The following is a 57,671-nucleotide window of genomic DNA, read 5'->3' as shown; positions in this document are numbered from 1 at the left end:
CATCTCAACTCCCCCTTGGTAGAGCTGGGCGAGACCAATGAGCTGCAGGTCAACCGCACGTATTATTTGACAGGCGGATACAATATTAAACTGCATAATCCGTTCCTTACTATACCGGCTTCCGTTCTCGCACGCTATGACGGGACGACCTTCCGTACAGACCTCACGGCCCGGCTGGTCTATACCCACGAGAAGAAAATGCTTTACGGAGGTGTCTCCTACAGCCCGACCAACTCCGTGACGGCTTTTGCAGGCGGAACGTTCCACGGCATCAACATCGGTTACAGCTATGAAATGTACACCGGTTCTGCTGCCTTCAAGAACGGCAGCCACGGGCTGTTCGTCAGTTATCAGACCGACATCAACCTTCAGAAGAGGGGCCGGAACAAACATAAAAGCGTAAGATTTCTATAGAAAGATATAATGAAAATGAAGAAAAGTATAATCGTTCTCTGTCTCGGTGCAACCCTCCTGGGGACGCTCACAGGCTGTTTCGCCGGTAAGGCGACTTCTTCGTCAGGTCGTGGCGGTGAGGTTACAGGTGTCGGCGGCGGACGTTCCTTCCGCGAACCGACCCCTTATGGCATGACGCTTGTCAAACGCGGCTGGCTGAGGATGGGTCTGGAAAAGCAGGATTCTCTCTGGGGCAAGAAGACTCCGGTAAAGGACATTTCTGTCGACGGCTTCTGGATGGATGAAACGGAGGTCACCAACTCCGAGTACAAGCAGTTCGTAGAGTGGGTTCGCGACTCCATTCTCCGCACCCGTCTGGCAGATCCGGCATACGGCGGCGACGAGACTTATATGATCACGGAGGATAAGAACGGCGATCCTGTCACCCCCCATCTGAACTGGAACAAGCGTCTTCCCCGCAAGCCTACCGAGGACGAGCAGCGCGCCTTCGAGAGCCTCTATGTGACCAATCCTGTCACGGGGGAGAAGAGCCTTGACGCCAGACAGATGAACTACCGTTACGAAATCTATGACTATACGACGGCAGCCCTGCGCCGGAACCGGTTGAATCCGCAGGAACGCAACCTGAATACGGATGTCACGGTCGACCCGGACGAAGTGGTGATGATTTCCAAGGATACGGCGTATGTGGATGACAACGGCATGATCCACAACGAGACCATCAACCGCCCGCTGACAGGTCCCTGGGACTTCCTGAACACCTATATCGTCAACATCTATCCTGATACCACCTGCTGGGTCAATGACTTCCGGAATTCGGACAACGAGATCTATCTCCGTAATTATTTCAGCAATCCTACTTACAACAACTATCCGGTTGTCGGTGTCACGTGGGAGCAGGCCAACGCTTTCTGTGCGTGGCGGACAGAGTACCTGCTCAAGGGACTCGGCAAGGAAGCCCGCTACGTGCAGCGTTACCGTCTCCCGACTGAAGCCGAGTGGGAGTATGCTGCCCGGGGGAAGAACCAGGACGAGTTCCCTTGGGACAATCATAACGTGAAGAACGGCAACGGCTGTTTCTTCGCCAACTTCAAGCCGGATCGTGGAAATTACACGAAGGACGGCAACCTGATTACCAGCAAGGTGGGCATCTACGGTGCCAATTCCAACGGTCTCTTCGACATGGCGGGGAACGTCGCCGAGTGGACCAGTACGGTCTACACCGAAGCTGGGGTGGATGCGATGAACGACCTCAATCCGCAGCTCGACTACAAGGCGGCCCGGGAAGACCCCTACCGGCTGAAGAAGAAGAGTGTGCGAGGCGGAAGCTGGAAGGATCCGGAGAGCTATATCCGCAGTGCGTGGCGCACATGGGAGTACCAGAACCAGCCCCGCAGTTACATCGGCTTCCGTTGTGTCCGCAGTCTTGCCAGCTCGTCCAGCGAGGCTGCCAGGGAGAATAAGAAAAGCAGTAAGAAAAAGAGAAGATAAATGACACAGTACAGTAAATACAATTTCGTTTACCGTCTGCAGAAGTGGATGGACAGCGTCCCCGGACAGACGTTCCTCAACTATGGTTACAGCTGGGGTGCTTCGGTGGTTATTCTCGGTGCATTGTTCAAGCTGACCCACTTGCCGGGAGCCAACATCATGCTCTATTTCGGTATGGGTACAGAGGTGGTCGTGTTCTTCCTTTCGGCTTTCGACCGTCCGTTCGACAAGACGGATGACGGGCGTGAACTCGCCACGCACGTGACGGAAGAGTATCTTGGTGGAGCCAGACACGGCGTTGCACCGCAGCCGTCTCCGGTCTCTCCGGCCGGTGTCGCAGCTGCAGGGCCGCAGCCGGTCCCGTCGGCGAGTGACATTGCGGCGGCAGTCGTCAGCCAGCAGAGCAAGGTGATTGCCGATGCACAGCAGCAGACGCCGGAAATGGTAGAAGCGCAGACGAATTATGTATCTGCATTGCAGAACCTGACGGAAATGCTGGGTAAGGTGAATGACCAGAGCCAGCGTCTTACCCGGGACAGCGAAGAGATGGAAAACCTCAACCGCACTCTTACGGGTATTGCGAAAGTTTACGAAATGCAGCTCAAGGGAGCCAGCCAGCAGATCGGTACCATTGACCAGATCAATGAGCAGACCCGCAGGATGGCGCATCAGATTGAACAGCTCAACAGCATCTATGCCCGGATGATTGAGGCGATGACGGTCAACATGCGCGCGGCCGCCCCCGGTGCTGCCCCCCAGTCTCCCGCTTCCGGGAGCTTGTAAAGAAGTGTCATGGCGGGAAGCGGTCTGTCTGTAGAGCTCTTCCCGATGTTAAGAAATAGAATGAATGGCTATTAAGAAGAGAAAGATTTCCCCTCGCCAGAAGATGATCAATCTTATGTACATCGTCCTCATGGCGATGCTGGCATTGAACATCTCTACCGAGGTGCTCAATGGCTTCTCTGTCGTAGAAGAGAGCCTGAACCGCACGACGGGAAACTCATCCAAGGAGAACGAGGCCATCTTCGGCGAGCTGGACCAGATGATGCGCAAGAATCCGCAGAAGGTAAAGGAGTGGTTCATGATGGCATCGACGGTCAGGGAGATGAGCGATTCGCTCTACGACTATGCGCAGTCGCTGAAAGTCGCCATTGTCCGTGAGGCCGACGGTGAGAAGGGAGACCCCTTGCACATCGATGGGAAAGACAATATCGAAGCGGCCAGCTACATCATGCTGAACCCGGCGAACGGGCAGGGGCACAGACTCTATGAGGCAATCAACAGTTACCGTATGCGCATTCTCCGGTTCGTGACCGATCCCCGGCAGAAGAAGATCATCGCCAGCAACCTCTCCACGGTTGTTCCCCGTCATTCGATGGGGAAGAACTGGGAAGAGTATATGTTTGAGAATATGCCTGTCGCCGCAGCCGTGACGCTGCTCTCCAAGCTGCAGAGCGATGTCCGCTATGCTGAGGGCGAGGTGCTGCATACGCTGGTAGCGAACGTCGGGCTGAAGGACTTGCGCGTCAACAAGCTGCAGGCCTTTGTCGTCCCGAGCCAGACACGCCTCTACCCGGGTGAGACGATGACGGCCCGGATGTTCATGGCCGCCGTTGATTCTACGCAGCAGCCCCTGGTCTATGTCAACGGACAGCAGATCAAGGGCAATCAGATGACCGTCAAAGCAGGTATGCCGGGCAGGCATACGCTGAGCGGATATATCCTTGTCAAGGATCTGGCGGGCAATGTGCTGCGCCGTAACTTCTCCCAGGACTATTGGGTCACAGGCGGTCCGCAGCCCCGGCAGTATATCAGTCCGGAAGGGATGCAGAAAGTCCCGCCGTTCGACGGTATGGCGACGATTGCCGCCGACCTGATGAACGTGCTCTATGCAGGCTTTGACAACCCGATAACCATCAGCATCCCCAACACATCACAGGGAGATGTGCAGGCGACGATGTCGGGCGGCTCTCTCGTGTCACGCGGCGGAGGGCACTTCATCGCACGGCCGTCGGCTGTCGGTCAGCCGGTCACGATTGCCGTGTCTGCCAAGGGACGCAGGGTAGGGGAGTACAAGTTCCGTGTCCGCAAGCTGCCGGATCCGTCACCGTACATCGCTATGGGAGCCGACCGGTTCAAGAGCGGCGCACTGTCAAAGGCAGCCCTCATGTCGGCACCGGGCATCCATGCGGCCATTGACGACGGTCTGCTCGACATTCCGTTCACGGTCACCAGCTTCCGTGTCGTCTTTTTCGACAATATGGGCAATGCTGTTCCCCTGGCAAGCAATGGCGCTTCCTTCTCAGCACAGCAGAAGGAACAGTTCCGCCAGCTGAGCCGTAACAAGCGGTTCTACATCACCAATGTTGTCGTTCATGGCCCTGACGGGACAACGAGAACCCTTAATGGAAGAAACATGGAAGTGATAGTGAGATAGTCGGCGGCCGCGGCAGTCGGCAACGGACGGTTGGCAGTCGACAGTCTGTCACTTTCCATGACAGTCGGTCACAGTCTCTTCGATGTCGCTTCTTTCTGAGAGCTTCGGGGAGGTTCCGCTTATCAAAGGACAAACAAATAAACAATGAAAAGAATAATTCTCATAACCTGCGCAGCTTTTCTGGCGCTTACGGCAAGTGCCCAGCCTGCTGCACGTCGCAGTTCACAGCACCGGTCGCCGGGCAATACGATAACGACCCGTGCGCAGATTTCCTTTCCTACGGCAGCTCCCATGCAGGAGGATGTTGTCTGGCGGCGTGACATTTATCGTGAACTGAAGCTCGCCGAGGATGCCAATGCGGGTCTGTATTATCCTGTCGAGCCTGTCGGTTCGCAGATGAATCTGTTTACCTATATCTTCAAGCTGATGATGAACGGGCCCAACCGTGGCGGCATCGCAGCCTATAACTACCGTATGGACGGCAATGAGATGTTCACGGATTCTGCGAGGGTGAAGCCTTTGCAGTTTCTTGACAACTACCACATCTTCTATGAGCGTACGGACCATGGTATCCGGCTCGACAACAGTGACATCCCCTCCGGTGAGGTGAAAGGCTATTACCTCAAGGAAAGCGCCTATTACGACCAGGGGACTTCTACGTTTCACCGCAAGGTCGTAGCCCTCTGCCCGATTATGTATCGTGAAGATGACTTCGGTGACGGCGAAGTCAAATATCCGCTCTTCTGGGTCCGTTACGATGATCTGGCACCTTTCCTTTCCAAACAGATCATCATGACCAGCAATCTGAACAATGCGGCGACGATGAGTGTGGACGACTATTTCACGATGAACCTCTATCAGGGAAAGATTTACAAGACGACCAACATGCTGGGCAAGACGCTTGCACAATACTGTCCTACCGACTCTGCCATGGCTGCAGAGCAGAAAAAGATAGAACGTGAGCTGGCCGACTTCGAGAAGACCGTCTACGGTGACCCGGCCCGGCGCGACAGTCTCGACAGCATTGCTGCCTCCAAGGAAGCGGAGAAAGCACCTAAGAAGATGGGGCGCAGCCGCCGCGGTGCATCGACAGGCAGCATCCGCCGCACACGTCGTCCGGCATCAAACAGCAGTTCCGGTCCGGCTCGTGTTACCGTCCGTCGGGAGCGGCATTGAGTTTTTTTATGGCAGGTCCTGGAAATCACGAAAGGTTGACAGCCCTCATAGTACTGGCATACCAACGTGGAATTCTTAGGACAGGCCTTATGTGTTTAACAGGGATATGAGGCTGTAGGAAGCCGATGCTGCCGGCAACCGCTATCGTTGACAATTGATGATTATGAAGAAAACTTTTCTATTGGCTTTAATGGCTTTGACGGTTTTTTCCTCCGTTTCGGTACGTGCGGACGAGCCTCTGAAGTTCGGTCTGAAGGCCGGTTTGAATGTGAGTGATTTCCGTTTCAGCAGTGATGTGTTCGACGAGACGAACAAGGCTGGCTGGTTCTTCGGCCCTACGGTTAAGTTCACTCTGCCGGTCGTTGGTCTGGGAATGGATGCTTCGGTACTCTACGACTACCGTTCTGCCAAGCTCGATTATGAATCGGAAAAAAAGACCGTGAAGCAGCAGCAGATTGCCGTTCCCTTGAATGTACGTTATGCCATCGGGCTCGGCAGTACGGCCAGCATCTTCTTCTTTGCCGGTCCGCAGGTGGCATTCAATGTCGGCGACAAGGATTTCCATTGGATGAAAGGAAGCAGCTATGCACTGAAGAAGAGCAACTTCAGCATTAACCTCGGTTTCGGCATCACCGCCTTGAAACATCTCCAGGTAAGTGCCAATTACAATGTCGCCTGTGGCAAGACGGCTGATGTCACTTGGAAGACGGCATCCCAGGCTGCCGGCGGCGCACTCGGTCTGAACCGGAAGAGCAGCCGCAACAACTCCTGGCAGCTGGGCGTGGCCTACTTCTTCTGACGGTACCGACCTATAACCTCTTTTATATTGCAGCAATCTGTCCCCATTCCTCGCCGAAGGAATGGGGATTTTCGTTTCTATGCGGCTGTGGACCGGGTCGGTGATGACCGATGGCTTCCGGTCTCCGTGGCTGTTGGGCTTGTAAAAAGGATGATGCGGCCGGAAGCAGACACCGGGAAAGTCCGTCAACGGCCTTATTCCTTTTCCTTTGACAGATTCTCTTCTACGAACAGCCGGATCGACCCTTCGCAGTCGGCATCATTCCCTTCCCGCACGGCAGCAGCCATCCAGTAAGCATATCGTCCTGTCCGTAATCCCGTAAGTGCGTCGGGATCGCTTCCGTAACGGAACTCTATATGGCAGGTCTCTTCAGGCGTGTCCGGGCGGAAGAAGAAATAGGTGAATTCATCCTTGTTGCCATCGTCGCTCTTGAATTTGTGCGTGTCCAGACTCTTGTCGTAATCATATTCAGAGTAGTTGTGTGAGAACAGCACATTCCCTTGGCCGTCCAGCCCCTTGATGATTCTTCCGCTGATGATGAATTTTGCCACTCCTTGTTTGAAGCCGCAGTCGAATTGATAGGAACCGGAGAAGTCCATGTCGCTGTTGGGATGGTCGCCGAATTTGGCGATGGCCTCCTGTCCGATCACCGTTCCCGCCATGCTGTTCTTCATCTTTTCTACGGCTGCCGGCGCCTGTCCGATGCCCGTGTATTTCGCCGTCTCACTGATCCACAGCCGGTCCCATTTGGGAGCGTTGATTCCCTGCTCACTGAAAAGCGGGACATACGTTCCCGCCAGCTTTCCCTGTAAAGCCGAAGGCATCATGTCCTGCTGGTTTCCGTTCTCTGAGTGACATGCCGTTGTCATGCCGATAAGGCCGAGCAGGCATAAGGTGATGAAAATGACTTTTTTCATAATTCTCTGTTTGAAAGGTGAATAGCGTATGTAATCTGTCGCAAAAATAGAAATTTTCCGATGGCCGTACAATACCTAAAGATGATGATTTCATTGTACACGTGCCATTTTATTCGTACCTTTGCGACCCTACTGTACGATTTATATCCGACGAATGACTTACGCAAACATCATCTTGCCCCTGCCTCTGGAAGGCTATTTCACATACGGTGTGCCCGAGACGCTTGCCCCGAGGATCCAACCGGGAATGCGGGTGTCAGTGCCTTTGGGCAAGAGCAGGATGTACGTTGGAATCGTGGCAGACTATCCTGTAAATATCCCGGATCCATCGGGGAATGGATGCGGAAAAGAGAAGAAAATCGTTTATAGGGATATAGTGGATGTCCTGGACGGTGCCCCCATGCTTCTCCCCCGGCAATTGAGGCTGTGGCGGTGGATCGCCGATTATTATATGTCGCCCATCGGTGAGGTCTACAAGGCGGCACTGCCTTCCGGACTGAAGGCGGAAGACGGTTTCCGTCCGCGCACGGAGCTATACATCCGTCTGGCCGACAGATTCCGGGACGGGCGCACCCTCACCCTGATGCTTGATTCCATGAAGCGGGCGGCGAAGCAGGTGGAAGTGCTCATGGCGTATCTCCGGCTGGCAGGAGTCGATGGAATGGACGATTTCTCACCGTCGACCCCTCTCCGTGAGGTGACGAGGGAGGAACTGATGAATGTCACCCATGCTTCCGTGGCGGTCGTACGGGCCTTGCAGGAACGGCGGCTTCTTGTCACTTACGAGAAAGAAGTCGGCAGACTGAACTCTGGTACTGCATCGCATCCCGAACGCATGAAGCCCCTGAACGAAGCGCAGACGGAAGCCTACAATCAGACGATCATGCAGATGATGACACATCCGGTGACATTGCTGCACGGCGTGACCTCCTCGGGGAAGACCGAAATCTATATTCATCTGATCCAGAAAGCCATCAACGAGCACAAGCAGGTACTTTATCTGCTTCCGGAGATAGCCCTCACCGTACAGATAACCGAGCGGCTGCAGGCGGTGTTCGGCAGCCGTCTGGGCATTTACCACAGCAAGTACAGCGATGCCGAGCGGGTGGAGATATGGAAGAAGCAGCTCTCAGAGACCCCTTACGATGTGATACTGGGTGCGAGAAGTGCCGTCTTCCTCCCATTCCAGCGGCTCGGACTTGTCATCATCGACGAAGAGCACGAGCAGAGTTTCAAACAGCAGGATCCGGCACCACGTTATCATGCACGGTCGGCAGCCATCGTCCTGGCGCAGATGTATGCCGGTGCGAAGACACTTCTGGGAACGGCTACCCCCTCGATGGAAACTTATTACAATGCCCGGCAGGGCAAGTACGGACTTGTTGAGCTGACACGCCGCTACAAGGATCTGCAGCTTCCCGCAGTCGAGGTGGTGGACATCAAAGACCTCTACCGGCGGAAGATGATGACAGGGCCGTTCTCGCCACGGCTGCTTGCCGCCGTAAGAGATGCGCTGGGACGGGGCGAGCAGGCCATCCTTTTCCAGAACCGGCGCGGCTTTGCCCCGATGGTGGAATGCCGGCAGTGCGGCTGGGTGCCGAAATGCCCCGACTGCGACGTTTCGCTTACCTACCACAAGAACATGAACTACCTCACCTGCCACTACTGTGGCTACACGATGCGTGTGCCGGAGGTATGCCCCTGCTGCGAGAGCAGAGACATCCGCGGACGCGGTTACGGCACGGAAAAGATAGAGGATGAAATCCGCAACATTTTCCCCGAGGCGCGCATTGCCCGCATGGACCTCGACACCACCCGGACGCGCAATGCCTACGAACGTCTGATCCATGATTTCTCCACGGGAAAGAGCAACCTCCTGATCGGTACGCAGATGATTTCCAAGGGGCTCGATTTCGACAAGGTGTCGGTCGTGGGCATCCTGAATGCCGACACGATGCTGAACTATCCTGACTTCCGCGCCTATGAACAGGCATTCATGATGATGAGCCAGGTGAGCGGGCGGGCAGGAAGGAAAGGGCGGCAGGGGCTGGTCATCCTGCAGACGAAGAGCCCGGATCTGCCGGTTATACGGCAGGTGGTGGAGAATGACTACCGGGCATTCTATTCTGACCTGCTGGCAGAACGGCATGATTTCCATTATCCTCCGTTCTATCATCTCATCTATGTCTACTTGAAGCACAGAGAGGAAAATACGGTCAATTCTGCAGGACTGGAACTCGGCAGCCGCCTGCGTGAAATCTTCGGCAGCCGTGTGCTCGGGCCGGACAAGCCCGCCGTGGCGCGCGTGAAGACGCTGAGCATCCGGAAGATCGTGCTGAAACTTGAGAACGGGATCGGCTATGCACGTGTCCGCCAGTATCTCCGTGGCGCCATGGAGGCAATGTTGAAAGACAGGCGTTACGGTGCTCTTCAGGTGTATTATGATGTCGATCCGCAATAGGTGCGCCTGTATTTGCCTGATGAAATCTATTCCGACACACCCATGTTCTGACGGTGTGATAACATAGTAAGCCTGTAATTGCCAGATAAAATCTATTCCTATACGCCCTGTAAACCTCCGGAAGCTGTCACACGCTCAAGAAGACACACCCCGAAAGGCGGTAAAGCCTGTTGTTCCCGACCGGTTGGGAATACCATTCCCAAGCCTTGGGAACAGAAGTCCCAACCGGTTGGGAACAGCATTCCCAGGCCTTGGCTGCAGAATCTTCTTGGCAAAGAACCGGCTTCGGGGAGTCGTTTTGGTTGCGGATGCCCTGTGCGACCGGCAGGGCCGGCTGTAAGGGGAGCAAGGGGAAATCGTGCGGTCTGATAACGGAAAGCGGGTGTGCCAATATGCCGTTGGAAGAGCGGACGGGAAAGTCCGCATCGGCATATCTGACACACCCGCCAGTATTTTTGATGGGTATGGTTTTGTGTTCCGGCAGTTTAGAAGTCGATGTCCAGCCCGACTCCTAAAACCTTGTTGGTACGGGTGAAGATGTCGGTGTTCTTCGTTGCTATCGTCTTCGGCTGTGTCAGGACGGTCCCGTCAGGCTGTGTCACCTGCTGGCTGCCCACAGTGATGGCATCGTTGTATTCCTTCTTGAAGTTGGAATAGTCCGTAAAGAAATAAGCCACGTTGAGATGGATGTTTCTGGCCACCTTGACCTTTGCCCCGAATCCGAAGCTGTAACTGCTAGTAACGAAACTGAGATCGGTGAGATACTTGCCGTCGCCGAGACCATAGAGCGTGCGCTGTCCGCCTGCACTGACGGTAACGGCCGGTGTGACATCCCACTCGACACCGGCAAGGAACTCCTGCGTGTTCTTTTTGAGAAAACGCTGTTTGTTGTTGTCCATGCGTGCATCCTTGTCGAAATAATAGTTGTAGCCCGCCATGACGCGGAGGTTCTTCAGCACTTCGTACTGTGCGCCGAGGGCGAGGATTCCGGGGAGGTCATTCGGCGTGTTCACTCCATTCTCATAGTGGTGTGTGTCGTCTCGCTTGGTGTCATTCTCGATGTTGAACTTCGTCGTGAACTCGTAGCGTGCGGCGAGGTTCCATTTGCCTGATCGGTAGTCGATGCCGAGGACAGGCGTGATGCCCCAGCCCCGCTGCCGTACATCCACATAGCGGTCCTTTACCAGTTCCTTGCTGCTGTTCAGTTTGTCTGCACCGGCCCTGACGAGCTTCGCCCCCTCGCTGGCCCGCTTCGCTCCGGCGGCATACTGGTCGGCAGCTCCCTGAAGCTGGGCTTTTACCGTCGGGTCGGTCGCAGCATTCGCCTGTGCCTGGTAAGCTGCCGCCTGTGTCTGTGCCGCCGCCGCCTGTGCCTGCAGGACATTGGCCTTTTCGCCCAGTGCCTTTGCCTTGGCATCAAAATAGCCGTAGAGGTTCTGGTTGTTTCCGCCTACATTGGCAGAGATGTCGGTGATGTTCCCTTCGTACTTGTTGTAGATATAGTTGAACCGTGCACCGCCGTATACGGACAGATGCTCGTTGACCTTGTAGGCGACACCCAGCTGGAGTCCGAAGTCGTACTGCTGGCCGCTCATGTAGCTCTGCATGCTGTAGGAGGTAGCAGGTGTTTCCTGCTGTCCGAGGAGCTGTGCGAAGGCAGGCAGCTGCTGGTTGATCAGTGCGGGGAGCAGGGAAACCTGCCGTTCGAAGCTGGGCAGACCATCGTTGAAGGTGGCCTTCCCGCCGCCGCCCGTCAGTCCGAATCCGGCCTGAAAGCTCCATCTGTCCTTGTTGTAGGCTACCTGGAAGGACGGAAGAATAGGAACGGAAGCCTTTCCCTTATAGAACTTGCTGCCGTCAGCTTGGCCGCCGTTCAGCAAGAAAGGCTGTGAGAAAGGCTGCAGGGAAGGGATCTGCTGGAAAGCGGGAACGGTAAAGGAGGAGGTGATCTCACGCGTCTGATAAACGTTCTGGAAGTTTAGCGAGAGATGGAACCCCTGGTCAAGGAATACTACTCCGGCAGGATTAAAGTACACACCGTCTATGCCGATGGCGCCTACTCGTGCGAAATTACGGTTGAAAGCGATACTCTGATTGGTGTTTGTAAGCAGTCCCCCGGCTTGTAATGGGGTCGTCATTGCCAACAATGCCGCGGCAATGAGCGTCTTCTGATACTTCATTGAATGAATTGTAAGTATATATAAAACCTGTAAAATTTGGCTGCAAAGTTAAGTATATTGTTCTAAATATCCAAATTTTTACTTGTTTTTTACCGGTTGTCGAACCGGACCGGAGCTATCCGGACTTAGATAAATCAGATAGCCTGGCCATATCAGCTGGACTGGCTAGGCTATCTATACTATCTATGCCTGGCAGACCTGGCATTGCCAGGGCCGCTGTTCAAAATTATTGCTGTCCGATTAAACCTCTATATGCTACAACAATCGGACACCAATAATTCAAAATAGATGGAAGGCAGCCGGAAAGTCTCTACACTTTCAGCTGCGGATATTGGATGCGGGTGTGGTACATGGCCTTGAGACGTTCGATGAGTACATTCTTTGCAGCTGTAATGTCGCGGAAGGTGATGGGGCAGTCGGTGAAGTTGCCGTCGGCCACCTGCCCGTCAATCAGTCTGTTGACCAGTTCGCTGATGCTCTCTTCGGTGTATTCCTGCAGAGAGCGGGAGGCGGCCTCCACAGTGTCGCTCATCATGAGGATAGCCTGTTCGCGGGTAAAGGGGTTGGGTCCCGGATAACGGAACTGGTCCTCGTTGACTTCCTCGTCAGGGTGCTCGTTCTTGTAATGGATATAGAAGTATTTGGCAAGGCCGGTCCCGTGATGTGTCGTGATGAACTCCTTGATTTCCCGTGGCAGGTTGTATTGTTCGGCAAGTTTCAGTCCTTCGGTCACGTGACTGATGATGATGCGTGCGCTCTCCAGGTCGTTCAGCTTGTCATGCGGGTTTACGCCAGCCTGGTTTTCGGTGAAGAAAGCCGGGTTGAGCATCTTGCCGATGTCGTGATAGAGTGCGCCGGTACGCACCAGCTGGCTCTTCGCACCGATTCTGTTGGCTATTTCCGTGGCAAGGTTTCCCACCGTGATGGAGTGCTGGAAAGTTCCCGGGGCGACCTCGCTGAGCCGGCGCAGCAGCTCGTTGTTCGTATTCGACAGCTCGAACATCGTCACCGTCGAGACGAATCCGAAGGTCTTCTCGATCACCAGCATCAGCGGATAGGTGAAGAGGAGGAAGAAGCCGTTGACGGCAAAGTGATAGTACATGGTCTGGTCGAGCTTCGAAAGGTCGTCGGCCTGGATGAGCTGGAGCGAGAAATAGACGGCTGCTGACCCGATCGTGACGAGGATGGCCGTGAGAAAGATCTGACTTCGTTTCGACAGCTCACGCAGGGAATAGATGGCCACGAGGCCGGCTACAAGCTGCACGATGATGAACTCGTACTGGTATTTCACGGCAACGGCACTGATGAGCACCATTGTCGCATGACCGATGAAAGCCGTCCGTGAGTCCATGAACACCCGGAAGAAAATCGCCGCCATGGAGAACGGCAGGATGTAGACGCTCAGGATGTTGTGCTCCATCATCAGCGATGTGAGGATCGGGAAGATGACGATCATCACATAGAGCAGGGAGATGGAACGCGGCTTGTCGAAGTAGTCCTTGCGGAAAAGCGCCAGATACAGGGTGAACAGCCCGATGAGGATAAGCACGTAGAGACTCTGCCCGATGAGCGTAGAGGTTATCTCGGCTTCGGTTGCATTGCGTTTCTCCATAGCCTGCTCGAAGGAGTTGAGTACACGGTAGGTCTTGGCATCGACGATGTCGCCGCGGTCGATGATGCGCTGCCCTTCCAGCACCATGCCCGAGGCTTGCGGGATGAGGCTGAGCATATCGTTCATCTCCGTCTCGCTGCGGTCCTTGTCGTAGACGAGATTGGGCTCGATGTATTCATTCAGGTTGCATTGCTGCAGCACCGAGCGTTTCGGTCCGAGTAACGGATCCATGAAAAGATGTTCGTAGGCGCCGAGCGTGGAGAAAGTCTTGCTGATGGGCACGCTGACCGCCTGTTTCCCCGTCACCACCCGTATGAGGTTGTCGCTGTCCTTGACCAGCGTGGAATACTGCTGCGGGTCGATGATGCCGGCTTCGTAGACCTCGTGCAGCCGGCGTGCAATCACTTCGACATATTCCTGCGGCAGTCCCGGGATGCCGCTTCTGTATGCGTGTCTGAACTCGTCGATATTCTTCTTCTCGACCGTCGGGCTGATGTTGAAGTATGGTTGGAAATGCTTCATCATCGAGTCGCGCTCCGCCTTCAAAGCCTCTTCGGTCTTGAAGATGGGGAAGTCGAATTTGGCTATCAGCTGCCCGTACATCCAGGGTTTGCCCTCGTCATAGTGGAAGAGCTTGCCCCTTGTGCGGGGAAGGAAAAGCACGATCAGCACCACGGTCACGATGACCAGTGCCGTCCTCGAAATCATGTTGCGCCAATAGTGATGGCTGATGTTTCTGAATCTAATCATTATTGTCTTCGTTTCGTGAATGTCCAGACGACCTGTCCGGCCTTGATGAGGCAATATGCTAACAACTTGCGAAAATACTAAAAATATGGCGTATAGTCAAAAAAAAACATTAATTTTGCAGGGAAAATAATATTTAAGACTTTCATCAAGACAATGGCAGAAAGAAATGTGAGGGTGCGCTTTGCACCGAGTCCTACGGGTGCCTTGCATATCGGCGGTGTGCGTACGGCTTTGTACAACTACCTTTTCGCCCGTCAGCATGGCGGCAAACTGATTTTCCGTATTGAAGACACGGACTCCAACCGTTTCGTCCCGGGAGCAGAGGAGTACATCCTTGACTCGTTCAAGTGGCTGGGTATCGGGTTCGACGAGGGGGTCAGCTTCGGTGGGGAATACGGCCCTTACCGTCAGAGTGAGCGTCGTGAGATTTACAAGGAATACGTCCGTCAGCTGCTGGATGCAGGCAAGGCTTACATTGCTTTCGACACACCGGAAGAGCTGGAAGCCAGACGCAAGGAGATTCAGAACTTCCAGTATGACGCCCACACACGTATGCAGATGCGCAACTCGCTGACGATGTCGAAGGAAGAAGTGGACGGTCTGATTGACGACGGACAGCAGTTTGTTGTCCGCTTCAAGGTCGAGCCGGGAGAGGAAGTCCATGTCAACGACATGATTCGGGGCGATGTCTGCATCAAAAGTGACATCCTGGACGACAAGGTGCTTTACAAGAGTGCGGACGAGCTGCCTACCTATCATCTTGCCAACATTGTCGACGACCACCTGATGGAAATATCCCATGTCATCCGTGGTGAGGAGTGGCTGCCCAGTGCGCCGCTGCACGTCTTGCTTTATCGTGCTTTCGGCTGGGAAGACAGCATGCCGCGTTTTGCCCATCTGCCTCTGTTACTGAAGCCGGAGGGCAAGGGCAAGCTCAGCAAGCGGGACGGCGACCGTCTCGGCTTTCCGGTCTTCCCGTTGGAATGGCACGATCCTAAGACCGGAGAGGTCAGCTCCGGCTATCGTGAGAGCGGCTACTTTCCCGAGGCGGTGGTCAACTTCCTGGCGTTGCTGGGCTGGAATCCTGGTACGGAACAGGAGATCTTCTCGCTCGATGAGCTTGTACAGGCTTTTGACATCACGAAATGTTCAAAGAGCGGAGCCAAGTTCGACTATAAGAAAGGAATGTGGTTCAACCATGAGTATATCCTCCGCAAGAGTGATGATGAAATAGCCGGACTCTTCGCTCCCATTGTTGCCAACAATGGTGTCGAGGCCACGATGGATCAGGTGAAGCAGGTCGTTCACATGATGAAGGATCGTGTCAGCTTTGTGAAGGAGCTGTGGGAGCTCTGCTCTTTCTTCTTCATTGCCCCGACAAGCTACGACGAGAAAACCGTCAAGAAGCGGTGGAAGGAATATTCGGCACAGCAGATGACCGAACTGGCGGCAGTGCTCGAGGGAATAGAAGATTTCTCTGTTGAAGGGCAGGAGGCTGTCGTCATGAAGTGGGTGGAGGACAAGGGCTATAAGCTCGGTGACATCATGAATGCCTTTCGGCTCACGCTCGTCGGCATCGGCAAGGGGCCGGGTATGTTCGACATCTCCGCTTTCCTCGGGAAGGAGGAGACCTTGAAACGAATGCGCAAGGCAATTGAAGTACTTGGATGAAAAGTTTGAAGGCTAAATAAAACAAGCCGAATATGTATGATATAATAATGTATGCCATCCAGTTCGGTATTGCCGTCGGCAGTCGCTTCAATGAGAAACTGCGCAGGATGTGGCGGGGCGAACGGGAGGCTGTAAGGACATTACAGGAGAAAGTGGATCCGGATGCACGGTACATCTGGTTCCATGCTGCTTCACTGGGTGAGTTCGAGCAGGGTCGTCCGTTGATGGAGCAGATACGGCGGGACTGTCCGCAGTACAGGATTCTGCTCACGTTCTTCTCGCCTTCAGGCTATGAGGTGAGGAAACACTATGCCGGTGCTGACATCATCACTTATCTTCCGATTGATACGGTGGGGAATGCAAGGAAGTTCCTGCGTGCCGTACGGCCGGTAATGGCTTTTTTCATCAAGTACGAGTTCTGGTACAACTACCTCCATATCCTGCAACACCGGGGCATTCCCACCTATAGCGTGTCGAGTATCTTCCGTCCCGACCAGGTCTTTTTCAGATGGTACGGACGGAGCTACGGACGTGTGCTGAAGTGTTTTACACGCTTCTTTGTACAGAACGAAGTGAGTAAGCAGCTTCTGGACAAGATAGGTATTCACGATGCCATGGTGGTGGGGGACACACGTTTCGACAGGGTTCTGCAGATCAGAGAAGCCAGCAGACAGCTGCCATTGGTGGAGAAATTCGTTGGAGCTGATACTGCCGACCGTAAGAAAGTCTTTGTGGCTGGTTCTTCTTGGCAGCCTGACGAGGAGATATTCCTCGGATACTTCAACGGACACAAGGACTGGAAACTCATTGTCGCGCCGCATGTCATCGGGGAGGATCACCTGAAATTCATCCTTGCACTGATTAAGGATAAGAAGGTGGTGCGCTATACACAGGCGACGGAAGAGAACGTTGCTGATGCCGATGTGCTGGTCATTGATTGCTTCGGACTTCTCTCTTCCATCTATCACTATGGCGATGTCGCCTATGTCGGCGGTGGATTCGGCGTCGGCATCCATAACGTGCTCGAAGCAGCCGTATGGGGTATGCCGGTTCTGTTCGGTCCTAATAACAAGCACTTTGCCGAGGCGCAGGGACTCTTGCACGACGGCGGAGGCTTGGAGGTATGCGATCTTGCTACGTTTACGCTGGAGATGGATCGCCTTGCCGATGACGAAGAATATCGCATGGCTTGCGGTAATATGGCCGGTGCTTACGTCAAGGGACTGGCCGGTGCAACAAAGAAAATTCTAAGCAACGTAAAGTTATGAAGTATCAGATAACCTGTGATAACTGTGGCACACAGTTCATTGTTGAGGCAGGCGAGGGGCAGACTATTGAATGCAAGTGCCCGCACTGCCACGGTGTCATGGAAGTCACGCTGCCTTTGGTGAGTGCCGGGCAGCAGTATGAACAGCAGCCTGCCTATGCGGCGCAGGATTCTGGGAATGACGACGGAAAGGAAAAGAAAAACAGCCATGCCGTTGCATGGGGAATTGTCATCGGTCTGCTTCTGTTGACAATCGGTGTCGGAGCGTATATCGGATTCCGGTCTTCCGGACCGAAGCCCACACCGACGGACAGCATCCCCACCGACACGATTCCATACGAAACGCCGGTTGACGAACCGCCTGCACAGGTGGTTGATACCGTTGTCGAAGCCCCTGCAAAAGAGAAACCGAAGCAGGAGGAGAATACGGAGGAGGAACCGCAGGAGGAACAGGCAGACACTGCTGCCGTGGCGGCACATGACGAATAGGAGGCTGGCAGCAGACAGGAATAACGAACAAAAACAAAAGAAGATACATGGGAAAGATTATTTTGACCGGTGACCGCCCTACAGGCAAGCTGCACCTCGGTCATTATGTGGGTTCACTCCGCCGCCGTGTGGAGCTGCAGAACCTCGGCGACTACGATAAGATGTTTGTCTTCATGGCCGATGTCCAGGCGTTGACTGACAATGCCGATAATCCGGAGAAGATTCGCCAGAACATTATTGAGGTGGCCTTGGATTACCTCTCTGCCGGTCTGACTCCGGAGAAGTGTGTGCTCTACATACAGAGTCAGATACCCGAACTGGCCGAACTGACCACTTACTTCATGAACCTTGTCAGCGTCAGCCGTGTACAGCGCAACCCGACGGTGAAGACGGAAATCAAGATGCGTAACTTTGAAGCCAATATCCCGATGGGATTCTTTGCTTACCCGGTCTCACAGGCGGCCGACATAGCGGCTTTCAAGGCGACGACCGTGCCTGCCGGTGAGGATCAGGAACCGATGCTGGAGGTGACACGTGAAATCGTACGCCGCTTCAACCAGATCTATGCGCCTGTGCTGGTAGAACCGAACATCATGCTTCCGGAGAACGCTACGGCGCGCCGTCTGCCCGGTACGGACGGCAAGGAAAAGATGAGCAAGAGCCTCGGCAACTGTATCTATCTCTCGGATGATGCCGATACGGTGTGGAAGAAGGTGAAGACAATGTACACCGACCCTGCCCATCTGAATGTCTCCGACCCCGGTCATGTCGAGGGCAATGCCGTGTTCACTTACCTTGATGCTTTCTCGACGGACGAAGACTTTGCGGAGTTCTGGCCGGAGTTCAAGAACCTTGACGAGCTGAAGGCGGCTTACACAGCCGGTGGTATCGGTGACATGAAGTGTAAGAAGCTGCTCAACAGCGTCCTGAACAAGATGCTTGATCCTATCCGCACACGCCGTCACGAGTACGAGCAGGACATTCCGGAAATCTACAACATCCTCAAGAAAGGCTCGCTTGCTGCCCGTGAGACTGCCGCACAGACGATGGACGAGGTGCGCTCCGCCATGCAGATCAATTACTTCGAGGATGCAGAACTGATCCGGAGCCAGGCGGAGAAGTACAAGGTGCAATAAAGTTTCGCCTCTCCATGAGAGTGTGCAAAAAACAAATGCCTTTTTGAGAGTCTTACAGTTTGAGGCTCCCCGATAAGAAAGCCCATTTCAAAACTCGTTTGTGAGTAGAGAAATAGGCTTTCTTTTGTTTCTGATCCGACTTTTCCCTACAGACTGAATGTTGTCAGGGACAGACCTGCATCAAGTGCTGATTTTATCTTGTAAATTGATGAGTTGTTTTTTAATAATGCTGTCCGATAAAACTAAAACAGCATGATCCCCTATGTGTAATCTCCTTTAAACAGACAATTCTGCATTGTTCTTGGAAAAACAAGCCTCTTGATCAGATAAATTCTCCCCGACACAACTCTTTTCTATCCACAGGTTGCTCCCATCCTGGCAATATATTGGCAAGGTTCGGGCCGTCAACACGACTGGTGTTTACCGACAAATCCACACGTGACGGGCATCAGCACATTCGCAGGGAAAGGTCGCTTCATTCCTGTCGTCATGATGTATAGTGGGATGCTGACGACTGACCTGCATGGGAAATGTCTACCGGATAGGTACTGCCTCTCAAACTACTTTGTTGTATGGAGTCAGGTAAACTCGGATTCATCTGTGTTTCTTCATCTTGTATTTCAGTCTCGGCGTCTCAATTACCTCATTGATTTCAAATCCAAGTTTCTCGTAAATTCTCTTTGCGTTTTGGTTGAAGGCGAAAACCGTAAGGGTAATGCTTTTAATACTGTCATTCTCAAAGATGAGGTCTACGAATCTCTTCAATGCCTCTGTCCCCAGGCCCGACCCTGTTTTCCGGGGATTTATGATAAACCGGCCAATGTGTATGTTGTCCTTGTCAATTCGTACTTCCTGTATCATTCCGATAAATTCCCCCTGGTTGAATATCGAAAACACATACTCCAGTTCTTTTATTTTGCCATAATCCAGCGGGTAAGGGATCTTGGAGCCCGCCCATTGCTCCTGAAACGCTTCCCCCTGTTCATTAGACCATTCACATAAAAGCAAGGCATTGTCTTTTTTGATTCCCTTTTCAATTCTAATATCTGTCATCTTGCCAAAAACTTTGCTTATGCTGCAAAGATATATAAATTATTTGGAACATGGCACAGGCAGCGCATTGCTTTCTTCGGGGCTATGCAGATGTTTCTGTCTGTCAATCTGTGTAGCGGCAAGACGTCGGTTTTTCTCTGTCTCAATGCAAAGGAAATGCTGTCGCAAATGTCTATTTACCGATTTTTAGGTATTGTCCGGCTTCTGGTTATTCCCTATCTTTGCACCAACGACTTTGACAGGCATTATCCGTTTGTCAATGATTGTCTTCATCATAACGAATCATATACACGAGGCCACTTCTGACTGAATAACTGTAAAATAAAAGATGAAGCCCTGTACTGCTGTGTAATACCAGTATAAGAGGTCTGTATTTATGGAGCGGACAGGGCATCATTAAATTATTAATAATGAATGCTGATGGAAAAGATTAAATCCACTCTGACGGAGATTCCCGAGACGATGCTTACCACGCTGTGGGCGAAGGCTGTGGAGACCGACCGTCCCGATCCTTTGCTGCGTGACGAGAAAGCAAAGGAGATTATCGGACAGATTGACTATGACTTCTCGAAGTTCAATAATGTAAAGTTCTCGCAACTGGGCTGCTGCATCCGTGCCAAGCTGATTGACAATGAGGCCCGGCAGTTCCTTGCCCGCCATCCCGATGCTGTGGTGATACAGCTGGGGGCGGGGCTGGATGCACGGTACGAGCGACTGGGACGGCCGGAGGTGACACACTGGTTCGACCTCGACCTCCCGGAGGCTATCGACCTGCGCCGCCGCTTCCTCACAGAGACAGACCGCAACACCTGTCTGTCTGAATCCATGTTCGAGACCGACTGGCTGGACAAGGTAAGCTCGTATGGCAGGCTCGTCCTGATTATCCTCGAAGGTGTGCTGATGTATTTCCCGGAGGAAAAGGTGCAGGCACTGTTCCGCAACATCTGCGACAAGCTGCCGTCAGCCACCGTGCTGTTTGATATGCTTTCCTTTATGTTTGTCGGACGCGAGAAGAAGCATGATATGCTGCGGAAGATGGGAAAGGGCGCCGAGTTCAAGTGGTCGCTGCTCAATACAAAGGACATGGAGACATGGAACAGCCGGCTGCACGTGAGGAAGGAGTACTTTATGAGCGATTACGACGAAGGGCGGTTCCCGTTCTTTTTCCATCTGCCCCTGTACATTCCTTATTTCTATCGCCGTCTCAACCAGCGCATTGTCAGGATTGAGATAGAATAGTCCCAGCCCTTGTGCCAGGCTTCTGTCAGTGGCAGAAAGCAGGCAGAACGCGGGCGAGGGTAATTCAGAAATGGCGTGCAGACTGTTTTCGGAAAGTTCCTAAGCGATTTGAAAAGCTCTTAAGCTTTCTTTGAAAAGCTCTTAAGCTTTCTTGAAAAAGCTCCTAAGCTTTTGGGAGAAAACCCTTGAACCCTTTACACGTATGCCAGTGAAATAAGAAAGGCAACCGACTGCAAATGTCGGTTGCCTTTCTTTGATAATACCTGCTGTCAGCTCGTCAGCTTGTCTTACAGATTGGCATTGTCTTTCTTCCACGCTGCAACAGCCGGAACGATGTCGAGGCTGATGATTTCCTCACGCATCTTGCAGAGGTGCTCGTAAGAAGCCTGGAGAGACGCCATCTCTTCTGCCGTACCTGTAGGCTCGGTGTAGTGGACACCGGTAGCGTCGATGGTTGTAGGCATGGCCATCATCACGTTCTTGAAGCCGAGCTTTTCGTCGTTGACATAGCAGCCGGCTGGCAGGGTGAACTTCTCACCGCCCATGGCAGCCTCGATCATCTTGACAGCGTTGTAAGCCGGGCTCTGGAAGGAACTGCGGCCGCGCAGCTTGATGATGTTTGAACCGCCCTGCACGGTGTGGTGCTTGATTTCTTCCCAACGCTCGGCAGAAAGCCCCATCTCTGACAGCGGCTTGCCGTCGACCTTCACCTGAGAAGCGAATACTGCCATCTGCTCACCGTGGCCACCGTAGGTGTGCGCGCCGGTAACCTTGTCCTGCTGTACGCCGAACTCGTGAGCCAGCGCCTGCTGCAGACGGGTAGAGTCGAGTGCGGCGAGTGATGTCAGCTGGTTGGGCTTCAGACCGGAGTGGATCAGAGCCGTCAATGCGGTGACATCAGCCGGGTTGAAGATAACGACAACGTGCTTTACGTCCGGGCAGTACTTCTTGATGTTCTCACCGAAGTCAGCTGCGATTTTGCAGTTGCCCTTCAGCAGGTCCTCACGGGTCATGCCCTCCTTGCGCGGAGCACCGCCGGAAGAGATGATGTATTTTGCACCGGTGAAAGCCTCGGCCGGGTCAACGGTGTAAGAGAGGTTGGCACCCGGGAAAGCGCACTGCTCCATCTCGTCGAACACACCATGAACGCCCGGCTCATAGATGTCGTACAGGCAGATGTTAGGGGTAAGACCGAGTGTAAGTGCGGTCTGGACCATGTTTGAACCGATCATGCCGCCGGCACCGACGATGACGAGTTTCTCGTTTGTTAAGTACTTCATAATAAATATATTTTTTAAGAGTATGATTCTCTTTTTATACGATACCGCAAAGTTACGAAAAAAAAGACCATGCGAGAAGAATATACCGTGATAAATGTGTTATTAAATATAAAAAAGGAAGGGCTTTGCCAACTCCGTCTGACAAACCGGCCTGTCAGGGAAAAGCGGATGCGGTGACGCGTTGTCCGGCTGACGGCCGCCTGCTGGGTCAGCTCGGCGTGGAAACACGGCCCTGGCGGTCTCAATGCTTCCGGGAATAAAGTCTCCAAACATTTGGGATTATCAACTAATATTCATATATTTGCAGCAGATAAAGAATGAGCTTATGGGAACAATGAGTAAGATACAGGAGTTAAGGGCCAGACGCAGAGTCTATCAAGCCCAGAAAACGAAAGAGTATAAACAGCGCATAGCAGCTTACCTCTCGGATGCTGACAAGCGGATTCTCTTCAGCGGAGAAGGCTTCATACGTGTCCCGGAGGAAGAAGCGAAACGAGAGAAAATAGATGTTTATCCCTATCTCATCCAATAAAGGGCAGAAGAATGGAAATAAAGCATTATCCATATCGATTTGTAAAGAAAGTGACAGAGCCTTGGGATGGACCCCAGGGCTTTTTGCTTTATAAATATCTCTATTCTTTCAAGTCCCCGAAAAGCCACCAGACTTATTGGGTGTGGGTAGAGGTATATGAGCATCACCTCTATGCTGTCAAGTTCCACCTGAAGGCACATCGGGACAGCAGCAAGCGGTATAATCTGATGACCGGGCTCAATGAACCGAGAGAATGTATTTACACCTGCATGGCGATCATGGCCGAGACTGCCAAGAAAGACCCGCGGGCTTCCTTTGGTTTCATCGGTGCGAACAGAGTGGATGAGCCGGAGGAAAATACCAGCAGATTCCGTGTCTACAGAAGATATACACTTACGCTGTTCGGTCCGGGCGAGTATGAACATTTAGTCAACATAGAGAAAAGTACCTATCTGTTGATAAACAAGAAGGAACTGTCGGCGAACCCTGGTCTCATCAAGGACATTGTCGAAGGATTTAAAGAATTATATCCCTACTTCGACTGACCGCCCCGCCCTGTTTTACACCCCGCCTTAAGCTCTGACTACGACCGACCTTAAACAGACAATGATATGAAACAGACCATCAACGAACGAATTGAAAACCTCCGGGAATGGATGCGGGCGAACGGATTTTCCGCTTTCGTCTTCCCGAGCAGTGACCCGCACAACAGCGAGTATGTCGCCGACCACTGGAAGAGCCGCGAATGGATTTCCGGCTTCACGGGATCGGCGGGGACGGCCGTCGTCACCCTCGACCGCGCCGCCCTGTGGACGGACTCGCGCTATTTCATCGCTGCCGCAGAACAGCTGGCAGGCACGGAATACCGGCTGATGAAGCTCCGTGTGGAAGGCACGCCTACGGTGTGTGAATGGCTTGCCGACGAGCTGGCGGCGTATGAGAAGCCCGTCGTCGGACTGGACGGCAACGTCAATTCCTTTGCAGAGGTAGCCGTTCTGACGCAGGAACTGGCGACAAGAGGGAACATCCGGGTGCGGACAGATGCCGACCCGATGGCGACGCTATGGACAGACCGCCCGGCCATACCCGGCCATAAGGTTTGCCTCCATCCTTTGAAGTATGCCGGCGAAACGACCGCAAGCAAGATAAGCCGGATCCGCAAGAGCCTCGCTGTCCGGGGGGCCGACGGCCTGCTGGTGACCGCCCTGGACGAGATTGCCTGGGTGCTGAACCTGCGCGGCAGCGACGTACACTGCAACCCCGTCTTCGTCTCCTACCTGCTGATAACGCCTGGGAACGTCACCTTATATATAAATAAGGAGAAACTCCCGGAGGAGGTGGGGCACTGTCTTGCAGCCGGGAATATTGCGGTAGAACCCTACGGAGCGGTTGCCGTGGGGCTGGAACATTACCCCGGGCGACACCTGCTTGTCGACGACTCCACTACGAACCACACGCTGGTCTCTGCCTTGCAGCGGGGCAAGGCCGTCTTCGGCGAGTCGCCTGTCCCCGGGATGAAGGCCGTCAAGAACAGGGTGGAGCAGGACGGCTTCCGTGCTGTCATGCTGCGCGACGGTATTGCGATGGTGAAATTCCTGGCCTGGCTGAAGCCTGCCGTCGAGGCCGGCGGACAGACGGAGATGTCGCTCGACCGAAGGCTGACGGCACTGCGTGCCGAACAGCCGCTTTTCAAAGGCATCTCCTTCGACACCATCGTGGGTTACGAGGCGCACGGTGCCATCGTGCATTACGAGGCGACCCCGGAGACAGACGCCCCCATAGAGCCGCACGGGCTGGTGCTCATTGACAGCGGGGCACAGTACGAAGACGGTACGACAGACATCACACGGACCGTTGCCCTGGGTCGGCTGACAGAGGAGCAGCGGCGCATTTACACCCTGGTGCTGAAGGGACACATCCAGCTTGCCCTGTGCCGTTTCCCCTCTGGGGCGTGCGGCTCGCAGATCGATGCCATCGCCCGCGAGCCGATGTGGCGCGAGGGTTACAACTACCTGCACGGAACGGGACATGGGGTTGGAAGTTATCTGAATGTGCATGAAGGACCTCACCAGATTCGCATGGAGTGGCGGCCGGCACCGCTCCGGGCGGGGATGACCGTCACCGACGAGCCGGGGCTCTATCTCGAGGGGAAGTTCGGCGTGCGCATCGAGAACACCCTGCTCATCGTCCCTGCCGTGACAACGGACTTCGGCGAGTTCCTCGGGTTCGAGACGCTCACCCTTGCACCGATCGACACGACGCCGGTCCTGCCGGATATGCTGACTGCGGAGGAGCGGCAGTGGCTGAACAGCTACCACCGCCGTGTCCGTGAAACGCTTTCCCCTCACCTCTCTGCTGCTGAAGCGGCATGGCTGAAGGCGGCTGCCCGCCCGCTCTGAGCCCCCCTGCTGTTTTCCGATGCTGCAAGATACTTGTTGTTTCCTGCCGTCGGGAATGCTGTTCCCAATCGGTTGGGAATCCTGTTCCCAGCCGTTGGGAATCCAGCTCCCAACCGGTCGGGAATGCTGTTCCCTGTAGTTTAATGCTTTTGGTAAACAGCCTTCCTTCTTGCTTCTAAACTTGGTTGACGGTTTTAAGAACTTATTTTTGTTTTTTGTCGACTGTCTTCCGTCCGGGCTGAAGCGGTCTGTTCGGTTTCTTGTCCATGGGGTTAATTCCTGTGCAGTGGGGCTGTGCCCGAGAAAAGGAACAGATAGGTTCAAGTCGTATAAAAACACCTGCGTTTAGACAAGGAGGCAGACGGCGCAGAAGAAAAGGGCAGTCTCCAAGCTGCGAGTTCCAAATCCCAAGCTCCGTTCTCAGGTTTCAATAAAATGCGGTCTTGCGGGCATAATCTGCAAAAGATTGCTTAACTTTGCAGACTATGAAAAGAATAGGATTTGATAGGATAAACCGGAAGAAGACCGTGGGCACGGTTGTAAGAATACTGCTTGCCGTCCTGCTCCCCGTATTCTTGTTTGCCTGCAGCGGAAACCCTTCTCTCCAGCAGATAGAGAAGGAGTCGGACAACCCCAAACTGGCAGCGGCCGTCCTCCACCGGACTGACAGCATACTGGCTCGTGGCGGCCTGTCGGACGAGGAAGAGGGACGGATGCTGCTGGCAAAGGTGAAGGCACAGTTCTTCATGAGCTATGTCACGCAGAACTTCCCTCCCGACATTGACTCCGCCATCACGGCCGCCGTGCAGAAGCTGGAGCGGCACGACAGCCCGAAGCTGGCCGAGAGCTATTACTGGCAGGGAATGGTCAGCAACCTCTGCTACGGAAAGCCCGTGGAAGGCATGGTGGCGCTGGAGAACGCCCTCCTCATCCTCCCCGATGCCGACCCGGAGTTCCGCGCACGTCTCTACCAGCAGCTCAGCACCGTCTACGAGCAGCTCGGCAACTTCGACATGGCCGTCCGCTATATGCAGCAGATGGTAAGGATCATGGACAGCAGGGACGACCCCGTGGGGCAGCTCGTCACCCACTACGACATCTCCACCATCTTCCGGCAGAACGGCCAGAAGGACAGCGCCGACTACTATCTGCGGCTCGCGATCCGTGAAAGGGCGAAGTTCAACGACCACCGGTTCGATATTTTCAACGAGGTGTTCGGCAGCTACTACCTGGAACAGAACGACCTGCCGAAGGCGAAATACTATCTCTCACGCGCCCTGATGGCCGACGGACGGATGCCGGACGCCCAGCTGGGGCTGGCACGCATCGCATGGATGGAGCATCGCCCGGCCGATGCCCAGCGATGTCTGCAGCGTGCCGTGACGCTGGCCGATTCCCTCTACCGTGCCGACGGCAGCTACCGCACCCCGATGGTAAGTTTCCTCAGGTCGCTGGCACGGTTCTACAGCGACACGGGGGCAAAGGACGAAGAGCTGCACGCACGCCGCCGGCTCGACACGGTAGGCACGGTACTGGCACGGCACAACGCCCGGCTGCTCAACGAGGCCTCCGTGCAGGAGCACGATTACCTCGCACGCAAACTGGAACAGGAAAACCAGCGGCAGAACCGCCTGCGGATGACGTTCGCCGGCATCGTCGTCCTGCTGGCAGGCGGATATGTGTTCCTGCTGGCACGGCGCTATATCCGCAGGTCGCGCGAACGGCTGGGAAAGCTCAGGCGGAAGACCTACCGGCAGACGCACGAGATAGGGAAGCTCAAGGGACAGGTGAAGGAATACTCCAAGACGCAGGCCGACCGGATCATCGACGGAAAGCCCCTCTACGAATCGATAGAGCGGGGCACGGCCACGATGGAAGGCTGGGACAAGGACACGCAGGAACGCTACATCTGTTACGCACGCTTCATCGATCCGGATGTCTTCGCCACCCTGAGCGAGAAGCTGACGGCGAAGCCCACCATCTTCTTCTATCTCTGGAAGAAGGGCTACAACGATGCCGAGATAGCCCGGATCATGAACGTCTCCAACGGCAGCATCCGCACCATGCGTTACAACATACGCCGGCAGAAACAGCAGGGAGACGACACGAATATCAGCACATGACCTTTTCTTGATGTCAAAAAACCTGTTGTTGTATGTAATAAATTGGTTTTCAGATTGTTAAATTTTGTTTCGGGGGGGGGTAAATTCCCGCCTGGTTTGACAATTCTCTCTCGCCGCACAAAGATTTCAAGGTCTTTGTGCGGCGTTTTTTCGTGCTGTTCCATAACTTTGCAACACCAGCTTTCATAATTATATGACTGAACGGTTTGATAGATGTTAATTGAATTGTTATATTGAGAAACAAAACAGAAGACATGAGAGAAAAACAAAACAAATTCGGAAGAGGGGCCGTCTTGAGGATGGCTTTGTTTACCCGCCTTATGTGTCTGCGAACTGCCATTCTGCTCGTTATGATGATGGGAGGTATTGGAGCGAAGGCTTATGTCGTAGGTAATTACATTAAAATGCCTTACGGAGAGGGTTACATTACCTACCGTGTCATTGATGCCAGTGCATCCAGTCCTAAGCTGGCTGTATACAACGTGAGGGGAGTCAAGGGGACGGTAGAAATCCCCGCCAAGGTGTTCGATGGCAAGGATGTCTATTTCACGGTGACACAGATTGGAGGAGCATACGACTCGAATGACCCCACCGTGTGGGACGAGAAGGTGACGGAGGTGAAACTTCCCAATACGATTACTACGTTAGCGAATTATTGTTTTCACAGGGCCAATATAACCTCCCTGACACTTCCTGCCAGTGTGAAGGAGATTGAACCTCGGGCAAATGTGCTGTTGGGTAGCTGTCCTAAATTGAAGGAAATAAAGGTTGAATCGGGGAATCCTGCCTTTATATCGGATGGCGGTGTGCTTTATACCCAAGGGCATAAGAAACTGATCTGCATTCCTTGCGGCATGGATTTTTCTGCTACAGGCGGCAAGTATGAAATCAATGCGAATACTAAGAGTATCGCTATATATGCTATAGGAACAACTTCTACCTTGCAGAAACTAATCATCCCGGCATCAGTCGAATATATCTATATGGGAAGCTGGCCGACTTTTTCTTATCACCCGGAATCCTTGAAAGAGATTGAAGTTGATGGCAGCAACCCCAACTATTGCAGTGTGGATGGTGTGTTGTACAATAAAGACAAGAGCCAACTGATTTATTATCCGTCTGGCAAGGAGGGTGCTACATTCAAAGTACCCGATGGTGTGAAATCCATTCCGTATGGTTACACATTCTATTGTGCTTACAGACTTACATCGATAGATTTTAATCAAGTAGAAAAATTGGGTAATTACTGCATGGCAGGCTGTCATAATATTTCTGAAATCACCATTCCAAGTAGTCTTACCTCTATTGGTAGAGGGGCTTTTGCGTCCATGAAGGGACTTACGAAGTATATTGTCCAGCCCGGCAATCCGAATTATTCTTCGGATGAAGATGGGGTGTTGTTCAATAAGGACAAAACAAAACTGATCGCTTACCCCACAGGACGGGTGGAAAAAGAGTACAAAATCCCCAGCAGTGTAACGGAAATAGGGACACAGGCTTTTATGGATGCAAAGATTGAGAAGATGACGATACCGGCAGGGATCACGTCCTTGGGGGTTGAAGCATTCAGAGCAATTCTTCTCGAGACCGTTGTCTTTGAAGAACCATCGAAGATAACCGAATTACGGGGCAGAACATTTTTGTGGTGTCCAAGATTGACTACGGCAACGCTGCCTAAGTCATTGAAGACTTTAGGAACCGCATTCGCCGGGTGTGACAAGTTGAAAACGGTGAATGTCCCTGACGGCTCTCAACTGGAAACAATCAAGAAAGGTGCTTTCGTAGCCTGCAGTAGTCTTACGAATTTCAATTTTCAGGGGAGCTGCAAACTCAAGACAATTGAATCCAGTGCATTTGCTGATTTGGAGAATTTGAAGTCTTTTGATTTCCCTGCTTCTGTGACGACTATCGGTGACAATGCCTTTGGCAATACTCCTGCAATGGGAACAGTGAATTTCGCAGATAACAGTACGATTATCTCCTTTGGAGAGGGTGCTTTTTCCAACAGTGGAATCAAGCGCCTCAAAATACCTGCAAGTGTTACGTCCATTGAGAAGGAAGCATTCAAAAACTGTAACGTATTAGAGCGTGTGAATGTGCCCGCAGGTTGTACGAATATCCATCCGGAGGCTTTCAAGTACGACTCGAAGCTCGCCAACATAGATGTAGATGCTGCCAACCCGAAGTATTCCAGTGTACAGGGTATTCTGCTGAGCAAGGACAAGAGCGAACTGCTGATATTCCCTCCGGGCAAGGCACGCACCGACTTTACCCTCCTGCCGCCGTCCATTACGAAGATCGGCGACTATGCTTTCTACGAAGGCGGCAGTCAGTTTACGAATATTGTCATTCCGGCCAAGGTGAATGCGATCGGCATACGTGCTTTCGGACTGAATCCGGCTCTGAAGACGGTGACGCTGCTCTGCGATGAATTGATACCGGGAAGCCGCATTGATCAGGGAGAAAACACCATGTCGTTCGACAATGGAAAAGTGGCTGCAGACGATGCGAAGAGCCACATCACAGTTTATGTACGCAAGAGCCTCCTCGACAAGTACAAGAGTGACCCGTTCTGGAAGAATTTCACCTTGAAGCCATCGTTCACGGTCAAGGCCGAAGGCACTTCGGCTGCCACGGACGAGTATATCCCGACTTCTCCCACGACAGTCGACTTCCTCTCCACTACTGCTGATGTGAAGACTTTTGTCCTGCCCGAACAGGTGAAAACGGATGAGGGCGGTACATCCAAGACCTACAAGGTAGGGCTTATCGGCGATTATGCCTTTGAGAATGCTAACGAGCACATGAAGGAGGTAGTTGTAAAGGCCGCTGTAGACTACATTGGCGCCATGGCTTTCGTGACAAAGACGAAGCGTGTTACCGCCAACGGTCAAAGCACCATCAGTCCTGTCAGTACGACTATCAGACAGGTGATTTTCACGGGTAATGCGCCCGCCACGAAGCTTTCGCAGAAGTATTTCTCTCTCGGGGCTGCCTTCAGCGAATTTTTCCGGGGAGCATCGGGAACAGGAAACTGTGAGCAGAAAATCTATGTGAAGAAGTCGAAATTGTCCGACTATAAAGCGGCATGGAGCAACTATGCGAAGGCACTGGACTACAAGATTCAGGGCGACGGAAATGCGGCGTTCAAGATAAACCGCAAGTATGGAACGTTCGCACGTGAGTTCGATACCGACTTTTCCGATTACCTGACCCAAAAACACACTGTCAAGGTGGCGGCTTTCGTCGCTGGTACTCCCATTCTTCGTGGCAGCGGCGACTATGGTAAAAGCTCTTATCACGTACGGATGACGAGTGTTGACCTGAAAGGCGGCGTCAACGGCAACTACGGTTACATTCCTGCCGGAACAGGCGTGTTGCTGAAAGTTCTTGACAAGGAATCCACACCTGCCGATTTCTATTACACGATCGGCGAGCACGACAACGTGTCTTACTCCATCACGGAAAACGTCATGAAGGGCGTGACGGTCAACGATGCGGCGGTCAATGCTTCCCCCGGCTCGCCGGTTTACGTCATGCAGGACGGTATGTTCCGCAAGGCAGAGACTCCTGTCAACGGTTTCACGGTCCACAAGGCGTATGCCAAGCTCGGATCCCTGCCGGCAGGTGCCAAGGTGACATTTGTCTTCGACGATGGTGAGGCGACAGGCATCGAGAATGTTGATGCTGCGGAAGACAGCGAGAGGCAGGATGTCTGGTACAACCTCAACGGACAGCGCGTAAGCCGGCCGGAGCACGGTGTATACATCCGCAATGGAAAGAAAGTGATAATCAAATAAAAATTGAAAGACAATGGGAAAGAAAAGATATACAAGCCCCGCCACCATCGTGGTGACGGTTGTACAGGAAGGTCTGATGGAGACAGCCAGTCCCGGCGTACAGGGACCCTACAACCCTCACAAACCTATTGAGGCAAAAGGAAACGATGTCTTTCCGGAGGAAGGTGCGGAACTTCCGCATTACAGCCCATGGGAGGACTGATGTCTCGACAATGCAATTATGTGATACTCTTTTACCAGACAACATAATTTCGTCGTGACCTCTGGCGAGAGGCACAAAGGTAAAAATAACCTGATTGAATGATTCAACAACTCTCTAAGTTTTTTTGCGTAACATCTGTTGTGAAACACGTGTTACGTTTTTTTTGTTTTGTCCTGTTTGAAATGTCCGGTGGGGCATTCTCTGGCAGTATGTTGACGGCCAAACACCATGGATGCTGGTGGGATTCATCCTTGGTGTCAAGCCCGGTACGGACTCCGTCAGGCATTATAATGTTGTCAGGCTTTAGAAACGCATGACAAGATGATACACAATGTACGAATGAAGAATATCAAAAAGTGACGGCAAATCGAAAATGTACTTTTGTTGTAGGCAGTCTTTGGGTTGTATGAATGATTTTATGTTCGATTCTGCCGAAAAGGTGCAAAAATCCTGTTGCGGCAGAATATAATATGCTTTATTCTGCCGATTGCGGATGTTTTCAATGTCATGCGGCAGATGATGATGTATATTGCCGGAAGCCGGGGCAGGCGATCCATCATGGATATGGCTTTGGATGACGTCATTAATAATAAGGTGCTGCCCGGCTCTTTTGGGAAGACGGTCCCCTGTAAAGCCGTTTTAATTGTTTTAAGACCCTGTCCGGATGAAAAATCCGCAATTGTTTGGCGGTTAGGAGAATTAAGTGTAACTTTGCAGGCGCAAAAGTGGTATCATGCCCTTTCGCAGATGTTTAATCAATAAATAATTTAAAACAAAAAGCATGATTATTGTACCAGTAAAGGACGGCGAGAACATCGAGCGCGCGCTCAAGAAGTTCAAGAGAAAGTTTGAAAAGACAGGTGTTGTAAAAGAGCTTCGTGCTCGTCAGCAGTTTGACAAGCCATCTGTCAAGAAGCGCCTGAAGATGGAACATGCCGTTTACGTACAGAAGCTTCGCGACACGGAAGAGTAAAATCTTCTTTGAAAATTTGGTAGTTCGGATTAATTTCCGTAAATTCGTTGCCATAAATGATTGGACGGCGAGCCGATGGTCGATATGTTCTTGGATTACTTAAGGTTGGAGAGGAACTATTCCCCGATGACCGTAACCAGTTACCGCAAGGATCTGGAAGAGTTTGAACGGTTCTTTCAGGATCTCGAAGAGCAGCTCTCTTGGGAGACGGTGGATTCTGATGTGGTCAGGAACTGGATGGAGGACATGATGGACAGAGGCAATGCCGCATCATCGGTCAACAGAAGACTCAGTTCGCTGAGATCCTTCTACCGCTTTGCGCTCCGCCGCAGTCTTGTCAGGAGAGATCCTGTCCACGGCCTCCAGGGGCCGAAAAGGCAGAAGCCGCTTCCGCAGTTCCTGAAAGAATCGGAGATGGAAAGGCTGCTGGAACCGGGAATGTGGACGGACAGTTACAAGGACGTGCTCGCCCGCACGTTGATTATGACGTTCTATGAGACGGGCGTGCGTGTGTCTGAACTGACGGGGCTGGATGACAAGGACGTTGACGGTCTTACCTGCGAACTGAAAGTGACAGGCAAGAGGGACAAGCAGCGGATCATCCCTTTTGGCAGGGAACTGGCCGAGACGCTGGCCGCATACCGGCAGGTGCGCGGCGCTGCGGTGAAAGGCGACAGTGCCGCCCTTTTCCGGACCGAGAAAGGTGTCCGGATGACAGACGGACAGGTCAGGGCTCTGGTGAAAAAGCATCTCTCGAGGGTATCGACCCTGAAGAAGCGGACACCTCACGTCCTGCGTCACACATTCGCCACGGCCATGCTCAATCATGAGGCTGGACTGGAAAGTGTAAAGAAGCTGCTCGGGCATGAGAGCCTGTCGACGACGGAGATCTACACGCATACGACCTTCGAGCAGTTGAAGAAAGTCTATAAGAATGCCCATCCAAGGGCTTAACCTTTTAAAAATGGAGGTACCTATGGAAATTAAGATTCAGTCGATTCATTTCGACACTACCGAGAAGTTACAGGCCTTTATCACCAAGAAGGCCGAGAAATTAGAAAAGTCTTACGAAGACATTCAGAAAGTAGAGGTGCAATTGAAGGTGGAGAAGCCGGCCACTGCATTAAATAAGACAACAAGCCTGTCGGTTGCCGTTCCGGGAACGACGCTGTTTGTGGAGAAGACCTGTGACACTTTCGAAGAGGGAGTTGATCTGTGTCTGGATGCAATGAAGGTCCAGCTTACCAAGTATAAGGAAAAACAGAGAAAGCGTTGAAAAAATCCTTGAAATATTTTGGGGATTCAAATAAAAGCCTTACCTTTGCAGCCGTTTTACGACAAGTAGCCTCCGGCTGCAAAGTAACGCCTCTTTAGCTCAGTTGGCCAGAGCACGTGATTTGTAATCTCGGGGTCGTTGGTTCGAATCCGACAAGAGGCTCTCCGATAAGGAGGACGCATTTCATAGGACGGGTAGTTTCCAGAGTGGCCAAATGGGGCAGACTGTAAATCTGCTGCTTCTAGCTTCGGTGGTTCGAATCCATCACTACCCACATCCGGAAATGGAAACTGCGGAAATAGCTCAGTTGATAGAGCACTAGCCTTCCAAGCTGGGGGTCGCGGGTTTGAGTCCCGTTTTCCGCTCTCATGGTTTTGCTGTAATAGCTCAGTGGTAGAGCACTTCCTTGGTAAGGAAGAGGTCCTGAGTTCAACTCTCAGTTACAGCTCTTCCGTCGTTCAGTGAGTGTAACTAAAAAGCACAGATTACTCATTTAATATTAAATAGAAAAAGCTATGGCTAAAGAAGAATTCGTGCGCACCAAACCGCATGTAAACATTGGTACTATCGGTCACGTTGACCACGGTAAGACCACTCTTACTGCAGCAATCTCAAAGGTTCTTCATGAGAAGGGCTTCGGTTCTGAGGATATCAAGTCTTTCGACCAGATTGACAATGCTCCGGAGGAAAAAGAGCGTGGTATTACCATTAACTCTGCACATATCGAATACGAAACAGCAAAACGTCACTATGCACACGTAGACTGTCCGGGTCACGCTGACTATGTGAAGAACATGGTTACCGGTGCCGCTCAGATGGATGGTGCTATCTTGGTTGTAGCTGCTACCGACGGTCCTATGCCGCAGACCCGTGAGCACGTGCTGCTCGCCCGTCAGGTGAACGTTCCCCGTCTGGTTGTCTTCCTGAACAAGTGTGATATGGTTGACGATGAGGAGATGCTCGACCTCGTTGAGATGGAGGTTCGTGAGATCCTCGAGCAGTACGGTTATGAAGAGGATACTCCTATCATCCGCGGTTCTGCACTGGGTGCACTGAACGGTGTTGAGAAGTGGGTTGACTCTGTCATGCAGCTCATGGATACCGTTGACACCTGGATTCAGGAGCCGGTACGTGAGGTCGACAAGCCGTTCTTGATGCCTGTTGAGGATGTCTTCTCCATTACCGGTCGTGGTACTGTTGCTACCGGCCGTATCGAAACAGGTGTATGTAAGGTAGGTGACGAGGTTCAGCTGCTCGGTCTCGGTGAGGACAAGAAGTCTGTCATCACGGGTGTCGAGATGTTCCGCAAGAACCTTGCACAGGGTCAGGCCGGTGACAACGTAGGTCTGCTTCTCCGTGGTATCGACAAGTCCGAGGTTAAGCGCGGTATGGTAGTCGTACACCCGGGTGCCATCACTCCTCACGATCACTTCAAGGCTTCTATCTACGTGCTGAAGAAGGAAGAGGGTGGCCGTCATACTCCGTTCGGCAACAAGTACCGTCCACAGTTCTACCTCCGTACAATGGACTGTACAGGTGAGATCAAACTCCCGGAGGGTGTTGAGATGGTAATGCCTGGTGACAACGTTGAGATCGAGGTAGACTTGATTTACAAGGTTGCATTGAACGAGGGTCTGCGTTTCGCTATCCGTGAGGGTGGCCGTACGGTAGGTTCCGGTCAGATCACAGCAATCCTCGACGATATCAAGTAATTACAAGATAGGTCGTAGATTACACAGATAAAATTGGTTTCCGGCTCTTACGGGTCGGGAACTGACTTACGGGTTTAGCTCAGTCGGTAGAGCACTGGTCTCCAAAACCAGGTGTCGAGGGTTCGAGTCCTTCAACCCGTGCAAGAAGAGAAGATTTTATGTTTAAGAAGATAGTTAATTATTGCAAGGACTGCTACGACGAACTTGCGCATAAGACTACATGGCCATCACGTGCCCAGCTTACACATAGTGCAATGGTTGTTTTAACTGCTTCCCTTGTCATTGCACTGGTTGTGTTCGCTATGGATTCTGTGTTCCAGCATGTGATGGGTTTCGTATATCCAGGTTAATTCATTAGGAGAAATGGCTGATACAGAAAAGAAATGGTATGTTCTTCGTGCTGTCAGTGGCAAAGAGGCAAAGGTGAAGGAATACATCGATGCCCAGTTGCGGCTGAACGAGAAACTTGCTGAGCGTGTCTTCGAGGTCTTGTTGCCTATGGAGAAGCACGCAACTGTGCGTAAAGACGGCAAGCGCGTTGTCAAGGAGAAGTTAAGTCTCCCGGGCTATGTGCTTGTTCAGGCCAACATGACTCCTGACGTGGCTTCCACGTTGCGTTTCATGCCTAATGTGTTGGGATTCCTCGGAGGCATGGCTGATCCTTCCCCCGTCCGCCAGGCAGACATCAACCGTCTGCTGGGCAATGTGGAAGATACTGAACTTGATGAAGTGCAGGAAGTTCCATACATGGTGGGTGAGACGGTTCAGGTCACCGACGGTCCTTTCAGCGGTTTCCACGGGGTCATCGAAGAGGTGAACACCGAGAAGCACAAGCTGAAGGTGATGGTGATGATTTTCGGTCGCCAGAATCCGCTGGAACTGAGTTTTATGCAAGTCGCAAAAGAAGAATAGTATTGTTACGGATACTGTTCGACTTATAGTTTAATTTTTAATATTAACAAAGAAATGGCTAAAGAAGTAGCTGGATTAATCAAATTACAGATTAAAGGTGGCGCTGCAAATCCATCCCCCCCAGTAGGCCCTGCATTGGGTTCAAAGGGTATCAATATCATGGGATTCTGCAAGGAGTTCAACGCCCGTACCCAGGACAAGGCTGGCAAAGTTCTTCCAGTCGTAATTACTTACTACAACGATAAGTCTTTCAGCTTCATCATCAAGACGCCTCCCGCAGCCGTACAGCTCATGGAGGCAGCCAAGGTGAAAAGCGGTTCCGGCGAGCCCAACCGCAAGAAGGTTGCATCCGTAACTTGGGAGCAGGTAAAGGCTATTGCTGAGGACAAGATGCCGGATCTCAACTGTTTCACGGTAGAAAGTGCCATGAAGCTGGTTGCCGGTACTGCTCGTAGTATGGGTATCACTGTAAAAGGGGACTTCCCTGGTAAATAATTTTAAACTTCAGAAGTAAAAATGAGTAAACTGACAAGAAATCAGAGATCAGTAGCTGAGAAGGTTGAAGCAGGGAAGGCATATTCATTGGAAGAGGCAGCAAAGCTGGTCAAGGAGATTACCACGACCAAGTTCGACGCTTCCGTAGATGTTGATATCCGTCTCGGTGTAGACCCTCGCAAGGCCAACCAGATGGTACGTGGTGTCGTATCACTGCCGAATGGTACTGGAAAGGTCACCCGTGTGCTCTGTCTCTGTACGCCTGATCAGGAGGCTGCCGCCAAGGAAGCCGGTGCTGATTACGTCGGTCTCGACGAATATGTTGACAAGATCAAGGGCGGATGGACTGATGTTGATGTCATCATCACGATGCCGTCCTGCATGGGTAAGTTAGGTCCTTTGGGTCGTATTCTCGGCCCTCGCGGCTTGATGCCGAACCCGAAGAGCGGTACGGTGACTATGGATGTTGCTAAGGCAGTGAAGGAAGTAAAGCAGGGTAAGATTGACTTCAAGGTTGACAAGGCGGGTATTATCCACACCTCAATCGGCAAGGTCAGCATGACTGCTGAGCAGATTTATGGTAACGCCAAAGAGTTCATCTCTACTGTTATCAAGCTGAAGCCTGCTGCTGCTAAAGGTACATATATCAAGAGTATCTTTATTTCGAGCACAATGAGTAAGGGTGTCAAGATTGATCCTAAATCAGCTGAATAACTCTAAAAGTTTTGTACAATGAAGAAAGAAGTAAAAGATACAATTATCGCTGAACTCGGTGAGAAGCTGAAGAGCTTTCCTCATTTCTATCTGGTTGACGTGACCGGTCTGAACGCAGAGGCTACCAGTGTGCTCCGCCGTAAGTGCTTCAAGAGCGAGATCAATATGGTCGTCGTGAAGAACAAACTCCTTCACAAGGCTTTTGAGGCTTCAGATGTAGATTTTGAACCACTGTATGGTTCTCTCAAGGGCAATACGGCAGTGCTGTTCACGCAGACCGCCAATGTGCCGGCAAAGCTGCTGAAAGAGTACAAGAAGGAGGGTGTTCCTTCTCTGAAGGCCGCTTATGCAGAGGAGACTCTGTTTGTCGGTGCTGAGAAGCTCGAGGAACTTGCAGCTCTCAAGAGCAAGAACGAGGTTATCGCAGACATTGTGGCATTGCTGCAGTCTCCGGCAAAGAACGTTGTTTCTGCTCTCCAGTCAGGTGCTGGCACCATCCACGGTGTGCTTAAGACTTTAGGCGAGCGTCCTGAGTAAAGAATCTGATAAAGTCAAAAGGTATATTATTTTTAGAACAAAAAATTAAAAAGTTAGAATAAAATGGCAGACGTAAAAGCTATTGCAGAAGAGTTAGTAAATCTTACTGTTAAGGAAGTAAATGAGTTGGCAACTGTCCTCAAGGACGAGTATGGTATCGAGCCTGCAGCTGCAGCTGTTGCTGTTGCTGGCCCTGCTGCAGCCGGTGCAGCCGGTGCAGCTGAGGAGAAGTCTGAGTTTGACGTTGTCCTCGCAGAGGTCGGCGCCAACAAGCTGAAGGTCGTAAAGGCTGTCAAGGAGGCTTGTGGTCTCGGTCTGAAGGAGGCTAAGGATCTCGTAGACGGTGCTCCTTCCACACTGAAGGAGGGTATGGCCAAGGCTGAGGCTGAGAACCTGAAGAAGGCTATCGAGGCTGAGGGTGCCAAGGTTGAGCTGAAGTAATTCCGCTTCGATTCTTACATTAATTGTATACGGTTAGGATTTACCTGGTAGGTGAGTCCTAACCTTTTTGTGTCTTTCGACATCATGAGGGTGTTGCTTCCCTCTTTTGGTCCGTTGCCGGACTTTAGACATTCGAATATATAATTTCAGTTTATGGCATTAGAAAATAAACCCAGAGTAAATTTCGCCAGCGTTAAGAATCCGTATCCCTATCCGGATTTCCTCGATGTGCAATTGAAGTCCTTCCGTGACTTCCTGCAGCTGGATACTCCGCCTGAGGAACGCAAGAATGACGGTCTGTATAAGGTGTTCGCAGAGAACTTCCCTATCACCGATACACGCAATAATTTCGTCCTTGAGTTCCTGGATTACTATGTTGACCCGCCAAGATATTCCATCGACGAGTGTCTGGAGCGCGGATTGACTTATAGCGTACCCTTGAAGGCTAAGATGAAGCTGTATTGTACGGATCCGGATCATGAGGACTTCGGCACGTTCATCCAGGATGTATTCCTGGGTACGATACCTTACATGACCAGCAACGGTACTTTTGTCATCAACGGAGCGGAGCGTGTCGTTGTCTCCCAGCTCCACCGTTCTCCGGGCGTTTTCTTCGGACAGGGTGTCCATGCCAACGGCACCGTCCTTTACAGTGCCCGTATCATCCCGTTCAAGGGGTCGTGGATTGAGTTCGCCACCGACATCAACAATGTCATGTATGCGTACATCGACCGGAAAAAGAAGCTGCCTGTCACCACCATGCTGCGTGCCATCGGTTATGAGACGGACCGTGACATTCTCCAGATCTTCGATCTCTGCGAGGAGGTGAAGGTCAACAAGAAGAACATGAAGGCTGCCATCGGCCGCAAGATTGCGGGTAACGTGATGAAGACCTGGACGGAGGATTTCGTGGATGAAGACACCGGCGAGGTGGTTTCCATCGAGCGTAACGAGGTGGTTGTCGAGCGCGAGACCGTCATCACGGAGGAGAATGTCGATGAAATTCTCGACAGTTCTGTATCCACCATCCTGCTCCATAAGGACGAGGAGGCTGCCAACAAATACTCCATCATCTTCAATACGCTGGCCAAAGACCCGAGTCACTCTGAGATTGAGGCTGTGAACTATATTTACCGGCAGCTGCGCAATGCGGATGCTGCTGATGATGCCAGCGCCCGTGAGGTGTTCCAGAATCTGTTTTTCTCTGACAAGCGTTATGACCTGGGCGAGGTGGGACGCTACCGTATCAACAAGAAGCTGAACTTGGATACGGATATGGATGTCCGCGTGCTGACAAAGGATGATATTATCGAAATCATCAAGTATCTGATCAGCCTGATCAATTCGAATGCCACGGTAGATGATATTGACCACTTGTCCAACCGCCGTGTCCGCACCGTGGGCGAGCAGCTGGCCAACCAGTTCTCCATCGGTCTGGCACGTATGAACCGTACGATCCGTGAGCGTATGAATGTCCGCGACAGTGAGGTGTTCCAGCCGACGGATCTGATTAATGCGAAGACCATCTCGAGTGTCATCAACTCGTTCTTCGGCACCAATCCGTTGAGCCAGTTCATGGACCAGACCAATCCGCTGGCGGAGGTCACACACAAGCGCCGTCTCTCAGCCTTGGGTCCTGGCGGTCTGTCGCGTGAGCGTGCAGGCTTCGAGGTCCGTGACGTTCACTATACCCACTATGGCCGTCTGTGTCCGATTGAGTCTCCTGAAGGACCTAACATCGGTCTGATTTCCTCCCTCTGTATGTATGCCAAGATCAACGACCTCGGTTTCATCGTGACGCCATACCGTTGTGTGAAGGATTCCAAGGTAGACATGGACAACAAGGATGTTGTTTTCCTGACAGCCGAAGAGGAGGAAGACCAGATCATCGGGCAGGGAAATGCGCCGTTGAATGCCGACGGTACATTCATCCGCGACACAGTCAAGTGCCGTCAGGATGCCGATTATCCGGTTGTGAGTCCGGAGGCCGTCAATCTTATTGATGTGTCGCCGCAGCAGATTGCTTCCGTATCAGCCGGTCTGATTCCTTTCCTGGAACATGATGACGGCCACCGTGCGCTGATGGGATGTAACATGATGCGTCAGGCAGTGCCGTTGCTCCACAATGATGCGCCGATTGTCGGTACGGGTCTTGAGAAGCAGGTCTGTGAGGACTCGCGTACGATGATCACCGCGGAGGGCGATGGTGTCATCGAATATGTAGATGCCACGACCATCCGCATCCTCTACGACCGGACGGAAGAGGAGGAGTTTGTCAGCTTTGAGCCGGCGTTGAAGGAGTACCGTATCCCCAAGTTCCGCCGTACCAACCAGAACATGGTTGTCGACCTCCGTCCGATCTGCGACAAGGGGCAGCGTGTCAAGAAGGGTGACATCCTCACCGAGGGCTATGCCACTGAGAACGGCGAGCTGGCACTAGGGCGTAACCTGCTGGTCGCTTACATGCCTTGGAAGGGATACAACTACGAGGATGCCGTCGTGATTTCAGAGCGTATGGTGCGTGAGGATGTGCTGACCTCTGTCCACGTTGATGAGTATTCGCTCGAAGTACGCGAGACGAAACGTGGCGTGGAGGAGTTCACGTCGGACATTCCGAACGTAAGCGAGGAAGCCACCAAGGATCTCGATGACAACGGTATTATCCGTGTCGGTGCCCGTGTGGAACCCGGCGACATCATGATCGGTAAGATTTCGCCTAAGGGCGAGAGCGATCCTTCACCGGAAGAGAAGCTTCTCCGTGCCATCTTCGGTGACAAGGCCGGTGATGTGAAGGATTCTTCTTTGAAGGCCAATCCTTCATTGAGTGGTGTCGTAATTGACAAGAAACTCTTCAGCCGTGCCATCAAGACACGCGAAAGCAAGCGTCAGGACAAGGCGACACTTGCCAAGATCGACGAGGAACAGGAGGCAAAGGTCAACGACCTGAAGGATCTTCTGGTAGATAAGCTGCTTGAGCTGACAGAGGACAAAGTCTCTGAGGGGGTCAAGGATTATTCCGATGCCGAGATCATCACCAAGGGCAGTAAGTTCACGGTTGCTGCATTGAAGAATCTTGATTATGAAGGAATCCAGTCTAACGGCTGGACGGACGACGAGCATACCAATCTTCTGATTCAGAAGCTGATCATGAATTACATCCGCAAGTACAAGCAGATGGATGCAGAGCTGAAGCGTAAGAAGTTCGCCATCACTATCGGCGACGAACTGCCGTCAGGTGTACTTCAGATGGCGAAGGTGTATATTGCCAAGAAGCGTAAGATTCAAGTAGGTGACAAGCTTGCCGGCCGTCATGGTAACAAGGGTATTGTCTCCAAAGTCGTACGTACAGAGGACATGCCGTTCCTCGAGGATGGAAGTCCGGTCGACCTGGTGCTGAACCCGATGGGTGTGCCTTCACGTATGAACCTCGGTCAGATCTTCGAGGCTATCCTCGGTGCTGCCGGTCGCAAGTTAGGCGTCAAGTTCGCTACTCCTATCTTCGACGGTGCCAAGCTCTCCGACCTGAAGGAATGGACGGACAAGGCAGGGCTGCCGAATCTCTGTTCCACGTATATCTATGATGGTGAGACCGGGGAGAAGTTCGATCAGCCGGCCACGGTGGGCATCACCTACTTCCTGAAGCTCGGCCACATGGTTGAGGACAAGATGCACGCCCGCAGCATCGGTCCGTACTCATTGATCACCCAGCAGCCGCTTGGCGGTAAGGCACAGTTCGGTGGTCAGCGTTTCGGAGAGATGGAGGTCTGGGCCATCGAGGCCTTCGGTGCGTCTCATGTCCTTCAGGAGATCTTGACAATCAAGTCTGATGATGTGGTCGGTCGTTCAAAGGCTTACGAGGCTATCGTCAAGGGCGAGCCAATGCCGACACCGGGTATTCCAGAGTCACTGAATGTTTTGTTGCACGAACTTCGTGGACTCGGTCTGAGCATCAAACTTGATTAATACGTACACCCCATAATAAGTAAAACATGGCTTTTAAGAAAGATAATAAAGTAAAGAGTAATTTCAGCAAGATTACTATCGGACTGGCTTCACCTGAAGAGATCCTCGAGAACTCCTATGGTGAGGTAACCAAGCCAGAGACCATCAACTATCGTACCTATAAACCAGAGCGTGACGGTCTGTTCTGCGAACGCATCTTCGGCCCTACCAAGGACTATGAGTGTGCTTGCGGTAAATACAAACGCATCCGTTACAAGGGGATAGTCTGCGACCGTTGCGGCGTTGAGGTGACAGAGAAGAAGGTGCGCCGTGAGCGTGCCGGACATATCGAACTGGTTGTCCCGGTTGCCCATATCTGGTATTTCCGTAGTCTTCCCAACAAGATCGGTTACCTTCTCGGCATGCCGACCAAGAAACTCGATGCTGTCATATACTACGAGAAATATGTCGTCATCCAGCCGGGTGTCGTTGAAGGCATGAAGAATGCCGAGACGGAGGAGGATCTGAACGGTTCTCATAAGTTCGACCTTCTTTCGGAAGACGAATACCTCGACATTCTCGACAACAAACTCCCTGAAGGGAATGAACGGCTGGACGACTCTGATCCCAGCAAGTTCATTGCCAAGATGGGTGCGGAGGCTGTTTATGATCTCCTTTCCGGAATTGACCTCGACCGCCTTGCCGGCGAATTGCGCGACCGTGCGACGACCGACTCCAGCCAGCAGCGCAAGACGGAGGCGTTGAAACGCCTGCAGGTCGTTGAAGGCTTCCGTCAGTCGATCGGCGTGAACAGACCGGAGTGGATGATCATGAAGATTATCCCGGTCACTCCGCCGGAACTCCGTCCATTGGTACCTCTGGATGGTGGCCGTTTCGCAACCTCTGACCTCAACGACCTCTATCGGCGAGTGATTATCCGCAACAACCGTCTGAAGCGGCTCATGGAGATCAAAGCCCCGGAGGTTATCCTCCGCAACGAGAAGCGTATGCTTCAGGAAGCGGTCGATTCCCTCTTCGACAACAGCCGCAAGTCGTCGGCTGTGAAGAGCGAGAGCAATCGTCCCCTGAAGTCTCTCTCTGACTCCCTGAAGGGCAAGCAGGGACGTTTCCGTCAGAACCTCCTCGGCAAGCGTGTCGACTACTCTGCCCGTTCCGTAATCGTTGTCGGGCCGGAGCTGAAGATGGGCGAGTGCGGCCTGCCGAAGCTGATGGCGGCCGAGCTTTACAAGCCGTTCATCATCCGCAAGCTCATCGAGCGCGGTATCGTGAAGACCGTCAAGAGCGCCAAGAAAATCGTGGATCGTCGTGAGCCAGTCATCTGGGACATCCTCGAAAATGTGATGAAAGGTCATCCGGTCATGCTGAACCGCGCCCCGACTCTTCACCGTCTTGGTATTCAGGCTTTCCAGCCGAAGCTCATCGAGGGCAAGGCCATCCAGCTGCATCCGCTGGCATGTACGGCGTTCAACGCCGACTTCGACGGTGACCAGATGGCCGTCCATCTCCCCTTGAGCAATGAGGCTGTTTTGGAGGCGCAGATTCTGATGCTCCAGAGCCACAATATCCTCAATCCGGCCAACGGTGCGCCGATTACCGTCCCTTCGCAGGACATGGTGCTCGGCCTCTATTATATCACCAAGCTCCGTCCGGGAGCCAAGGGCGAAGGTCTCTCTTTCTACGGCTCCGAGGAAGCCATCATCGCTTACAATGAGAAGCGGTGCGACCTCCATGCACAGGTAAAGGTCATCGTCGATGATATCGTCGACGGGAAAATACAGAAACGGATGGTGGAGACTTCCGTCGGCCGTGTCATTGTCAACCAGATTATTCCGACTGAGATCGGTTTCTTCAATGGCATCATCTCCAAGAAATCACTCCGTGGCCTTATCGCCGACGTTATCAAGGCTGTCGGTATGGCGCGTGCCTGTGAGTTCCTGGATGGGATCAAGAACCTCGGTTATCGCATGGCTTATGTGGCAGGTCTCTCTTTCAACCTTGACGATATTATCGTACCGGAGGAGAAGAAAGACATTGTCGGGAAAGGTCAGGACGAGGTCGACCAGGTGAAAGCCAACTACGAGATGGGTTTCATCACCGATAAGGAGCGTTACAATCAGGTGATTGATGCCTGGACACATGTGAACAACAACCTGAAGGCAAGTGTGATGAAGCACATGACCGAGGCCGATCAGGGGTTCAATGCCGTTTACATGATGCTCGACTCCGGTGCCCGTGGTTCCGCTGACCAGATCGCACAGCTTGCCGGTATGCGTGGTCTGATGGCGAAACCGCAGAAAGCCGGCGCCGAAGGAGCGCAGATTATTGAGAACCCGATTATCTCCAACTTTAAGGAAGGAATGTCCGTGCTGGAGTACTTCATCGCCTCCCACGGTGCTCGCAAAGGTCTGGCTGATACGGCCATGAAGACGGCCGATGCCGGATATCTGACCCGCCGTCTTGTTGATGTCTCCCATGATGTCATCATCAATGAAGAGGACTGTGGTTCTCTCCGCGGTCTTGAATGTCGTGCGTTGAAGAACGGTGACGAGACGATTGCTACACTCTATGAGCGCATTCTGGGGCGTGTGTCTGTACACGATGTCATCAACCCGACAACAGGTGACATTATCGTTGCTGCCGGTGAGGAAATCACCGAAGCCAAGGCGCAGGCCATAGAGGATTCGCCGATAGAGATGGTCGAGATCCGTTCCGTACTTACTTGTGAGAGCAAGAAGGGTGTATGTAAGAAGTGTTACGGCCGCAACCTTGCCACTGCCCGCATGGTACAGATGGGTGAGGCGGTCGGTGTCATCGCAGCACAGGCCATCGGCGAACCGGGAACACAGCTTACTCTCCGTACGTTCCACGCTGGTGGTGTGGCAGGTAACGCTGCTGCCAATGCGACGATTACAGCAAAGAGCGAGGCGAAGATCGAGTTTGAGGAACTCCGTACCGTACCTTTCGTTGACGACGAGGACAAGGAGTGTCAGATGGTTGTCAGCCGTCTGGCGGAGATTCATTTCATCGATCCGAACACAGGCATTGTCCTCCTTTCCGATAATGTGCCTTATGGTAGTTCTCTCTACTTCAAGTCTGGCGATACCGTCAGGAAAGGGGATGTCATCTGTAAGTGGGACCCGTTCAATGCCGTTATTGTCAGTGAGTATGCCGGTGTCCTCCGTCTGCACGATGTTGTGGAAGGTGTGACTTATAAGGCTGAGACCGACGAGGCGACGGGTCTTACCGAGCGTATCATCACGGACTCGCGCGACAAGACAAAGGTCCCGACGGTTGACGTTGTCAGGAAAGGTGCAAAGAAAGGGACCGACGGTCTCTATGCTCCTTCCGATATTCTTGGTACTTACAACCTCCCGGTAGGCGGTCACCTGGAGCAGGTTCTTCAGGATGGAGCTGAAATCAAGACCGGTATGACATTGGTCAAGATTCCGCGTTCTGTGGGCGGAGCAGGTGACATTACAGGTGGTCTGCCACGTGTCACCGAGCTGTTTGAGGCCCGTAATCCGTCTAACCCTGCCGTCGTATCTGAAATCGACGGTGAGATTACTATGGGCAAGGTAAAGCGTGGCAACCGCGAGATCATCGTGACTTCCAAGACCGGCGAGCAGCGCAAGTACCTCGTAAGTCTGTCCAAGCAGATTCTTGTTCAGGAGCATGATGCGGTCCGTGCGGGCACGCCGCTGTCCGACGGTATCATTACGCCGGCCGACATTCTGTCCATCATGGGACCGACGGCCGTTCAGGAGTATATCGTCAATGAAGTACAGGACGTATATCGTCTTCAGGGTGTGAAGATCAACGACAAGCACTTTGAGATTATCGTCCGTCAGATGATGCGCAAGGTGCGTATTGACGATCCGGGCGACACCACGTTCCTCGAGCAGGAGCTGGTCGACAAGCTCGACTTCGCCGAGGAGAACGACCGTATCTGGGGCAAGAAGGTTGTCACCGATCCGGGCGACTCCGAGAACTGCTACAAGGGGCAGATCCTCTCTGTCCGCAAGCTGCGTGATGAGAACTCGAGTCTCAAACGTCGTGACCTCAAGGTTGTTCAGGTACGCGATGCCGTCCAGGCTACGGCTACCCAGATCCTCCAGGGTATCACGCGGGCTGCCCTCGGCACGAAGAGCTTCATGAGTGCTGCCTCCTTCCAGGAGACGACCAAGGTGCTCAACGAGGCTGCGCTCCGTGGCAAAACCGATTATCTTGAGGGTATGAAGGAGAACGTCATCTGCGGTCACCTCATCCCTGCCGGTACGGGTCTTCGCCAGTGGCAGAAACTGGTTGTCGGTTCACAGGAGGAGCACGAACGTATGGAGGCCAACAAGAAGAATGTTCTTGACTATGCCAATCAGGAAGCAGAGACAGTACAGGAGTAATCCTTGTCTTTGATGTATGATATGGAAGGGGATTCGCAGCGATGCTGTGGATCCTCTTTTTCGTTGGCAGGCTGTAAGGAGTATGGAAAGGAATATCACTGACAGGCTGTAAGAGCAGGGGAAAGAATATCGGAACTTCCCCGCTATAGAGAATGTAAATCCTTTTTTCGTAGACTGAAAGGTGAAAACTTTGGAGACGGCCTTTGGTAACTGACTTGAAAGTGTTAACTTTGCAACAGTTAAACAGAAGTGTCATCTAAATCTTTTGAATGAAAATGGACAATAACAACAATCAGAATCAAGAAGGCCAGCAGTTGCAGATTGACCTTTCACCGGAAATCGCCAAAGGAGTTTATACCAACTTCCAGATAATCTCTCATTCAAGCTCAGAGTTTGTGCTCGACTTTGCCACGCTGCTTCCTGGCGTGCCGAAGGCAACCGTGACAAGCCGTGTCATCATCGCACCTGAACACGCATTGCGCCTCCTTGCTGCCTTGCAGGACAATGTCGTACGCTACGAGAAAGAATTTGGCAAGATCGACCGGCATGAGCCTGCTCGGGAGCCGCGTACCATCTCGCCTTTCGGAAAAGGGAAGGTTGAGGCGTAGGCGGGACTGGCAGAACTGGCGGTTCTAGCTGAACTAGCGACCCTAGCAAAGCTAGTAAATGCTAGGGCTGCTAGATTTTCATGGAGCCGTCAGGGTCGCTGTCTCCCTGCCATCCTTTCCGGCTTTTTTCTCAGCCTTGGGGCAGCGTTCTCCTGCCACAGCCTTTGGAGAAGAGCATCCTGTTCCCTGCGGTAGCCGGTACGGGCGGCATACATCTGCTCTTTGATGCCTCCCTGCTCCACGAATGTCTTTTGCAGGAACTCAAGATGTCAGCTCATCATACGGTCCGTGATATGCAGGGGCGTGACGGCAGTGTTGCAGAAGTCCTCGTCCGTCCGGCGGTAGAGTCTTTGCCAAGGTCGGTGGTCAGGGATGTCAACTCCGACCTTGCCACCGCCAATCCGGACGACCATCACCCTCCTGCTTGCATGGGGTGTCGTCATCTTCGGTTGCCATATCAGTGAGGTGAAGGACGTGAGCCGGAATACGTGGGTGTTTCTCATCCTTTCGGGTCTGTCCACCGGATTGTCATGGCTCTTCTATTTCAAGGCGATCCAGCTGGGCGATGTTTCCCGTGTGGTGTCGATCGACAAGCTGAGCGTGGTGATCACCATTCTGCTTGCCTTTCTCTTCCTGCACGAACAGCCGTCGTTGAAGGTTGTCATCGGCGCCGTGCTGATTGCGGCGGGCAGTATCTTTATGATTTTATGATGGGGTGGGGACTGTCCTGTGCATGGAAGTTTCCGCCCCTTTTTTGTGATGTCTCCTGTGCCTTCCGCATTTATGGAAGCCACAGGTCCTTTTCTGACGGACGTCCGTCAGGCTACTTCGCTTTCACATACAGGTTCGTATACTGGTAGTAGGCCTGCGCCTTGCGGACGAGGTTTCGGTCTGTCCGTCTGACAGGCTGCTCGTCGCAGGTGCCGTCCGGCAGCGGGCGCACGGCGTATTGCCGTATGTTGCGGACCGGAGAGAGTACGGTCAGGCGGCTGCCCTCCAGATAGCCCAGATCCTGATAAGTCGCCATGAACGCCCGGGGATGGTAGCTCGGGGAGAATACGTCCTGCCCGGCGAAACTCACACGGCTCTGCAGATGGAGTAGGGAGAGGACGGTCGGCATGAGGTCAATCTGCGAGCAGAGTTTCCCGACTTTCCCCGGCCGTACTATGCCCGGGGCATAGACCAGGCACGGAATGTGGTAACGGTCGATGGGCAGCGATGTCTTTCCCGCGCTGGAGGCGCAGTGGTCGGCGATGACGATGAACACCGTGTTCCTGAACCAGGCTTTCCTCTTCGCCTCGGCGATGAACCTGCCGATGGCATAGTCGGTGTATTTCACGGCAGCCTCCCGGGTGTTGGGGTCGCCGTCCACCTTTATCCGTCCGGCAGGGTAGGTGTAGGGGCGGTGGTTGCTGGTGGTCATGATCTGTGCAAAGAAGGGATGCCCCGAACGGCAGTCGGCATCAAATACCTGCAGGCTTTTCCTGAAGATATCCTCGTCGCAGACACCCCAGATGTTGGCGAAGGTCACCTGGCTGTCCGGGATGTCTTTCCTGTCGATGACCTCATAGCCGTTATGGCTGAAGAAGTCGCCCATATTGTCAAAGTAGCTGTCGCCGCCGTAGATGAACTGCGACTTGTAGCCTATGCGCGACAGCACGCTGCCTACGGACAGGTTTCCCATCCGGTTGGCTTTCCGCTTGATGATGCTCTCCCCTGCACTCGGCGGCAGACAGAGCGACAGGGCTTCCAGTCCCCTCACCGTCCTGTTGCCGGCGGCATAGAGGCTGTCGAAGACAAGGCTTCCCTGCATGAGCCTGTCCAGCTGCGGCGTGAGGTTCTGCCGGTTCCCGTATCGTGTGAGGAAGTCGGCGCTGAGGCTTTCCACGGTGATCAGGACGATGTTCGGACGCTGTGCCCCGAGACTGTCGCCGACGGTCTTCCTGCCGTTCTCGTCCAGTCCGCTTAGCTGCCGGTACAGTCTCACACACTCCTGCCGGTGCAGCATGGCGTAGAATTTGTCGTAGTCCAGCTTGTTGCTCTGGAAGGCGATGACGAAGTCGCACGCCCCGTTCTGTTCCAGTTGGGTGACATACTGGTTGTCGCTCTGCAGACTGTGCGTGCCCCATAGCATGAGGTAGGCGGTCGCTGCAAAGACCGCATACAGGGCCAGATGCACGGTGAGCATCTTTGCATTGTAAAGCCGGGTAATCTTCGGCCTGTAATGGCGCGACTGGAGGAAGATGATGCCTGCCGTGAGAAGCAGCGTGACGCCGATCATGGGGATGATGGCATACGACTCCATGATGTTCCCGATCACCTCGTGCGTGTAGACCAGATAGTCTACGGCGATGAAGTTGTACCTCACCCCGAACTCTCCCCAGAAGATGTATTCCCCTGCGGTGACGCACAGAAACAGGAAGACGTACACCGCCCAGGCGAAGTAGAGGGAAATCCGCCGCCAGGTCTCCCTTGTCTTCGGGACGAAAAAGCGGATGGAGAAGCTGAACAGCTTCCAGCCCAGGAAGATGCGGGCTATCTTGGGCGCACCGCCGCCATACTCGTGGAAGATGGTATGGAAGCACAGCACGTAGACGAAGGCCGCGGCCAGCAGCACTTCTATCACCCATCCCACGATGCGGTGGTATTTCCCCTCGTTCAGTCCGAGGTAGAGGATCTGCAGCGGCAAGGCGAGCAGGACGGCCATGCCGAAGTCGGCAAGCAGGCCGATGCCCAGCAGCCTGACCGTCTCTCCGATGGTGAAAGAGGCATCACCGGGTGCAGTGTACATCAGGATGATCCGCAGGAGAAATCCTGCGAGCATATACAATTTCAGAAAGCGGGTCTCGATGAGGAATACAGGGTTTCTGTAGATCAGTTTGTTCTTGTTCATCGTCATTTGTTTTCTGCAAAATTACATAAAATCCGTGGATAACGCAGCGGACGGAACAGAAAATTTCTTTGTTTTTTCCAGAGCAAAACGGAGAACCTATCGGATGCCGTTCTCTCAGGGGGAAACTGCAAGTTGATTCTACATCGGCAACGTGTTGTATGGTGTTTAGCACCCATTACCATTGGTGTTTAGCACTCAACACCATTGGTGTTTACCAATGACACCACATGAGATTGGCAACACCACATCGGCTGAAGGTGGGAGGAGTGGTTCATTATGGCCATTATGATGTATATAGTAAGACACTAATAGCTTTATATGGGAAATGTTTATTGGGCAGCACTATTTATCTTTTATCCACTAAAGTAAGGTGTTGTGGCTAAGATGTTTACTTCCTCCCTTACAAAGTATAAGACATTTTTTCTTTCTGTTTCTTTGTTTTTCAGAAATTAAAGTCTATTTTTGTGCAGGCATAAAACCATCATGATGAAACTTTTTGTACTGGTGGAGGTTCTCTTTTGCCGTGCTGATGGAAGGGAAAGTCAAGGTAGGAGAGTCCTGCATGTTGAGAAAATGGGTGATAGCTCTGATTATGAGGTACTTGTGATCCGTAGAGTATGAGGTCTGTGGCAAGAGACTTGTAGGCTTAAAGCGTGCCGTAGGGTAGTATCATCAACTAAAAGCTAAGTGTATGATGAATAGGATGAGGAAAGTGTTGGTCTTGTTCATTCTGTTGAGCAGTTTGATACAGAAAAGTACGGCAGGTTGCGTATGGAAAGGCGATTTGTATGTCTTTGATGGCATTGTATTGTATTTACTTGATGCTGACAAAGAAGATTTCATGTTTGAAGAACGAAATGATACTTTATATATCATGCCACAGACATACTTCACGCTTGATGGAGCAGGTCTTTTCTTCCCGGAGGACATCCATGTTGTAAATCTGCAGGAAACGATTGTTATCGGTGTCAAGCAGGAAACGACAGACGACACACCTGCTGTATGGTTGGAATTTTCTTCTGAAAGAAGCAGATTGGAGAAGCGTATGAAACAAAAGTATTTCCTCTGGACTTCTCAAGAACAGGAGGAATATTTATACAGGCATCACTGGGGGGCTGTTAAAGGGTTGTCTTTGCAGTTTCAAAAGATGTACTATAACAATATTCTGGAAAGACAGACCGAGTATAAGGAATGTTGTCCGGAGTATATTGAGCAGGCAAAGGACGTTCTTGCCATGAAAGATAAAGATTTTGCATCTTTCAGGCAGCTACATGCCTATCCTCAAATAAAGTATAGGACGGTTGCAATACAATATTGGAAGCAACAGGAGCGCAGGCATATAGTAGTTGTGGAGAAGCCACTGTAAGGTAAACGAAAAGAAAAACGAGTATGAAAGTCTTATTGTTTTTGTTGATGATTTTACCTTTTTGGGGGTATGCCAGCAGCGTGGCTTCGGCAGGGCATATTCTGAGAGGGAACGCAGAAGATGATGTCAAGAACTTCCTGAACATCAATGACAGGACTTCGGCATTGAGGTTTGCGGATGGCGAACAGATTATGTTGCCTTGTTTTTCCGGCGAAAACAACACTGAGTTATATGTGGTTTATTTTCTTGGTCGCACGGAGAAAGAACGAAATTTCTGGGATGTATATAATAAGAATGGCTATTGGAAGGGCAAAGACGCCGAACAGGCGTACAGATACGAAAAAGACATGGAACGCTATATCAATGCGAGAATAACGCGATATGACGTTTTTGCCATTGCCTTGAACAAGGAAATGGTCAAGGACATAAAAGGGGATGAATTCCAGCCAGACAGTAATGCTGTTTATAAGACATATCTGCTGACAAACGGGAAATGGATACAAACCGACAGTTTTAAGGTGCAGGATGCTCCGAAGGATACAGGTGAGTATCTTATGAATATATCAGGCAGAAACAATAAAAAGTTTCTTGAAGTGCTGGGAGACAGTCTGGTGTCTTTGCCGGACTTCTCTGATCGGGTTAATGGCTCTTGTGCTGCAGGCAGGGAGGATTGTGTACTTGATTGTCTGAGAGTGGATTATTACCTTTTGTCCTCCAGTCTCCGTATGCCGGTGGTGCAGTTGGATGCAGCACATAAATTGTTGTTCAAGAAGCGTAAAGAGAAACGTAAATCGGAAGAATACATAAAAGTCTATGCCTTGTTGTCTGTAAATGATAAGGTTACCGACTCTGTTCTCTGTTATGAATATTATAACAATGCCGAGACCCTGTCGGCTTATGAGCAGATATATTATATTGATACCGTTCAGCGCAGGATATGGACTGTTATGCTGACTTATGATGAGGAAAGTGCAGAAGCAGACGCTGCAAAAATTTACACGATAGATTTGGGCAGGAACTGCTTTGTCCAAGAAGTCGATACAAAGAATACTCCAGCAGATACGTTAAATAATGAATAAAAAGTTATTTATTGTTAACATGAGAGGCGCGGGGAATTATTCTTTTTCTTATTATTAGGTCATTTAAGGGAATCTTTGTACCTTTGCAACCCGAAACGACAGAGCAGATTATAAGGCTTTTTAAGCGTTCAGCTTGCGTTCGTAATGGATTGAAAATAAACAAAATAAATACATAACAATAAAAAGTAAAAATCATGCCTACTATTTCACAATTAGTAAGAAAAGGCAGAAAGGACATCGTAGACAAGAGCAAGTCTCCGGCTTTGGACAACTGTCCGCAGCGTCGTGGCGTGTGTGTTCGTGTTTACACTACGACTCCTAAGAAGCCTAATTCAGCAATGCGCAAGGTTGCCCGTGTCCGTCTGACCAACCAGAAGGAGGTGAACTCCTACATTCCGGGAGAGGGTCACAACCTGCAGGAGCACAGTATCGTACTCGTCCGTGGCGGCCGCGTGAAGGACCTTCCTGGTGTACGTTATCACATCGTTCGCGGTACGCTCGATACCGCAGGTGTCGCCAACCGTACGCAGCGCCGCTCCAAGTACGGTGCAAAGCGTCCTAAAGCTGGCAAGAAGTAACAGGAGACTTCAATCCATAAAGCCGGGGTGCAACGGCCGGTGATGGCCGATGCACCGAGGCTCTTCAAAAGAAGCAACTAAAAACAAACAGTTTTGCTGGAGATTTGTAATCACAAAGGTTGAGTAAACGCCCAGGTGAGGGTGTTGAAGAACGAAAAAGACGACAGCCTCCGCAGAATTAAAGTTTAAAATTAAAATGAGAAAAGCAAAACCAAAGAAGCGTGTAGTCCTTCCGGATCCGAAGTTCAACGACCAGAAGGTGTCAAAGTTCGTAAATCACTTGATGTATGACGGTAAGAAGAACACCTCATACGAAATCTTCTATGCAGCCCTCGACATCGTAGGCGGCAAGATGAAGAGCGAGGAGAAGTCTCCGCTCGAGGTGTGGAAGCAGGCACTCGACAACATCACCCCGCAGGTGGAGGTGAAGAGCCGCCGTATCGGCGGTGCCACTTTCCAGGTGCCGACGGAAATCCGTCCGGACCGCAAGGAGAGCGTTTCGATGAAGAATATGATTGCCTTTGCCCGCAAGCGCGGCGGCAAGAGTATGGCCGACAAGCTCGCATCGGAGATTATGGATGCCTTCAACAACCAGGGCGGTGCTTACAAGCGCAAGGAAGACATGCACCGCATGGCAGAGGCTAACCGTGCATTTGCTCACTTCAGATTCTAATCAAGTTATTATAATAAGGTAAAAGAAAATGGCAAATCACGATTTACATTTGACTCGTAATATCGGTATCATGGCGCACATCGACGCCGGTAAGACGACCACGTCTGAGCGTATTCTTTTCTACACAGGTAAGACGCATAAGATCGGTGAAGTTCATGATGGTGCTGCCACGATGGACTGGATGGCACAGGAGCAGGAGCGCGGTATCACCATTACATCGGCTGCGACCACCTGTAACTGGAACTACCTCGGCAAGTCTTACAAGATTAACTTGATTGATACTCCGGGACACGTCGACTTCACCGCTGAGGTGGAACGTTCGCTCCGTGTCCTCGACGGTGCTGTTGCCACTTACTCTGCTGCCGACGGCGTTCAGCCGCAGTCGGAGACGGTATGGCGTCAGGCCGACAAATACAACGTTCCGCGTATCGGTTACGTGAACAAGATGGACCGTTCCGGCGCCGACTTCTTCGAGACGGTACAGCAGATGAAGGACATCCTGGGTGCCAACCCGATCGCCATCCAGATCCCTATCGGCGCTGAGGAGAACTTCAAGGGTGTCGTAGACCTGGTCAAGATGAAGGCTATCCTGTGGCACGATGAGACGATGGGTGCGGAATATGATGTCGAGGAGATCCCGGCCGACCTTGCTGACGAGGCCGCTGAATGGCGCGACAAGCTGCTCGAGGGGGCTGCCAACTTCGATGACGAAGTGATGGAACTGTACCTCGAGGGGAAGGATGTCCCCGAGGAGAAGATCATCGCAGCGATTCGCAAGGGCTGTATCGCCATGGAGTGCTGTCCGATGCTGCTCGGCTCTTCCTACAAGAACAAGGGCGTACAGCCGCTGCTCGACTATGTTTGTGCTTTCCTGCCTTCTCCACTGGATACTCCGGCGATCGTCGGCACGAACCCGAATACGGAAGAGGAAGAAGACCGTAAGCCGAGCGAGAATGATCCTACGGCTGCGCTGGCATTCAAGATCGCTACCGATCCGTTCATGGGCCGTCTGGTGTTCTTCCGTGTCTATTCCGGAAAGGTCGTTGCAGGCTCTTATGTCTACAACCCGCGTTCTGGCAAGAAGGAGCGCATCAGCCGTCTGTTCCAGATGAACTCCAACAAGGAGATTCCGATGGAATCGATTGACGCCGGCGACATCGGCGCCGGTGTCGGCTTCAAGGACATCCGCACCGGTGACACGCTTTGCGACGAGAGTGCGCCGATCGTACTGGAGTCCATGACCTTCCCTGACACGGTGATTTCCATTGCTGTCGAGCCGAAGAGCCAGGCCGACGTGGCAAAGCTGGACAATGGTCTTGCCAAGCTCGCAGAGGAGGATCCTACGTTTACGGTACGTACTGACGAGCAGAGCGGCCAGACCATCATCTCCGGTATGGGCGAGCTGCACCTTGACATTATCATCGACCGTCTGAAGCGTGAGTTCAAGGTAGAGTGTAACCAGGGCAAGCCGCAGGTGAACTACAAAGAGGCGATCACAAAGACCGCACAGAGCCGTGAGACTTACAAGAAGCAGTCCGGTGGTCGTGGTAAGTTCGCTTGCATCGACGTGACAATCGGTCCTAAGGACGAGGATTACACTGAGGGCGACCTGCAGTTCATCAATGTCGTCAAGGGCGGTAACGTGCCTAAGGAGTTCATTCCTTCCGTAGAGAAGGGGTTCAAGGACTGCCTGAGCAACGGTGTCCTCGGCGGTTTCCCGTTGACCGGCATGAAGGTGACGCTGACGGATGGTTCTTTCCACCCGGTTGACTCCGACCAGCTGTCCTTCGAGCTTGTAGCCCATCAGGCCTTCAAGGTGCTCTGTCCTAAGGCAGGCCCTGTCCTCATGGAACCGATCATGAAGGTGGAGGTCGTTACTCCTGAAGAGAACATGGGTGACGTCATCGGCGACTTGAACAAACGCCGCGGTCTTGTACAGGGTATGGATGAGGCGCGCAGCGGCGCCCGCATCGTGAAGGCGATGGTTCCGCTGTCCGAGATGTTCGGTTATGTGACCGCTCTCCGTACGATCACGTCGGGTCGCGCTACCTCTTCCATGGAGTACGACCACCACTCACCTGTTTCGAGCGGCCTCGCCAGGGAAATCCTTGATGAGCTGAAAGGCAATTCGGAACTCGTTAAGTAAAGAAAAGGAAGGCGCTGCTCTCCCATAGCGAATGACTCTTATGGGAGGGCCGCCTTTAGATAAAATTCAATCATCAATAAAAATCCAGACATGAGTCAGAAGATTCGTATTAAGCTGAAGTCTTACGACCACCAGTTGGTTGACAAGTCAGCAGAGAAGATCGTGAAGGCAGTAAAGGCGACAGGCGCTATCGTGAGCGGTCCTATTCCATTGCCGACACACAAGCGTATTTACACTGTAAACCGTTCCACATTCGTCAACAAGAAGTCACGCGAGCAGTTCCAGCTCTCTGATTTCAAGCGGCTCATCGACATCTACAGCTCTACGGCAAAGACGGTCGACGCTTTGATGAAGCTTGAGCTTCCCTCAGGCGTAGAGGTTGAAATCAAGGTGTAATACCGTCTGTTGACAGATCAGAAGCAAATTAATACAAAAAAAGCATTTACATTCATTTTAAAATAATTAATTGAAATGCCAGGATTATTAGGAAAGAAAATCGGAATGACATCCGTTTTCAGTGCCGACGGTAAGAACGTACCGTGCACTGTTATCGAAGCTGGTCCTTGTGTTGTAACCCAGATCAAGACCGTTGAGAAAGATGGTTACAAGGCTGTTCAGTTAGGTTTCGGCGAGGCCAAGGAGAAGAGAACCTCCAAGCCGCAGCAGGGACACTTCAAGAAAGCCGGCACAACGCCGAAGAAGCACTTGGCCGAGTTCAAGTTTGATGAAGAGTACAACCTCGGTGACACGATTACCGTTGAGCTGTTCAATGACGCGAAGTTCGTTGACATCGTAGGTACGTCTAAGGGTAAAGGTTTCCAGGGCGTCGTGAAGCGTCACGGATTCGGCGGTGTAGGCCAGTCTACACACGGTCAGGACGACCGCGCCCGCAAGCCGGGATCTATCGGTGCCTGTTCTTATCCGGCAAAGGTCTTCAAGGGCATGCGCATGGCCGGCCAGATGGGAGGCGACAGAGTGACAACTCAGAACCTTCAGGTGTTAAAGGTTATTCCAGAGCACAACCTTCTGCTTGTGAAGGGCAGTGTAGCTGGATGTAATGGTTCAACCGTAATAATTAAGAAGTAATGGATATTAACGTATTAGATATCAAAGGTCAGGAGACCGGCCGCAAGGTAACTCTTAACGAGAATGTCTTCGGAATTGAGCCTAACGATCACGTCCTCTATCTTGCTGTCAAGCAGTATCTCGCTGACCAGCGTCAGGGTACTGCCAAGTCAAAGGAAAGAAGCGAACACGCCGGTTCTACCCGTAAGCTGGGTCGCCAGAAGGGCGGCGGCGGTGCGCGCCGCGGTGACATCAATTCACCGGTGCTCGTCGGCGGTGGACGTGTATTCGGCCCTAAGCCGCGCGACTACAGCTTCAAGCTCAACAAGAAGGTAAAGGTACTTGCACGTAAGTCTGCATTGGCTTACAAGGCACAGGAGAATGCCATCGTTGTCGTTGAAGATTTCGATTTCGA

At 52.3% G+C, this 57,671-nt stretch carries 48 protein-coding genes and 5 tRNA genes (2 of these 53 cut by a window edge); 47 read left to right on the top strand and 6 right to left on the bottom strand.

All coding sequences use genetic code 11. The annotated features are described in order from the left end of the window. From HMPREF9141_RS11490 to HMPREF9141_RS11465, 6 genes are all read left to right on the top strand, one after another. Positions 1-414, top strand: the end of a protein-coding gene (locus HMPREF9141_RS11490; RefSeq protein WP_083809453.1) for a PorP/SprF family type IX secretion system membrane protein. The gene continues 525 nt to the left of window position 1, outside the view; 414 of the gene's 939 nt are visible here — the last part of the coding sequence; the start codon falls outside the window, past its left edge; the stop codon is at positions 412-414. A gap of 9 nt (positions 415-423) precedes the next feature. Continuing rightward, entirely contained in the window at positions 424-1,905 is a 1,482-nt protein-coding gene (porK, locus tag HMPREF9141_RS11485; protein ID WP_007368920.1) for a T9SS ring complex lipoprotein PorK/GldK, read from the top strand. After that, positions 1,906-2,688 (top strand): type IX secretion system motor protein PorL/GldL, encoded by a 783-nt coding sequence (gene porL, locus HMPREF9141_RS11480; RefSeq protein WP_007368919.1) that lies wholly within the window; start codon positions 1,906-1,908, stop codon positions 2,686-2,688. Between the two features lie 64 nt (positions 2,689-2,752). Beyond that, positions 2,753-4,342, top strand: a complete 1,590-nt coding sequence (gene porM, locus HMPREF9141_RS11475) for a type IX secretion system motor protein PorM/GldM (RefSeq protein ID WP_007368918.1) — start codon at positions 2,753-2,755, stop codon at positions 4,340-4,342. 144 nt (positions 4,343-4,486) lie between these two features. Then, positions 4,487-5,518, top strand: coding sequence for a type IX secretion system ring subunit PorN/GldN (gene porN, locus HMPREF9141_RS11470; RefSeq protein ID WP_007368917.1), 1,032 nt, complete (start codon positions 4,487-4,489; stop codon positions 5,516-5,518). Between the two features lie 163 nt (positions 5,519-5,681). Next, positions 5,682-6,317, top strand: a complete 636-nt coding sequence (locus HMPREF9141_RS11465) for a porin family protein (RefSeq protein WP_040555093.1) — start codon at positions 5,682-5,684, stop codon at positions 6,315-6,317. A 194-nt stretch (positions 6,318-6,511) separates the two neighbouring features. Here the strand turns inward: HMPREF9141_RS11465 and HMPREF9141_RS11460 are convergent, their stop codons facing one another. Further along, a complete protein-coding gene (locus HMPREF9141_RS11460; RefSeq protein ID WP_007368915.1) occupies positions 6,512-7,234 on the bottom strand; it encodes a hypothetical protein in 723 nt (240 codons plus the stop codon). A gap of 154 nt (positions 7,235-7,388) precedes the next feature. Here HMPREF9141_RS11460 and priA point away from each other — a divergent pair, with 154 nt between their 5' ends. Next, the gene (gene priA / locus HMPREF9141_RS11455; protein WP_007368914.1) at positions 7,389-9,695 is read left to right on the top strand and encodes a replication restart helicase PriA; all 2,307 of its coding nucleotides are present in this window, start codon (positions 7,389-7,391) and stop codon (positions 9,693-9,695) included. A 485-nt stretch (positions 9,696-10,180) separates the two neighbouring features. On the opposite strand, the gene HMPREF9141_RS11450 is transcribed toward priA, so the two are convergent. Together HMPREF9141_RS11450 and HMPREF9141_RS11445 are read right to left on the bottom strand one after the other, a co-directional pair. Then, positions 10,181-11,875 carry a hypothetical protein gene (locus tag HMPREF9141_RS11450; RefSeq protein ID WP_007368913.1) on the bottom strand — a complete coding sequence of 565 codons (1,695 nt, stop codon included), beginning with the start codon at positions 11,873-11,875 and terminating at the stop codon, positions 10,181-10,183. Between the two features lie 310 nt (positions 11,876-12,185). Next, the gene (locus HMPREF9141_RS11445; protein WP_007368912.1) at positions 12,186-14,237 is read right to left on the bottom strand and encodes an HD family phosphohydrolase; all 2,052 of its coding nucleotides are present in this window, start codon (positions 14,235-14,237) and stop codon (positions 12,186-12,188) included. Positions 14,238-14,390: 153 nt separating this feature from the next. Here HMPREF9141_RS11445 and gltX point away from each other — a divergent pair, with 153 nt between their 5' ends. The 4 genes from gltX to trpS are packed head-to-tail and all read left to right on the top strand — an operon-like array spanning position 14,391 to position 18,800. Beyond that, positions 14,391-15,908 (top strand): glutamate--tRNA ligase, encoded by a 1,518-nt coding sequence (gltX, locus tag HMPREF9141_RS11440; RefSeq protein WP_007368911.1) that lies wholly within the window; start codon positions 14,391-14,393, stop codon positions 15,906-15,908. A gap of 32 nt (positions 15,909-15,940) precedes the next feature. Further along, positions 15,941-17,176, top strand: a complete 1,236-nt coding sequence (locus HMPREF9141_RS11435; RefSeq protein WP_007368910.1) for a 3-deoxy-D-manno-octulosonic acid transferase — start codon at positions 15,941-15,943, stop codon at positions 17,174-17,176. After that, entirely contained in the window at positions 17,173-17,664 is a 492-nt protein-coding gene (locus tag HMPREF9141_RS11430) for a hypothetical protein (protein ID WP_007368909.1), read from the top strand. The genes HMPREF9141_RS11435 and HMPREF9141_RS11430 overlap by 4 nt, the downstream gene beginning before the upstream one ends. A 47-nt stretch (positions 17,665-17,711) precedes the next feature. Then, the gene (gene trpS, locus HMPREF9141_RS11425) at positions 17,712-18,800 is read left to right on the top strand and encodes a tryptophan--tRNA ligase (protein WP_004351830.1); all 1,089 of its coding nucleotides are present in this window, start codon (positions 17,712-17,714) and stop codon (positions 18,798-18,800) included. Between the two features lie 594 nt (positions 18,801-19,394). Here the strand turns inward: trpS and HMPREF9141_RS11420 are convergent. Further along, entirely contained in the window at positions 19,395-19,853 is a 459-nt protein-coding gene (locus HMPREF9141_RS11420) for a GNAT family N-acetyltransferase (RefSeq protein ID WP_007368908.1), read from the bottom strand. 414 nt (positions 19,854-20,267) lie between these two features. Here HMPREF9141_RS11420 and HMPREF9141_RS11415 point away from each other — a divergent pair, with 414 nt between their 5' ends. Then, on the top strand, positions 20,268-21,092 hold the full coding sequence (locus HMPREF9141_RS11415) for a class I SAM-dependent methyltransferase (RefSeq protein ID WP_007368907.1): 825 nt from the start codon (positions 20,268-20,270) through the stop codon (positions 21,090-21,092). Positions 21,093-21,379: 287 nt separating this feature from the next. On the opposite strand, the gene HMPREF9141_RS11410 is transcribed toward HMPREF9141_RS11415, so the two are convergent. Beyond that, positions 21,380-22,372: a malate dehydrogenase gene (locus HMPREF9141_RS11410; protein ID WP_004351851.1), complete on the bottom strand. Its 993-nt coding sequence runs from the start codon at positions 22,370-22,372 to the stop codon at positions 21,380-21,382. Between the two features lie 325 nt (positions 22,373-22,697). Here HMPREF9141_RS11410 and HMPREF9141_RS11405 point away from each other — a divergent pair, with 325 nt between their 5' ends. The 27 genes from HMPREF9141_RS11405 to HMPREF9141_RS11285 all read left to right on the top strand — a co-directional run bounded on the left by HMPREF9141_RS11405 (position 22,698) and on the right by HMPREF9141_RS11285 (position 48,167). Beyond that, positions 22,698-22,904, top strand: a complete 207-nt coding sequence (locus tag HMPREF9141_RS11405) for a hypothetical protein (RefSeq protein WP_231559250.1) — start codon at positions 22,698-22,700, stop codon at positions 22,902-22,904. 83 nt (positions 22,905-22,987) lie between these two features. Continuing rightward, the gene (locus tag HMPREF9141_RS11400; RefSeq protein WP_246479360.1) at positions 22,988-23,449 is read left to right on the top strand and encodes a hypothetical protein; all 462 of its coding nucleotides are present in this window, start codon (positions 22,988-22,990) and stop codon (positions 23,447-23,449) included. A gap of 66 nt (positions 23,450-23,515) precedes the next feature. Further along, a complete protein-coding gene (locus HMPREF9141_RS11395; protein WP_007368905.1) occupies positions 23,516-25,303 on the top strand; it encodes an aminopeptidase P family protein in 1,788 nt (595 codons plus the stop codon). A 485-nt stretch (positions 25,304-25,788) separates the two neighbouring features. Then, positions 25,789-27,426, top strand: a complete 1,638-nt coding sequence (locus HMPREF9141_RS11390; RefSeq protein ID WP_007368904.1) for a tetratricopeptide repeat protein — start codon at positions 25,789-25,791, stop codon at positions 27,424-27,426. A 254-nt stretch (positions 27,427-27,680) separates the two neighbouring features. Continuing rightward, the gene (locus tag HMPREF9141_RS11385) at positions 27,681-31,226 is read left to right on the top strand and encodes a leucine-rich repeat domain-containing protein (RefSeq protein ID WP_007368903.1); all 3,546 of its coding nucleotides are present in this window, start codon (positions 27,681-27,683) and stop codon (positions 31,224-31,226) included. A gap of 13 nt (positions 31,227-31,239) precedes the next feature. Continuing rightward, positions 31,240-31,428: a hypothetical protein gene (locus HMPREF9141_RS11380; protein ID WP_007368902.1), complete on the top strand. Its 189-nt coding sequence runs from the start codon at positions 31,240-31,242 to the stop codon at positions 31,426-31,428. 516 nt (positions 31,429-31,944) lie between these two features. Continuing rightward, positions 31,945-32,190 (top strand): hypothetical protein, encoded by a 246-nt coding sequence (locus tag HMPREF9141_RS11375; RefSeq protein WP_257009605.1) that lies wholly within the window; start codon positions 31,945-31,947, stop codon positions 32,188-32,190. A 19-nt stretch (positions 32,191-32,209) separates the two neighbouring features. Beyond that, positions 32,210-32,401: a 30S ribosomal protein S21 gene (rpsU, locus tag HMPREF9141_RS11370; RefSeq protein ID WP_007368900.1), complete on the top strand. Its 192-nt coding sequence runs from the start codon at positions 32,210-32,212 to the stop codon at positions 32,399-32,401. 75 nt (positions 32,402-32,476) lie between these two features. Next, positions 32,477-33,355, top strand: a complete 879-nt coding sequence (locus HMPREF9141_RS11365; RefSeq protein ID WP_040555089.1) for a tyrosine recombinase XerC — start codon at positions 32,477-32,479, stop codon at positions 33,353-33,355. A gap of 22 nt (positions 33,356-33,377) precedes the next feature. Beyond that, the gene (gene hpf, locus HMPREF9141_RS11360) at positions 33,378-33,677 is read left to right on the top strand and encodes a ribosome hibernation-promoting factor, HPF/YfiA family (RefSeq protein WP_040555088.1); all 300 of its coding nucleotides are present in this window, start codon (positions 33,378-33,380) and stop codon (positions 33,675-33,677) included. Between the two features lie 88 nt (positions 33,678-33,765). After that, positions 33,766-33,839: transfer RNA gene (locus tag HMPREF9141_RS11355), tRNA-Thr, on the top strand. A gap of 30 nt (positions 33,840-33,869) precedes the next feature. After that, a tRNA-Tyr gene (locus HMPREF9141_RS11350) sits at positions 33,870-33,951 on the top strand. A gap of 18 nt (positions 33,952-33,969) precedes the next feature. Further along, a tRNA-Gly gene (locus HMPREF9141_RS11345) sits at positions 33,970-34,042 on the top strand. Positions 34,043-34,053: 11 nt separating this feature from the next. Further along, a tRNA-Thr gene (locus HMPREF9141_RS11340) sits at positions 34,054-34,125 on the top strand. A gap of 67 nt (positions 34,126-34,192) precedes the next feature. Further along, a complete protein-coding gene (gene tuf, locus HMPREF9141_RS11335) occupies positions 34,193-35,389 on the top strand; it encodes an elongation factor Tu (RefSeq protein ID WP_007368897.1) in 1,197 nt (398 codons plus the stop codon). Between the two features lie 68 nt (positions 35,390-35,457). Next, positions 35,458-35,530, top strand: a tRNA-Trp gene (locus HMPREF9141_RS11330). A gap of 17 nt (positions 35,531-35,547) precedes the next feature. Further along, positions 35,548-35,739, top strand: a complete 192-nt coding sequence (gene secE / locus HMPREF9141_RS14020) for a preprotein translocase subunit SecE (protein ID WP_007368896.1) — start codon at positions 35,548-35,550, stop codon at positions 35,737-35,739. Positions 35,740-35,752: 13 nt separating this feature from the next. Next, on the top strand, positions 35,753-36,301 hold the full coding sequence (gene nusG / locus HMPREF9141_RS11325) for a transcription termination/antitermination protein NusG (protein WP_007368895.1): 549 nt from the start codon (positions 35,753-35,755) through the stop codon (positions 36,299-36,301). Between the two features lie 54 nt (positions 36,302-36,355). Beyond that, on the top strand, positions 36,356-36,796 hold the full coding sequence (gene rplK, locus HMPREF9141_RS11320) for a 50S ribosomal protein L11 (protein ID WP_007368894.1): 441 nt from the start codon (positions 36,356-36,358) through the stop codon (positions 36,794-36,796). Between the two features lie 21 nt (positions 36,797-36,817). Continuing rightward, positions 36,818-37,510, top strand: a complete 693-nt coding sequence (gene rplA, locus HMPREF9141_RS11315; RefSeq protein WP_007368893.1) for a 50S ribosomal protein L1 — start codon at positions 36,818-36,820, stop codon at positions 37,508-37,510. An 18-nt stretch (positions 37,511-37,528) separates the two neighbouring features. Continuing rightward, the gene (gene rplJ, locus HMPREF9141_RS11310) at positions 37,529-38,047 is read left to right on the top strand and encodes a 50S ribosomal protein L10 (protein WP_007368892.1); all 519 of its coding nucleotides are present in this window, start codon (positions 37,529-37,531) and stop codon (positions 38,045-38,047) included. Positions 38,048-38,110: 63 nt separating this feature from the next. Continuing rightward, positions 38,111-38,488, top strand: coding sequence for a 50S ribosomal protein L7/L12 (gene rplL / locus HMPREF9141_RS11305; protein ID WP_004351841.1), 378 nt, complete (start codon positions 38,111-38,113; stop codon positions 38,486-38,488). A 153-nt stretch (positions 38,489-38,641) separates the two neighbouring features. Further along, complete coding sequence (gene rpoB, locus HMPREF9141_RS11300; RefSeq protein ID WP_007368891.1) at positions 38,642-42,451, top strand: DNA-directed RNA polymerase subunit beta; 3,810 nt, start codon at positions 38,642-38,644, stop codon at positions 42,449-42,451. A 26-nt stretch (positions 42,452-42,477) separates the two neighbouring features. Further along, entirely contained in the window at positions 42,478-46,848 is a 4,371-nt protein-coding gene (gene rpoC, locus HMPREF9141_RS11295; RefSeq protein WP_007368890.1) for a DNA-directed RNA polymerase subunit beta', read from the top strand. Between the two features lie 275 nt (positions 46,849-47,123). After that, positions 47,124-47,456, top strand: coding sequence for a DUF3467 domain-containing protein (locus tag HMPREF9141_RS11290; RefSeq protein ID WP_040555087.1), 333 nt, complete (start codon positions 47,124-47,126; stop codon positions 47,454-47,456). A gap of 164 nt (positions 47,457-47,620) precedes the next feature. Further along, positions 47,621-47,920, top strand: coding sequence for a hypothetical protein (locus HMPREF9141_RS13940; protein ID WP_257009604.1), 300 nt, complete (start codon positions 47,621-47,623; stop codon positions 47,918-47,920). Further along, positions 47,844-48,167: an EamA family transporter gene (locus tag HMPREF9141_RS11285; protein ID WP_050788052.1), complete on the top strand. Its 324-nt coding sequence runs from the start codon at positions 47,844-47,846 to the stop codon at positions 48,165-48,167. Before HMPREF9141_RS13940 ends, HMPREF9141_RS11285 begins: the two co-directional genes overlap by 77 nt. Positions 48,168-48,279: 112 nt before the next feature. On the opposite strand, the gene HMPREF9141_RS11280 is transcribed toward HMPREF9141_RS11285, so the two are convergent. After that, positions 48,280-50,355 (bottom strand): LTA synthase family protein, encoded by a 2,076-nt coding sequence (locus tag HMPREF9141_RS11280; protein WP_007368886.1) that lies wholly within the window; start codon positions 50,353-50,355, stop codon positions 48,280-48,282. A gap of 685 nt (positions 50,356-51,040) precedes the next feature. Here HMPREF9141_RS11280 and HMPREF9141_RS11275 point away from each other — a divergent pair. The 8 genes from HMPREF9141_RS11275 to rplD form a co-directional block, all read left to right on the top strand. Beyond that, entirely contained in the window at positions 51,041-51,715 is a 675-nt protein-coding gene (locus tag HMPREF9141_RS11275; protein WP_007368885.1) for a hypothetical protein, read from the top strand. Positions 51,716-51,738: 23 nt separating this feature from the next. Beyond that, positions 51,739-52,794: a hypothetical protein gene (locus HMPREF9141_RS11270; RefSeq protein WP_007368884.1), complete on the top strand. Its 1,056-nt coding sequence runs from the start codon at positions 51,739-51,741 to the stop codon at positions 52,792-52,794. Between the two features lie 194 nt (positions 52,795-52,988). Continuing rightward, positions 52,989-53,372 carry a 30S ribosomal protein S12 gene (gene rpsL / locus HMPREF9141_RS11265; RefSeq protein ID WP_004371793.1) on the top strand — a complete coding sequence of 128 codons (384 nt, stop codon included), beginning with the start codon at positions 52,989-52,991 and terminating at the stop codon, positions 53,370-53,372. Between the two features lie 196 nt (positions 53,373-53,568). Then, positions 53,569-54,045 (top strand): 30S ribosomal protein S7, encoded by a 477-nt coding sequence (gene rpsG, locus HMPREF9141_RS11260; RefSeq protein WP_007368883.1) that lies wholly within the window; start codon positions 53,569-53,571, stop codon positions 54,043-54,045. Between the two features lie 28 nt (positions 54,046-54,073). Continuing rightward, complete coding sequence (gene fusA / locus HMPREF9141_RS11255) at positions 54,074-56,191, top strand: elongation factor G (protein ID WP_007368882.1); 2,118 nt, start codon at positions 54,074-54,076, stop codon at positions 56,189-56,191. A 90-nt stretch (positions 56,192-56,281) separates the two neighbouring features. Continuing rightward, complete coding sequence (gene rpsJ / locus HMPREF9141_RS11250) at positions 56,282-56,587, top strand: 30S ribosomal protein S10 (RefSeq protein WP_004352787.1); 306 nt, start codon at positions 56,282-56,284, stop codon at positions 56,585-56,587. 75 nt (positions 56,588-56,662) lie between these two features. Then, positions 56,663-57,277, top strand: a complete 615-nt coding sequence (rplC, locus tag HMPREF9141_RS11245; protein WP_007368881.1) for a 50S ribosomal protein L3 — start codon at positions 56,663-56,665, stop codon at positions 57,275-57,277. Beyond that, positions 57,277-57,671, top strand: partial view of a 50S ribosomal protein L4 gene (rplD, locus tag HMPREF9141_RS11240; RefSeq protein WP_007368880.1) — the 5' portion only. It continues 235 nt past the right edge of the window; only the first 395 of its 630 coding nucleotides appear in the window; its start codon is at positions 57,277-57,279; its stop codon lies off the right edge, out of view. The genes rplC and rplD overlap by 1 nt, the downstream gene beginning before the upstream one ends.

Origin of the sequence: Prevotella multiformis DSM 16608, assembly GCF_000191065.1 — a bacterium.
Classification (GTDB): Bacteria; Bacteroidota; Bacteroidia; order Bacteroidales; family Bacteroidaceae; genus Prevotella; species Prevotella multiformis.
Note: the sequence above shows the minus strand (reverse complement) of the source record. Positions and strands in the feature narration are given on the sequence as shown.

Excerpts from the sequence above, each read along its gene's own strand:
- HMPREF9141_RS11375 (WP_257009605.1), top strand. The coding sequence starts at position 31,945 with ATGATGATGTATATTGCCGGAAGCCGGGGCAGGCGATCCATCATGGAT.
- rpsU (WP_007368900.1), top strand. The coding sequence starts at position 32,210 with ATGATTATTGTACCAGTAAAGGACGGCGAGAACATCGAGCGCGCGCTC.
- porK (WP_007368920.1), top strand. The coding sequence starts at position 424 with ATGAAAATGAAGAAAAGTATAATCGTTCTCTGTCTCGGTGCAACCCTC.
- rpsG (WP_007368883.1), top strand. The coding sequence starts at position 53,569 with ATGAGAAAAGCAAAACCAAAGAAGCGTGTAGTCCTTCCGGATCCGAAG.
- HMPREF9141_RS11405 (WP_231559250.1), top strand. The coding sequence starts at position 22,698 with ATGGGAACAATGAGTAAGATACAGGAGTTAAGGGCCAGACGCAGAGTC.
- HMPREF9141_RS11460 (WP_007368915.1), bottom strand. The coding sequence starts at position 7,234 with ATGAAAAAAGTCATTTTCATCACCTTATGCCTGCTCGGCCTTATCGGC.
- HMPREF9141_RS11410 (WP_004351851.1), bottom strand. The coding sequence starts at position 22,372 with ATGAAGTACTTAACAAACGAGAAACTCGTCATCGTCGGTGCCGGCGGC.
- HMPREF9141_RS11290 (WP_040555087.1), top strand. The coding sequence starts at position 47,124 with ATGGACAATAACAACAATCAGAATCAAGAAGGCCAGCAGTTGCAGATT.
- HMPREF9141_RS11280 (WP_007368886.1), bottom strand. The coding sequence starts at position 50,355 with ATGACGATGAACAAGAACAAACTGATCTACAGAAACCCTGTATTCCTC.
- HMPREF9141_RS11465 (WP_040555093.1), top strand. The coding sequence starts at position 5,682 with ATGAAGAAAACTTTTCTATTGGCTTTAATGGCTTTGACGGTTTTTTCC.
- trpS (WP_004351830.1), top strand. The coding sequence starts at position 17,712 with ATGGGAAAGATTATTTTGACCGGTGACCGCCCTACAGGCAAGCTGCAC.
- rplK (WP_007368894.1), top strand. The coding sequence starts at position 36,356 with ATGGCTAAAGAAGTAGCTGGATTAATCAAATTACAGATTAAAGGTGGC.
- rplC (WP_007368881.1), top strand. The coding sequence starts at position 56,663 with ATGCCAGGATTATTAGGAAAGAAAATCGGAATGACATCCGTTTTCAGT.
- HMPREF9141_RS11395 (WP_007368905.1), top strand. The coding sequence starts at position 23,516 with ATGAAACAGACCATCAACGAACGAATTGAAAACCTCCGGGAATGGATG.
- hpf (WP_040555088.1), top strand. The coding sequence starts at position 33,378 with ATGGAAATTAAGATTCAGTCGATTCATTTCGACACTACCGAGAAGTTA.
- tuf (WP_007368897.1), top strand. The coding sequence starts at position 34,193 with ATGGCTAAAGAAGAATTCGTGCGCACCAAACCGCATGTAAACATTGGT.
- priA (WP_007368914.1), top strand. The coding sequence starts at position 7,389 with ATGACTTACGCAAACATCATCTTGCCCCTGCCTCTGGAAGGCTATTTC.
- secE (WP_007368896.1), top strand. The coding sequence starts at position 35,548 with ATGTTTAAGAAGATAGTTAATTATTGCAAGGACTGCTACGACGAACTT.
- rpsL (WP_004371793.1), top strand. The coding sequence starts at position 52,989 with ATGCCTACTATTTCACAATTAGTAAGAAAAGGCAGAAAGGACATCGTA.
- HMPREF9141_RS11430 (WP_007368909.1), top strand. The coding sequence starts at position 17,173 with ATGAAGTATCAGATAACCTGTGATAACTGTGGCACACAGTTCATTGTT.
- HMPREF9141_RS11390 (WP_007368904.1), top strand. The coding sequence starts at position 25,789 with ATGAAAAGAATAGGATTTGATAGGATAAACCGGAAGAAGACCGTGGGC.
- nusG (WP_007368895.1), top strand. The coding sequence starts at position 35,753 with ATGGCTGATACAGAAAAGAAATGGTATGTTCTTCGTGCTGTCAGTGGC.
- gltX (WP_007368911.1), top strand. The coding sequence starts at position 14,391 with ATGGCAGAAAGAAATGTGAGGGTGCGCTTTGCACCGAGTCCTACGGGT.
- HMPREF9141_RS11380 (WP_007368902.1), top strand. The coding sequence starts at position 31,240 with ATGGGAAAGAAAAGATATACAAGCCCCGCCACCATCGTGGTGACGGTT.
- rplJ (WP_007368892.1), top strand. The coding sequence starts at position 37,529 with ATGAAGAAAGAAGTAAAAGATACAATTATCGCTGAACTCGGTGAGAAG.
- rplA (WP_007368893.1), top strand. The coding sequence starts at position 36,818 with ATGAGTAAACTGACAAGAAATCAGAGATCAGTAGCTGAGAAGGTTGAA.
- HMPREF9141_RS11420 (WP_007368908.1), bottom strand. The coding sequence starts at position 19,853 with ATGACAGATATTAGAATTGAAAAGGGAATCAAAAAAGACAATGCCTTG.
- HMPREF9141_RS11445 (WP_007368912.1), bottom strand. The coding sequence starts at position 14,237 with ATGATTAGATTCAGAAACATCAGCCATCACTATTGGCGCAACATGATT.
- HMPREF9141_RS11385 (WP_007368903.1), top strand. The coding sequence starts at position 27,681 with ATGAGAGAAAAACAAAACAAATTCGGAAGAGGGGCCGTCTTGAGGATG.
- HMPREF9141_RS11365 (WP_040555089.1), top strand. The coding sequence starts at position 32,477 with ATGGTCGATATGTTCTTGGATTACTTAAGGTTGGAGAGGAACTATTCC.
- HMPREF9141_RS11435 (WP_007368910.1), top strand. The coding sequence starts at position 15,941 with ATGTATGATATAATAATGTATGCCATCCAGTTCGGTATTGCCGTCGGC.
- HMPREF9141_RS11270 (WP_007368884.1), top strand. The coding sequence starts at position 51,739 with ATGAAAGTCTTATTGTTTTTGTTGATGATTTTACCTTTTTGGGGGTAT.
- porN (WP_007368917.1), top strand. The coding sequence starts at position 4,487 with ATGAAAAGAATAATTCTCATAACCTGCGCAGCTTTTCTGGCGCTTACG.
- rpoC (WP_007368890.1), top strand. The coding sequence starts at position 42,478 with ATGGCTTTTAAGAAAGATAATAAAGTAAAGAGTAATTTCAGCAAGATT.
- HMPREF9141_RS11450 (WP_007368913.1), bottom strand. The coding sequence starts at position 11,875 with ATGAAGTATCAGAAGACGCTCATTGCCGCGGCATTGTTGGCAATGACG.
- HMPREF9141_RS11415 (WP_007368907.1), top strand. The coding sequence starts at position 20,268 with ATGCTGATGGAAAAGATTAAATCCACTCTGACGGAGATTCCCGAGACG.
- fusA (WP_007368882.1), top strand. The coding sequence starts at position 54,074 with ATGGCAAATCACGATTTACATTTGACTCGTAATATCGGTATCATGGCG.
- rplL (WP_004351841.1), top strand. The coding sequence starts at position 38,111 with ATGGCAGACGTAAAAGCTATTGCAGAAGAGTTAGTAAATCTTACTGTT.
- porM (WP_007368918.1), top strand. The coding sequence starts at position 2,753 with ATGGCTATTAAGAAGAGAAAGATTTCCCCTCGCCAGAAGATGATCAAT.
- rpoB (WP_007368891.1), top strand. The coding sequence starts at position 38,642 with ATGGCATTAGAAAATAAACCCAGAGTAAATTTCGCCAGCGTTAAGAAT.
- HMPREF9141_RS11275 (WP_007368885.1), top strand. The coding sequence starts at position 51,041 with ATGATGAATAGGATGAGGAAAGTGTTGGTCTTGTTCATTCTGTTGAGC.
- porL (WP_007368919.1), top strand. The coding sequence starts at position 1,906 with ATGACACAGTACAGTAAATACAATTTCGTTTACCGTCTGCAGAAGTGG.
- rpsJ (WP_004352787.1), top strand. The coding sequence starts at position 56,282 with ATGAGTCAGAAGATTCGTATTAAGCTGAAGTCTTACGACCACCAGTTG.